The following is a 57,671-nucleotide window of genomic DNA, read 5'->3' as shown; positions in this document are numbered from 1 at the left end:
ATTGCTGTTTCCCAAAAAAGTATGGGAAGATGAGTGTTGTTGTGTTAATGAATGGTTGAAAGATGGCGATCAGCACCATTCCGATTGCTAGCAGTTCGTTTCCATTGAAGAAATAATAGGCTGCACCAATGAGGCCAACTACAGATGTGATAAGACCGTATTTTGTACTGAGTTGGATGGCCTGACCGAAGAACCCGAGCAAATTTTTTGCTGTCGCTTGTGTAATTGCGCTACCGAGTCCTGATAGTGAAAAGAGTGAGATTATCACCGACCCAGTGACAAGATATCTATAATTACCGTATACCAGCGGATCGAGATAGTTAGCAAAGGCGTATGAGGTGCTTAGTACAGCTAAAATAGTAAATAGGTGTCCAAAGAGCAACCAAAAACCACCGCGGAGTGTGTACTTTGCGTCAAATTTAAATTTATCACTCAGGAATGTTTCAATCTTATTGAGCATGTTGAGCTGTCAGCACTTAACCAGTTTTCAGTACAAAGATAAGAGAAAACTTTACAACGAATTTCAGTGAGTATCCTTGACCGTGTAGGTATTGGTACAGTGGGTGGTCTTGCATGTGTTCGATCTCAAAGTCATGTGCCTCTACTACAACCACAGTGGGTTTGAATTGGTTCCAGTCATTCGATTGCAGTACTTCTAGGTCGAGCCCTTCAACATCAACTGAGAGCATGTCTATGGTTTGGTTGGGAGGTGCGTGTTCTGAAAGGATATTCTTCAGAGGCTTCGTTTCAACCGTTGTGGTACCCAGATACTGATTCCAAGTTTTTTTCTTCCAGTGCTCTGCCTCTGTATCAGAAAAGGTATTCACCGCTGGGTCAGCAAACTGATGGTAGGTTAGGGTTCCTGCGGTTTTGCTGACACCCAACTGTACATTGGTATCGTGTGGCCGAGCCTTTTTGAAGAGGGCTATCGTGTCGGGGTTGGGGTCGATATTGATGCCGTGCCAACCGCGTTTGAAAAGAAGATACGTATTTGAAATTCGGTATGGGTGGTGTGCGCCGACATCAACATAAAAGCCTCTATGGTCAGGCGCAAAAAGTGAACGGAGCATTATGTCTTCGCCGTTTTGTGAATAGTATGTCTGTCGAAAGTGTGTGAAGGAGTGTTTTAGACTCACGAGTTTAAACTGATATTTTGGATGAATCAGAGTTTTCAAGAGTTTCTTAATCATAGTGAAGTCTCGCAGTGTATTATATACCAGAAAGAGTTGGTAGTGAGTGGATCTGAGCAGGGTGCAATGTGATGGTGAAATTAGCGAAGGTTCTTTTGTGTTACAAATAATTCAAACAAAATACTAAATACAATATGTTGATGTGCAACGTATCAAAGACTCCAGGTGTATACCTCGGAGTGTTGTTATTTTTATTAACTTTTCTGTTCAGTACACACAGCGCTTTTGCTGAGGTAAAGACGGTGAGGATTTACGGAAGTGAAGGGGATGGGGATGTTAAAACTTCTCCATATCCTGGAACTTGGGATAATCAGCACGACGATGTGGTGGGAAGGGCTGCGGACTATACTGATGAAACAATCTACTTCAAGTCAGGATCATTTTACACCCCTACAGATTATCTCGGTATAGTTAGAGCATTTACTGTGTTTGATACCTCTGAGATTCCTGATGGTGCAGAAATCCTAAGTGCGAATCTGAATCTGTACATACAGTCTGTTAAAGATGAGTTTAATGATGAGTACGCTTATTTTTCTGTATTCGAAGGAAGACAAGCGTCGCCATTTGAAATCGTGAATTCAGATATTGATAATTGTGGAAATGCAATTACAAATCCTTCTAAAGGATCTGATGACTTTGATCTTACCTATTTGCCTGAAGGTGAATATGTGGTCATAGACTTAAACTCTACTGGCTTGGATTGGATTTCAGATTCAGGTTTTACCAAGCTCTGTTTGCGCGAAGGACACGACATTGAGAATGTAGAAACAGTAAAGAATGTTTACACAGGCACTTGGGGCGAATCATGGGTTTATTTCGCAGGGTCAGAAGCCTCGGGCACCAGTACCGATCCGTACCTAGAAGTTACCTACGAATACGAGCCAGAGCCGGTGTCTGAGTATCCACTGTACACGCAGATTATTTCCGACAATCCTTCGGTGTCTGAGACCGCAAGCTGGGCTAATGAAGTGTATGCAAATGGTGCGGGGCAGACTGGAACATATCCATGTGGTCTGACAATCGCTGATTGTGGCTGTGCTATCACCTCACTGGTCATGGCAGGTAGATACGCAGGTATCGAAGAGGATGTTGCGCATGGTGATGTGAATCCAAAGAACATCAATGAATATCTAGATGAGGTTGGCGGATACACCAGTAATGGTTCGGTGGTGTGGCTGGCTGCACAGGCGTATCTTGGAGAGGTTGTCGGTGGTCAGATCACGTCGCGTTTCAGTACACCTGAATTCACTTCAGACATGGGAGACGTGGCAGCTGCGCTTGAGGAGGAAGATAGAATCGTGCTTGGGTTTGATAGTGGACACTTTGTCTGGGTGACCGAGAAGACTGTAGATGGGTATTTGCTCAACGATCCAGTTTGGTACCTGACTGAGACAGCTGATGATGTCGTAGAAAGTGATTCTGAGTATGTCCGAAATTACGACAATACGTTTGATGATGCCCGTATCTTTACCGTACATGACGAACCAGTGCTGCTGGGAAATGGAGTAGAGGCGTATCTTTCCGGCACTGCAGAATTGTTGTACCGAAACACGTCTGATGAAGTGGTGGGGTATGTCGACGGAGATACGATCGTTGATCTCGCTGGCGCTTGGTACGCAGAAGAGGGAGTTATCTCACTAGTAGGTGCTGGTGGTACTGGGAAACACCTGCTGGTGCCAGGGACTGAAGATTCATTCAGTATTGAAGTGATCGGCACTGGACTCGGTGAGTACGAGGTAGAATTTTTTGTGCTAACTGCCGAGGGGGAAATGCTGACCTATCATTTCTCTGGATATACATTCCCAGGGGTGAGTACGACATTTGTATTTGATCTTGATTCGGGTGGAGTGGCTGAAGAATCGATCACGTATGAGCAGTTCTTGATCATTATGGATGCGGTCATTGGTGATGATCTCACATCACAACAGCGTGCATTTTTCGAGAAGTGGGCAGCGAAGATCTTCGATGCAATGGAAGCCAAGACCGTGTCGCAGGCGCTACAGGCGATCGAGACTTTCGGGAAGTTGCTGATCGCAAAGAAGGTTGATAGTCCGATACTACTTTCAGTGCTTGATAAGTTGTCGGCACAGGTGGAGTAGGTGAAGAAGGGTGATGTAAAAAGCCGGCGCCGAAGGCGCCGGCTTTTTACGTACCTTGAGTGATACAATACGTTCTATGAACAATAGCTATTTCTTCATTATTTTAGGAAGTATTTTGGTCGTATGCAGCGCGGTGGTGTTGCTCTTTTCTAGTTTGGGGAGGGAAGAAGATCAGGTGGTCCTAGAAGACACCGTTCTTATGTCGGAAGCAATTGTGCCAGAGATGGAACCTCTTCCAACAGTGATTGTTGAAGAAGAATCGCCAGAGGAATCCCCATTGATACCGTTGCTGCGAGCGGAGGTACAAGGTGCTGGTATTGATGTGTTTGTGGTTAATGGTGGTCGTTCTACGGCCGGACGAGATTCTCGAACAGGTGAAGTGCTACGAGTGAAAGATGTGCTGTATCGAGAGGTGTCTGAAGATTTAAAAGAAATTAAAGTGTTTGGGTTGTCTGGATACAGCCGTACACTTGAGGTGTTTGTAGTGGGTCTTGATGATACTGAGTATGCATTCGCAGGGACGTATCTGGATGATTCTGGTGAAATACATGATTTTTCGTACACAGCGGCCACGTCTGAACAATCTGTCGATATCTATGTATTTAATTTCTCTGATGGTTCGATACAGGTGACACACAAAAAGTATGATAGTCCTGCTCCGTATGATATGGAGAAGTATGTCGAAGGTTGTGATACAAAGGCGCTTGAATTTGACCTATTGCACCTTTTGGAAAAGCAAGGCTGGAGCACTGATGAGTTTCCAGTAGAAGATATCGTGGTGACCAGAGAAGAGAAGTATTTTGACGATACACTTCCTTTACCATTTGGCGTAGAAGGTACCTGTGTCGTCTCAATACGATTTGTTGAGGAATTTCAAAACGAGCTCCCACAAAAGAGTAATCGAAGTTTGTTTATTGGTGACATCAAGCCATCTGAGTTAACGGTGGAAGTAGGAGGGGAGAAGTTTGCTCCACAGCTGGCGGATGGTCCAATGAGCACGAAGGTCGCGATACCGATTGCGACTGATGATGACGGTTTGCGTTGGCTTGAATTGTCTAGTGGTACGAGTGTGATCCCGATCAATTTCCCAACATATTATGTTTGTCTGTGTGCAAATACGTATGAAGCAAAGTTGACCGAGGTGATGTATCCGGAAGAGTAAGGTTTTCAGGGCGGCAGCGAAGCTGCCGCCCTCTACCGAGTAATGCTACAATGTCTCACATGAAAATGCTGAAAGAACAATTCATCGAGTACGTGATCGAGGAGGAGATCAGGCGCGCCGGCGAAGCCGGCGCGCCTCGAGTGATGGATCTCGGGTGTGGTACTGCGGCATACATGCCGTCTATTTTGAAGAAGTATCCAGATCTGCAGTACGTCGGAGTTGAGCCGATTCCGGCTTCGTACGAGGCGGCCAAGAAAAACTTGGCAGGACTCAGTAATGCGACACTGCACTTCAAGCTGGGATATGACTCAATTCCTGATGAGGCTGAAGCGTCTTTCGATCTGGTGTTTTCACTTAGTGCGCTAGAGCACATCAAGGAGCTCGGTCGCTTCATTGCTATGAGTGCCAAGTATCTCAAAAGCGGCGGTACGCTCATGCATCGCTACGACCTTGGGCATGCCTTGTATCCGCACACACTTAAGGAGCGATTGCATGTATTTCTTGGTAACACAGTGCCAGGCATTTTGCCGCAGCGACAGTTTGTGCGCTATGTACCCGAAAGTGAAGTGCGTGCATTGTATGAGCAAAACGAGGTGACACCGACCAAGACCACATACCACCAAATGCCGAATCATAAGAGTCTCGAGAAACTCCTGCGGGATACGAGTTCTACTGCGATCGATGAATTGTTTGCCTGGGAGATGAAACATCAGCCTGAATTTGCTGGGCTAGACACCAGGCAGAAGGAGAAGCTTTTTCCAGCCGTGGCGGTGTGGGGGAAGAAGCGATAGGGAAGAGAAAAGCTGGGCGGGCCCCTTTGGGGCCCGCCCGGCTTTTCTATACCTCCCGTTTTTGTCCTCGTCTAGGGATTCGAGCTACTCCCAGCATGGTATAGTGGCAGCCATATGAAAGATGTTTTGAAAGCGGTGGTACTCGTTGGATTGTTCGCGGTACCGTTTCTCACGCTCTACGTTGAGAATGATTACTTTTTTCCATTTATTACTGGTAAGAACTTCTGGTTCAGAATTCTGGTCGATGTAACCTTCGCGGCCTGGATCTTACTCGCGTGTTACGAGATCAAGTATCGTCCTCGAATCTCAGGCATTGTTTGGAGCTTCGGCATTCTCCTCATTGTGATGTTTTTTGCCAATCTCTTTGGTCAACACCCAAGTTCAAGCTTCTGGAGCAACTTCGAACGAATGGACGGCTACGTTTCGCTCGTACACACCTTCCTGTACATGCTCGTACTCGGCAGCATGTTGCAGACCAAGCAGCATTGGAATTATCTGCTCAATACCTCACTCGCTGTTGCGTTTGCAGTGGCCTTCTACGGTCTGGCACAGTATGGAGGCTTGATCGATGGTAGTAGTCGTATCGACAGTCGTCTTGGTAATGCGGCATACATGGCGATCTACATGCTCTTCCACATCTTTATCGCCTTTTGGCTGTTTGTCGAATCTCGTTCAACACAGCTTAAATTGCTGTATGGTTTTTTGGCTGCCATGTTCACGTTCGTACTCATTGAGACTGGTACTCGTGGTACTGCGATCGGTCTTGCGGTCGGTGTGTTCACGATGTCAGCGTATATTGGTATTTTTGGTACACAGTTCAAACAGTACCGAAAGTATGCGATCGGTGGTGTGGCACTGCTTGTGATTGCTGCATCAGCTTTCATTTTGGGTCGTGATACACAGTTTGTACAGAACAGTCCAAACCTCGCTCGTATCGCCAACATCTCTCTCGACGATCTCCGCATCCGTAGCATCATCTGGGGTGTTGCATGGGAAGGGGTGAAAGAAGAACCACTGCTTGGTTATGGTCAAAGTAACTTCAATTACGTCTTCAATAAGTATTACGACCCACGTCTCTACGCTCAGGAACAATGGTTCGACCGGGCTCACAACATCTTCATGGACTGGTTGATCACCGGTGGTATTCTCGGTCTCTTGGCATATCTCAGCATCTTCGTGTGGTGTATCTGGTACTTGTTTGTGCGACCGCTCATACATCCTGAAGATGAGACATTTGATGTGATGGAGCGAGGAGTGTTGCTCGGTATTCTTGCTGGATACTTCACACACAACTTGGTAGTGTTTGATAACATTGTCAGCTACATTTTCTTCGCGATCATTCTTGCGCTCATCACGTCACGAGTTGGCAATATCCCTGAGAAGGTGGCAAATATAAAAGTCGACAACATGATCCTGACTCAGTTTGCAACGCCGCTCGTTGTTGTCGCACTGATCGTTGGTATCTACAAGTTTCACTTGCCAGGTATGCATGCTGCCGCTGACGTGATCGATGGGTTCCAGGCAGCAGACCCTGTTAAGCGGCTGGATGCATTTGAACGCGCTGTCGATCGAAATTCTTTTGCTCACCAAGAGATCACTGAGCAGTTGGCGCAGCAGACGATCAGCGTGGCACGTAATCCGCAGATACCAGAAGAGGTGCGAGCGCAGTATGCTGCCTACACCGAAGAACAACTCATGCGACTTGAGACCGAAAAGCCTGGTGACGCACGTATTGAGGTCTTTATCGGTAGTTACTATCGTGCCACTAATCAGCTTGATAAAGCGGCAGAACATATGGCCTTAGCGCGACAGTATTCGCCACTGAAGCAGGCGATCATTCAGCAGCAGGGATTCGTCGCGCTGACACAGGCAAAGAATGATGAAGCAGTGTCGTACTTCAAAGAAGCCTACGAACTAGATGAACGAAATCTGCAGGCGCGTGAATTCTATGCGGCGGCACTCTTCCAAGTCGGCGCAACCTCGACCGCTGCTGCACTTATGCAGAGTGATAACGATGAGGTCGATCAAAATCGCCTCATGATGCAGTTTGCTAAAAGTGATTTCTTGATCAGTTCAGCCAACCAGGCGGGGCAGTATGATTTTGTAGCAAAACTATTTGAGTATCGTTTAGCAACAGACCCAGCCACGGGACTCAAGTGGGTGGAAGATCCACAAAACTGGGCAACTTTAGCATTCTTGTACTATCAGCAGGATATGGGTGAAAAAGCGATTGAAACACTCAACACAGCAGCAGAGCGATTGCCGGAGTTTGCTCCAACTGCACAGTGTTTTGCAGAAAATATTGCTGGTGGACGTGATCCGCAGGAAGGCTGTCAATAACACATGAAGCTTGACGTTTCATACAACGTACCGCTTGCACCGCTCACCACACTTGGGGTGGGCGGTCTTGCGCAGCACTTCGTTCATTTGACTGACGAGCAACAGCTTCCACTCATTGCTGAATACGCTAAAGACGCAGAGCTTGATGTCTGCGTGCTTGGTGGCGGATCGAATGTTCTCGTGTCTGATAGTGTGATCGAACGGTTGGTGGTGAAGAACGAACTCAGAGGGATCACGGCCGCGGCCGACGGTGACACTGTGTTGGTGACTGCAGCGGCAGGTGAGAGTTGGGATAGTTTCGTTGAGGACACCGTCGGCCGCGGCCTGGCTGGCCTCGAGAATCTCTCTGGTATCCCTGGTACAGTTGGTGCTGCACCAATTCAGAATATCAATGCCTACGGTGCGTCTGCTGCGACAACGATTGATTCGGTGCAAGTATTTGACTGGAAGACGAGCGAGTTTATAACCGTAACTGCAGGTGAATGTGCCTTTGGGTATCGCGATAGTATCTTCAAGCAGCCGGCCGGCGCCAGTCTTATTGTGGCTGCCGTCACCTTTCGTCTGGCGCCGGCCGGCAAGGCTGACTTTACCTACCGCAGTGCTTCACAAAGTATTGAGCGCTATTTAGCAGAGAAAGACATAGCCACACCGACCATCGCCGATGTGCGTGAGGCTGTGCTTAACGTCAGAAGCAATATCGGCATGCTGCCCGGACAATTTCGTTCAGCAGGATCATTTTTCAAAAACACTATTGTCAGTACGGAAGTATTTGAATCAGTTCAACGTGTTGTTGTGAAAAAGTTTTCTGAGAAAGATGCTGCCTTTAGTCCATGGCACTGGGAATTACCTGATGGCCAAGTGAAGATCTCGACAGCGTTTTTGATGGAGTGTTCGCCGTACAATAAGCAGACATATGGAGAGCGACGCGATGCATATGTTGGTCTTTCACCAAAGCACTCACTCTCGATCGTGACTGAAGAGGGTGCGACAGCTGCAGATGTCCATTCATTTGTAGAGAAGATCGTGTCTGCGATCAGTGATGAATTTGGAATTACGATTGAATCTGAAGTGAACATGATCGACTAGTGAAAGTGAAAACGCACAAAAAATTTTTAAAAAATTTTTTGTGCGTTTTCATTATCCACAAATTTTTTTCATAAAAAGAATTGTGTAACGTCGAAGAACGCGCAATAATATTGATAAGCAAAAATCTTCTCTTGGGATGTTCTTTGAAAAAGTGAGAAGGTATTGCGGTCGAGTTTTATTCATACCCTATCTCTCATCACGCTATGCCAGCAAAGAAAAAGGTTGCTAAGAAGTCAACCAAGAAAGTTGCTAAGAAGGCTGTTCGAAAGGTGGCAAAGAAGGCAGTAAAGAAGACAGCAAAGAAGGCTGTTAAGAAGACTGCAAAGAAGGCTACTAAGAAGAAGGCGGTAAAGAAGACTGCAAAGAAGGCAGTAAAGAAGACCGCAAAGAAAAAGGCAGCAAAGAAGACAACTCGTCGAAAAAAGTAGTATCACCGGAGGTGACTCGTCGCCTCCAAGTACGACTTATTGCATAATCGCCCGAAAGGGCGATTTTGCTTTATATTTAGCCAGATTGCGCTATACTACGCCCATTATGTCATTTTTGGATAGATTTTTTGGGCCTACGTACGAGAAGGAATTGAAGCAGATCAAACCTCTTGTAACAGCGATCAATGAGTTTGAAACTGAGATCGCTGCGTTGTCAGACGACCACCTCGTTGAACGCCTTGCTGCGTGTAAAGAGCGTGTACAAAGTGGTGAGTCTCTCGATGATGTACTTGCTGAAGTGTTCGCACTGGTGCGTGAGTCTGCGAAGCGTACTTTGAGTATGCGTCATTATGATGTGCAGCTTATTGGTGGTGTGATCTTGCATCGCGGCAAGATCACTGAGATGCGTACGGGTGAAGGTAAAACACTCGTGGCTACATTGCCAGCCACACTTAATGCACTCACCGGCAAGGGTGTGCATGTAGTTACAGTTAACGACTACCTTGCGCGGCGTGACGCAGTTTGGATGGGTCAGGTGTATGCGAAGCTTGGTTTGTCAGTTGGTGTGATCAATCACGAGGCGTCATACCTCTATGACCCAGGTCACGTAGAGAAGGATGGGGAGCGTGATGAAAAGGGGTCGTTCAAAGTGGTCTATGATTTCTTGCGACCTTGTGAGCGGCAGGATGCGTACGCTGCCGATATCACCTACGGTACCAATAGCGAGTTCGGGTTTGATTACCTACGAGATAATATTGAGTACGAAGCAGACCGACTCCGACAGCCGTATCACTCATATGCGATCGTGGACGAGATCGACTCGATTTTGATCGACGAAGCTCGTACACCGCTCATCATTTCTGCACCAGCTGCTGACAACGAAAATCTCTATCCAACCTTTGCAGCTATTGCTACGAAACTTACCGCAGAAGAGCATTTCACCGTAGATGAAAAACATAAGAGTGCGACACTTACCGACGCCGGTATTGAAGCGGCGGAGAAGATGCTCGGTGTCGACAATATCTATACCGATAAAGGACTCAAGTACGTCCACCACCTTGAGACAGCGGTCCGCGCCAAGGCACTGTTTACGAAAGACAAAGAGTACGTGGTTCGCGATGGGGAAGTCGTGATCGTGGACGAATTCACGGGCCGTTTACAGCCAGGACGGCGTTGGTCTGAAGGCCTTCATCAAGCGGTTGAAGCCAAGGAAGGTGTTGCGATCCAGAAGGAGTCAAAGACCTTTGCATCTATTACATATCAGAACTACTTCCGTATGTACGACAAGTTGTCTGGCATGACCGGTACAGCCCTGACGTCGCAGGAAGAATTCTTCACCGTGTACAATTTGGAGGTTATTCCAGTACCTACCAACCGCGATGTACAGCGTATCGACCAGCAGGATCTGATCTACCAGAATGAAGCAGGTAAGTTCAAAGCTATCATTGATAAGGTGAAAGAAGTGCATAAGACTGGCCAGCCGATCTTGATCGGTACTGCGTCTATTGAATCAAATGAACGCCTCTCTACAGCCCTTACACAGGCTGGTATTGAACATCAAATGCTTAATGCAAAGAATCATGAGCATGAAGGAGAGATCATTGCTGCAGCTGGTCGGAAGGGTGCGGTGACCCTTGCTACCAACATGGCTGGTCGTGGTGTTGACATTAAGCTTGGTGGTCCAGAGGCGACCAAGGAGCAGTCTGAAGAGATCAAGCAGCTTGGTGGACTCTTTGTGCTTGGTACAGAGCGACATGAGGCACGTCGCATCGACAATCAGCTCCGTGGTCGTTCAGGTCGTCAGGGGGATCCTGGTGAGACGCAGTTCTTCGTGTCGATGGATGACTCATTGATGCGCGTCTTCGGTGGTGATCGAGTAAAAAGCTTGATGGGCACCTTCAAGATCCCAGAAGACCAGCCGATCCAGATGAAGATGATCAGCAATACATTAGAAAGCGCACAGACGAAGATCGAAGGTTTTCACTTTGATTCTCGAAAGCAGATCCTTGCATACGATGATGTGCTGAACTTACAGCGTCAGGTTATCTACGCACGTCGACGCCGCTTGCTTGAAGCCGATCCAGAAGAAGTTGAAACTGTGGTGCGAGAGTTAACCGAAGCCTTTCCTGAGACAGTAGAAGTGATTGAAGCAAAGAAGGCGGAGTTTGGTGAGGAGGTGTTTATGGATCTGTTCCGTCGTATGGTGCTGCAGATGATCGATATGCTTTGGGTTGAACACCTTGAGGTGATGGGGTACACCAGATCAAGTGTGTCACTTCGTGCGTATGGTCAACGAGATCCGCTTATTGAGTACCGCAAGGAAGGGAACCGTCTCTTCAAAGAGATGCAAGAAGTACTCTATGTGCGTATCGCTGAGGTATTGCCACGAGTACAACCACAGGTGATCGCAAAGGAAGAAGAGCAGCGCAAGCACGAGGCTGAGGTTGCACAAGCCGCTGCAGGAGAGACAGTTGAGAGTAAGACAAGGAAACGAGCGCCGGTAGTCAGCCAAAAAACATACGGACGAAATGATCTAGTGACGATCACTAACGGCTCCGAGACTGAAGAGGTGAAGTATAAAAAAGCCGAACCGTTACTGCAGCAAGGTTGGGGTATTGTAGAAAAGTAGAGTAAGTCAGAAGCGGATGAATACAACGGGCGGGCCCTTCGGGCCCGCCCTTTGTATTCACAGTAGTCCAAGGTACAATAATGACATGACGCTTATTCTAAGACTACTTTTCAATGCATTAGGCCTACTCCTCATTGCTAGATATGTTGATGGTATCACCGTTAATGGTGTATACCCCGCGATCATTGCTGCAGTTGTCCTAGGTCTACTCAATCTGATCATCCGTCCGGTTTTACTTATCCTGACACTACCTATCACCATTCTTACCCTAGGGTTGTTTGCTTTCGTTATCAATGCGCTACTATTCATGTTTGCGGCCTCTATACTCGATGATTTCAAGGTCGACAGTTTCTGGTATGCCCTCATAGGTTCGCTGCTTATGAGTATTGTAAGTGCGGTGGGTAATCGCTGGATCAACCAAGAGTCTACCAAGAAGACGATTGAATACCGGGAAGTAGAGTAGTTTCGAGGCTTATAGCATGTGCAAAACCACCAGTTAGCTGGTGGTTTTTAAGCGCTAGTGTTCATACCGAAACTTGTCTGTGTTACCTAGACAAACTCGTAATACTATTGCGATTTATCCATTTCTGAGGTAGTGTTCTCACACATATGTTTGTCGACGAACTGACAATTCATGCAAAAGCAGGCAACGGCGGAAACGGCGTTGTTCGTTGGCGTCACGAAAAATTTAAGCCACTAGCTGGCCCCGCTGGCGGTGATGGTGGCCGCGGCGGCGATGTGTATGTTCGTGCAGTTAAAGATCTGAACCGACTCTCAAAGTATACCGGACACAAGTTGTTTGCTGCTGAAAATGGCGAAGCGGGAACCAATCAGAGTAAAGCTGGCCGGAATGGTTCTGATATCTACATAGATATCCCGGTAGGCTCACGAGTAACCGATGTTGAACGACGTCGTGTATTTGAGGTGTCAGAGGTAGGTGAGACAGTTCGCGTCCTAAAGGGTGGTGGTGGTGGACTTGGCAACGAATACTTCAAGTCCTCAATTAACCGAGCACCCGAACAATCTACTGGCGGTAAACAGGGAGAAGCAGGAGAGTTTCTCATCGAAGTTTCCTTGATGGTGGATGTTGGTTTAATTGGTGTACCGAATGCGGGGAAGTCTACATTACTCAATACACTAACTAATGCGCACTCACGTATTGGCGCATATCCTTTCACGACAGTAGAACCACACCTCGGTGATCTTTACGGATTTACGATAGCAGACATTCCAGGTCTCATCGAGGGGGCTGCCGCAGGGAAGGGGCTTGGACATAAGTTTTTGCGACATGTTTCTCGTACAAAAATGCTTCTCCACCTTGTTTCCCTTGAGGATGAGAATCCTGAAAAACAGTATTACACCATTTTAGAAGAACTGTCCGAGTACAGTAAAGAACTTGTAGAGAAGGAAGAATGGATTATTCTAACTAAAAAAGACCTTGTAAATAAAGATCATATTGAAAAGTCTTACAAAGCTCTTGCCAAAACCAAGAAACGTGTCTTTGTTGTAAGCGAATCTGATCCTGATTCATTAAAGAATCTGCAAGATGAACTGGTGAAACATCTCCGCTCACTGTAGTTGTGCGCTGAATTAGCACAGCTTGTTTCTCGCAGGGTTGCGTCGTACAATGATTCACGTTTTTAGCGAGTAATTTTTATAACATTTATCATGTCCTACACCCCGACGATTGGTCTTGAAGTTCACGCTGAACTAAAGACAGCAAGCAAAATGTTTTGTGGTTGTAAAAACGAGCCACATGGTTCTGATCCGAATACACATATATGTCCAGTTTGTCTTGCTCACCCAGGCACATTGCCAACTCCAAATGAGGAGGCTATCAAGAAAGTGCTCATGTTTGGTCAGGCAGTCCGTGCAACAGCTGCCACTTACTCAGAGTTCGATAGAAAAAATTATTTCTATCCAGACATTCCAAAAGCCTACCAGATCAGTCAGTACGCCTTTCCGTTTCTTTCCGGAGGCGAGCTGTCTGGTGTCACACTGACTCGCGTCCATCTTGAAGAAGATACTGCACGCAGTCAACACGACAAGGGAGAGGGGAGTGTTGTTGACTTCAATCGCTCAGGAGTTCCACTTATGGAGTTGGTAACAGAGCCGGTCATCCATGATGCTGAGACAGCTGGAAATTTTGCGCGAGAGTTACAACTTCTACTACGGACACTCGGTATATCTGATGCAAATATGGAGCGCGGTGAAATGCGTGTCGAAGCAAATATCTCTGTTAGTAAGACTGATGAGTTTGGGACAAAAGTTGAAGTGAAAAATCTCAACTCATTTAAGTCTGTAGAGGGTGCCATCGAGTTTGAGATCAAACGACAGATAGAACTTCTTGAAAATGGTGGGCAGGTAGTTCAAGAAACTCGCGGCTGGGATGAACAGAAGACTCGCACATTTTCGCAGCGCTCCAAGGAAACAGCTAAAGACTATAGATACTTCCCAGATCCAGATATTCCAAAGATTGATGTCTCTAGAAATGAGTCATTTAGTGAAACTCGTTTATCCGAGATAATTCCTAAATTACCTTTAGAAAAAAGGACAGATTATAAAAATCTCGGATTGGCGAGTGATACGATTGAGCTTCTGATATCAAATCCAGTCCTCGATCCGTATTTTGCAGATATTGTTTCGTCAACCAGATTGTCCGCAGAGATATTGAAGCTTTCAGGTAACTATCTGACCTCTGACGTTACTGCACTGCTCAGTGAGGAGGAGTATCGCTTGTCTGACCTCGATGTTGAACATTTCGTTGCTTTGATGCAGATGCTCTCTGAGGGTAAGATCGGGTCGAGGGTAGCAAAGGATATGCTCCCTGAATTATTTGGATCAGACAAGTCTCCTCTTGAGATCGCAGAAGGAAAAGGTCTGCTGCAGGTATCAGATGAGAGTTCTTTGAGGGCTCTTGTTAAGGAGATCGTCACTGAGAATGAGTCTGTTGTGGAAGAGTACCGAAATGGTAAGGATGCTGCTTTGCAATTCTTGTTGGGTCAAGGTATGAAGAAGACAAAGGGGTCTGCAAATCCAGCAGTCTTGAGAGAGCTTTTAATTCAAGAATTAAAATAAGGTTTTCTCGGTTAAACGATAAGTAATGCACTTCTTCTGGGGGTGCATTTTGCTTTTCTCTGTTAGAATGTACTTGTTATGGAGACTGTAGTTTTTGATGGAGTTGCCTACATTAAAGCTTCGCATGCTGCGAAGGAATTTAAGTATACTTCAGACTACATTGGCCAGCTCTGCCGTGCGAAAAAGATTGACGCTCGTTTAGTTGGGCGGACGTGGTTTGTAAATCCAGAATCGCTAGTTGAACACAAAAGAAACAGACATTCACAATTAGTGAAAAAGGATCGAGAAGAGCAAAAACAAGATATAGCTAGTAAAACAAAGATACATCGGAAAAGTGTCCCGGCTGTTCTTACTCCAAAAACGGTTAAAGTATCTAAGACGACTGTAAACAAAATGGGACAGCGAGAACGTTCGTTGGCTGTAGCCTATGAGCCAGATGAAGAAGCATTGCTTCCTAGTCTCACGAGAAAAGTCCCCAAACCACCTAGAAGAATTCGCATTGAGCATGCTAATGCAACTCGAATTCATATCGCAGCTGAGAAAACAACCTCAGTGTTTGCAGCTGATCCATTGCCTGAAGTGTCTCTGTCGGGTTCTCTTACAGTTACAGACTACCCTGACGTCGATGAGAATGAAGAGGAGAGTCTTAGTGATGAAGAAAATGTGCTTAATAATAAGGTTATCTCGGATGAAGTTGCACTCGTAAAGCCAAAGGTAAAAAGAGTCACGGTTGTTGAGATTGCTGGAAAACGAAAGCAAAAAGTAAACATCGTCGCTGATTTTGCTGACAAGAAAACAGTTTTGAGTACAGATTTTGAAAAAAAGATTGAAAAAGCAACTATTTCAGCGAAAAGGATAGAATCTCCACTACAGCCAGATAAGAAATCTCGAGCGAAAGCAGGTCTACAATCGACTATTTCATCTTTTGCACCACAAATGGTTCAGCAAGCCGCTGCCATGAAGGAAATGCCGCTTATGGTATTGATCTCTCCTCTGATCGCCTCAGTGCTCGCTTTGGTGTGTGTTACCGTTTTGTTCTCAGCGAGTTCACAAGTGATCGTCGCTGACACAGTGTATGAATCTCAGGTTGTGTTGCAGGTTGCAAATCTCCTGCAAGTCTTGCAACCGTAGTACATTTTTTACATAAAACTTATTCACAGTCAGTTCAGAAAAAATACCGATTTAACTTTATAATTAAAGTTAAATCGGTATGTCCAGTGCATTAGAAATTGACGGAAAGCAGTTGTATCCAATCAAGGATATTGCAGACCTTGTCACATACTCACGAGACTACATCACTCGCCTTGCACGCGAGCAAAAAATTGTTGCCACTTATGTGGGCCGACAGTGGTACGTTGATCTAAACTCTCTCAAGTCGTATGTCGATACAATTAATGCCGAACAAGAAATTCGCAAGAAGCAACTTCGTCTTGAACGCAAACGGGAGCGAGAGCTTCGAGCAGTAGCGGAACAGCAGAATACTCTACAGCTCAAGCGAGTGCAGTCACTGCATGCTCGTTCACTCTCAGTGGCGACATTCGTTTTGCTCGTCGGACTCTTCAGCGGATACGTTGTCTACGAGCATGACATGCTCAGTTCACGGCTGATCAAGACTCCGGTAGTAAGTACGCAAGTTGCTCAGGCTCCACAACCTGTGCGCACCACTGTGTCTGATCAGTCAAACGGTCCAGTGAGCGATATGGGAGCTGTCGTGGTTGCAGTGCCTACCTCTTCAGTGCATTCGTTTTCGGCTGACCCAACGCACGGTATTTTACTCATGCCACAAGGAACCAGTAGTGCCTCTGCGACCGTCGATATGTTGTTTTCAGATACGGTAGAGATCTACGAGCTGAGCGATGGTACGCAGGTAGCAGCAAAGGTCGACGAGTCAGGTCGAGTGGTTGGTGCGTTAGTACCGTTGATAGAAGTGCCGGTTAATGTTCGTAAATGGTAAGTATGGCGGCGCGAAACATTACAACTAAACTTGCTTTCTTGCTACTCCTCTCCTTTGGTGTCAGTCTTTTAGGTTGGACGTCTACGGTACACGCTGAACCAAATCCGAACATCAACTACCAAGGAAAGCTTACCGATGCTACTGGCGCGACGGTGTCAGACGGTACATACAACATGCGTTTTTGGTTGTTGCAGAATACCAGTCAGGCTACCACGTCAGCAGTGTGGACCGAGGAACGACTTGTTGGTTCTAGTGAAGGTGTACAGGTTACCAACGGTCTCTTCAGTGTAATGCTCGGCAGTACTTCACCACTTACTAGTGTTGACTTCAACCAAGATCTCTACCTCGGTGTTGAGATCGGTGGTACTGGCGGTTCACCAAGTTGGGATGGGGAAATGAGTCCTCGCAAGCCGCTCGGCACTGTGCCAGCAGCGTTTGAGTCATACAAGCTTGGTGGTGTTGCGTCGTCTAGTTTTGTACGTTCCGACCAATCAGATACGATCGCTGCTACTGACACAAACACACTTTTGACCATTAACCAGTCAGGTACTGGTGACATTCTGAACTTACTTGATGGTGGTACAGAAGTGTTCACTGTTACGGATAATGGCTACGTTGGACTTGGTGCGACGTCAGTTAGATTACTTACCGTGTCTAGCACGACAAATGCAGGTGGTCGCTTCATCGATGAAACTAACAGTGTGACCGTAGATGTTCGTAGTGAAGACTTCCAAGGCTTCATGGGAACTGTCTCAGCTCATGACCTTCGTCTTATCACCAATAACGCATCTCGAATGACTATTGCAAGCGGTGGGTACGTTGGTATCGGCACTACTTCACCAACGACACTTCTTACTGTAGGCTCGTCAACCATCAGTAGCATTGCGTCTGGTAATCGATACAACAGTGCATTCATCAGTGGTGATCTTGAGGTGGACGGTACGATCTATGATGCGACTTGGAACGGTGCGGCTATTGGTGATTCGTATCTCACCAAGACCGGAGACTGGACCGGTACCCTTGATGGCTACGAAGCAGCAGCGTTCCTGAGTGGTGGCTTCAGTACTTCGAGTGCATACTACTTTGCACAAAATGCACTGCAGCTTGGTCAGCTCTCAGATGTCTCTACTACCAGCATTGCCACCAACGACGTTCTCTATTGGAATGGTTCAAGTTGGGTTACGACAGGCACTTCATCTTGGAATGGTGACACCATGGTGGTAGTTGCGGCAAGCGATTCTCCAGCGAGTCAGAAGGCACACGCAGATTATGTTGCAGACGGTACTGATGACGAAGTTGAGATCCAACAGGCTCTTGATTCGTTGTCGGCGAGTGGGGGTATGGTGCACCTCCTTCCGGGTACATTCACTCTTGGTACAACCAGTTTTTCGAATCGTGGTATTAATTTTGCAACATCCTCAGTAGCATTGGTTGGTTCTGGCAAGAGCACTGTTTTGCAGCTCAGGAACAGTTTCAATGCGACCTACTACATGTTCTACGCAACTGGTGTGACAGATATCACAGTGCGTGATATGACGCTCGACTTGAATAAAACCGGGCAGACTACTGGTACCCAGCACGGTATTCACTTTGCTGGCACAGCAAGTTCGACGATCACTGGTCTATCGATTAAAGATGGACGAGGTTCCGGTATCCGCCTCTATACTAGTACCCGAGGAAACCAGATTACGAACAACATGATTTCCGGATTCAGCAACTACGGTATTGATGCTGATACGGTCTATCACACCATTTTTGCAAATAATACTATTCATGATAACTCTTGGGAGGGAATCACATTTTATCTTGGTGGATACAACACTGTTACTGGCAACATCTTTCGTGACATGGGTAACCAAGGTGTTCTTTTCTACAATGGTGATTACAACCTAGTCACCGGTAACGTCTTTGAGAGCAGTAACCGAGGAATTTATTTTGAAAACGGATCAAGTAACAACACCGTCACCGGAAACACCTTCCAAAACAACACAACAGTAGGTGTGTTCGTTGAGAATAGTTCTGATAACTTAGTGAGCGGTAACAATTTCATAAACAACAATAATGGAGGTGCGACCGGAACGGGAGTTATCGTCAGCAGTAACTCTGATCGAAACCTCATCACCGGTAACCGGATCGTGAGTGCGGCCGGGACTGGACGAGCGATTGATATCCAATCTTCGACCGCAAACGATAACGTTATTGCAAATAATACACACTCAGGCACTGGAGCACTGTCTGTCCGTGACTTAGGTACCGGAACGATGTTCGATCAGTTTGATCGCCGCACACTCACAACGCCAACCACCCGCACACACGACCTCTTCAGCATCACCGGCTCAACCTCAGCTACGAGTACCTCGATCACTCAGCTCGGTACTGGTGACATCCTTACTCTAGACAACGCGACTGGTCGCGTTTTCACGGTTGGTAACGACGGCACTCTCACTGTGAGTGGTCTCACCAGCGGCCTCCTCACCGCCGATGCTAACGGAGTCCTCTCAACTACCACCGTTGCTTCTTCAAGCCTGGCTGCTTCCAACTGGGTCAATGGCTATGTCCTTCAAGCTTCAAGCACCGCAGCTGGTGGCTTCGACTGGGTCTCAACCACCACCCTTGGTTTCTCAGCCGGCGCCTCCGCCCTCGAAGACCTCTCTGATGTCGCCGCAATGACCGAAAACTACGGTGACCTCTTATATTGGAATGGTTCAGCCTGGGCAGACATTGCTACCTCAAGCCTTGGCTTAGGTAATGGTACCTTCCTTGGTCTTTCTGATACTCCAGGTTCATATACCACCAACGCTATCCCATACGTCTCTGGTTCAGCCCTGGCCTTTGATTCAACCTTTGTGTATGACGGAACCAACCTTGGACTTGGTACAGCTTCACCAGGAGCAATGCTTGATATCTTTGGTACCTCAAACGCACTGCGACTTTCGTATGATGGGTCTAATTACAGTGAGCTTAGTGTGAATGCGAGTGGAGACTTGAGTATCAGTTCAACCGGAGGGACTGGTTCTACTATTACATTTGGAACAGGTCTGGCTGAAGATCTGGCTGCACTGTTTGATGGTTCTGCAGTCGACTTCTACCTCGGCCTCGACGACACCGACGACACCTTCAAGATCGGTACTGGTTCTACAGTGGGCACCAACGGTCTCCTCACCCTCACCAGTGCAACCACCACCATCGAGAACATCCTTTATGTCTCAACCACCACTGCCACCTCAACCTTCGCCAACGGCATCAAGCTTGAGGGTGGTTGTTTCCAAGATGCTTCTGGCTCATGTATCAAATCAGCCGGTGACACCGCCGTAGTCGTCGCTGCTGCAGACAGTCCAGCGAATGAGAAAGCGTATGCAGACTATACGGCGGATGGGACCGCTGATGAAGCGACCATTCAGGCAGCGATTGATTACGTTGCTGGTAACGGCGGCGGCGAAGTCCGGCTGCTCGCGGGAAATTACGCGGTCGGTACGACCACCTACGCCACCAGCGTGATCACCTTGGCTTCCTCTACCAGTCTGATTGGACAGGGAAGCAGCACAGTTCTCACACTTGATGCGAATACCGCCAACACGGTCGCTATGATTCTGGCAACGTCGAGCAATCACGTGCGCGTGGCTGGTCTGCACCTTGAAGGTAATCTAAGTAATAACACCGCCAGTGATGATCAGTATGGTATCTGGTTTAGTAATACCAGCTCGTCTTCGATTGCGCATGTCATCGCAAATGATTTTCAAAATGCTGGTGTGTACTTGTCGTATGCCAACGGTAATACTGTGGAGCAGGTCACTGCCGGTGGTAATGAAAACTTGGGTATTTATCTCGTCTCAAGTTCAAACAACACTGTTGCGAACAGTTTCATTAATAGTGATGACGCGGCTGGGATTGGTATCGGGTTGCTCACTAGCTCAAATGAAAACGTTGTGCAAGGGAACTTGGTTGAGGATAGTGTGTACGGTGTTTACTTAGACGAGAGTTCGGACAACATGGTTGTGGGCAATCAAGTCAATAGTAATAGTAGTTACAACGTTCTTGTTAACTCAAACTCAAACAACAACATTATTACCAGCAACCAGATGAATAGTGGTAGCGGGCATGGTTTGTATTTGGGAACAGCAAGTGTCGAAAACCACGTCTCCAACAACCAGGTTTATGGTAATGGTAGTTACGGTATTGAAATTGGTCTAAACGCGAGTCGAAACATTATTTCAGACAACACCGTTGCCGGGAACCCTGAAGGTATCGTGACGGGGCAGGGGGCAACAGACAACAGTATTATTGGTAACCAAATCGCCACCAATAGTGTGTATGGTATTCGGGTTTCTTGGTCGAGTGATCGTACTCTTGTGTCTGGTAATGTCCTTATTGCGAATGGTGGTGGCGGAAATGCCAGCATCTTTCTTGATGATATTGGCGGTGTTGCGCCAGATGACGTTCTCATTTCTGGTAACAGTATTAGGGCCACCGGTACCGCTGCATTGATCGAGATCGAGACGGTAAACTCCGAACACACCGTCATTGTGGGCAATACCTACATCAACCCCGACACCACCACCTACGTCAGTGATGCAGGTACCGACACCCGCTACAACGAATGGGACCGCACTACCATCACCACCGACGACGAACGTGCATACAACCTCTTCAGCATCACCGGCTCAACCTCTGCTACGAGCACCTCGATCACTCAGCTCGGTACTGGTGACATCCTCACGCTCGATAACGCGAGTGGGCGAGTACTCACGGTCGACAATAGTGGATTCGTTGGCATCGGTACCTCATCCCCAAGCGCTAAACTCTCAGTCGCTGGTGACACCTGGCTTGATTCAAACGTGATCTCATTCGCTTCTTCTTCAGCGAGTGACCTTCTTCTCCAGTACTTCACCAACGCTACCAGTACTATTAAAGACAGTACTGCGTTTGCGTTCACCATCGCTACCTCATCATCAGCCTCACCGATCTTCCGTATCGATACTGATGGTACCTATCCAAAGATCGCTCTCACCGGTGACTTCGAAGTCGCTAATGGTGCGATCTCATATGATAGTGCGACCAACCAGACCACGATTGAGAATCTCGCACTGGGTAACATGACGTTTGCGGATGATGCGGGAATCGTCTCGTGGACTGACATGGGAGTCACGACTGCGTCTGCAACCGGTACGGTCATGAGCTACTCGGCAAGTCTTGACGGTACGCCACTTCTTACTGTCTTTGGTCGCGCTGATGGTCAGGGAGGTATTGGCAGTACTTCGGTCAGTATTGGTAGCACCACTCCAAGCGCGAAGCTTACTCTTGAAAGCACCGACTTTGATGGTGCAGGAGTGATCGGATTCGATCAGTACTTGCAGACTACTAACTCTGTTGAAGATGCGGTGCAGTATGGTAACCGCTTTTACCTTACAGCTTCAAATACCGCGACCACCACACTCGTTGGTAGTATGATCCGGGTACAAGATAGTACAGACTACGCAAATACTGTGCGTGGTCTTGAAGTGCAGGCACACCGCGGTATCAATACGTACGGTGAAAACACCGCACTTTCAGGCTTCGCTCGTACCTTTGGTGTACGCGGTGTAACAACTGGCGATGCGGGAGCAACCTACGAGCCAGCGGGTGGGTACTTCGAAACAGAAGGTACTACTCAAGGTAACGCGATTCGCGGCTACTCAGACACGATCACGACCGCTACGCTTTTGAGTCTCTTCCAGAGCTCGAGTGATTTCGAAGGTACTGGTCTTGAGATGAACTTCGGTAATGGTACGGGTGGCTCATTCTCATCGTCGACCTCAAAGTATCTTGATTTCCGAAACGCAAACAACCCTGTATTCACGGTGTCTGCATTCGGTACCACGACGATCGGTCGTAACGATGGCTCGACTGCAAACTTGGCTGGTCTCCAGATCCCATTTGGTGGTATCTGTGTCGATTACGATGGTGAGTGTACTGCATCTACAAGCGGTAAGATCTCAGCACGTGATTACGATACCGGCAACTCTGACTTGGCAGAAACATACTTCTCAAGCGCTGCGCTCGAGACGGGTGAGGTGGTAACGCTCGCTGGTGAACTCTCGATCGAACGAGCCAATCGAGATAGCGTTCTACCGATCCTCGGTGTGGTTTCTACTAAGCCGGGTATCACCCTCGGTGCCGACGATGTGTCACTCACTGAAGGAGAGACGCGGTATCCAGTTGCGCTTACTGGACGTGTGCCAGTAAAGCTTTCGACTGAAAACGGACCGATCAAGAAGGGTGATCAGCTTATGCTCTCAAGCCTGCCAGGTATTGCAATGAAGGCAACTGGCACTGGAGCGACTATCGGTATCGCACTTGAAGACTTCGATGATGAGCGTATGTACAGTGAGACATACATCAATCAGTTTGGCGATGACATGATCGATCCAGTGTTCGAGCCTATCTTCACTGAATACGATCCACGTATTGATGATGGTTGTTACTTCGGTGGTGGCTCAGCGCTTGGTGAGGACCCGTGTGTACCACTAAACGCCACCACGACAGAAGGACGCATCGAAGAAGCTAATGACATCATTGAGCGTGAATCTGTCGCTGAAGCACTCCAAGCACTTCGCGAGACTGAAAGTGAAACGATCGATCTTGATCGAAATACTGAGGTGAAGGTTGGTCAGATCGTAATGTTTGTCGATCGTGGTTTCCGTTGGGTTGATGATGCTCAGCTTGCTGGTATCCAGGCGCTTATGGGCACTAGCAGCATTGAAGTGGTCGGTGATAATGAGGATGAAACTATCTTCGACCGTTTGGTTGCTCTCGCAAATCGCTTCGTGGATGGCGTGCTCTCAGTCTTCACGCTTAAGGCAGATCGCGTTGAGATCGCTAATGAACTCTGTGTCGACGGTGTGTGTGTGACTGCGGATGATCTCCGCCTCTTGCTCGATGTGCAGGCTGCAACAACTGATACAAGCAGCACTAACAACACTGGCTCAGCTGGTGGCAGCACCAATACTGACAGCAACACCTCGGGTGGACAGACTCAGGGGGGAAATGCTGGTACTGAGCCTGATGACACCGCCAGTTCGACTGATCAAACCGCAAGTAGTACAAACGAAACCGTTCCAGATACTACAGAAGAACAAGACGCTGCAACGAGTTCCCCGGAGACAGTAGAAGAACCTACGACTGAACCGACGATCGAAGAAATGCCAGAAGAGCCGCCGGTCGAGCCAATAGTAGAAGAGGAGAGTGAAGAGTCTGAATTGCCGGCCGAAGACCCAGAACCAACCCCGGAACCACCAGCTGAGGAACCGGCAAGTCCAGTAGATTCAGCTCCAGAACCAACAACGTAGCCATGAAGACCGCATTGATCACACAAGTAAAAGTAATTCAGTCACTGTTCATAGTGTTCTTTGTGTTTGCTGTGCTTGCGGTCCCGGCTCAAGTGCACGCCACCATGCTCGAGTACATGGTGCGTGAAAACACTACCGATACCACCGCAGTATCGACCAGTGAAGCGATCTTTGGCTGGAACAGTGAGACACATGCTTCGGGAACAGCGATCACGTACAGTGGAAGTAAGTTCGAACTAGAAACGGGAAAGTACTTGGTGTTGTATACGCAGCTCTGGGAAACAACTGATGCTACTGACAACACCAGAAAGGAAATTCAAGGTCGGCTCGATATTGGGGGAGTGACAGCTACCTCTGGTGCCTCACAATGTTATATGAGAAAGCTGAACGGGCAGCAGGAGTGTATGACATCGGGTAACGCGATCATTAATGTTGCAAGTGCGACCACCTCACTTGAAACGAACTTCTACAAAACAGACAACGATAGTACAGGTATTCCAACCCGAGAGAATGCCGGCTGGAATGGTGTACAGGTCATTAAGCTTCCTGATGCTTGGAACTACGCACGGTACGCTCTCTCGGGTGCTGTGAGTGCGAACTCTGCTTCCACCACACACGCTGATGTGGCGTGGGATACGACCAACGAAGAGGATACAGGATTCTCAAGAAGTGGTGCAAATATTACCATTGCAAATGCTGGCAGGTATCTCGTTTCCTATTCATTACCAATGTTTGCTGATGGTGCTGGAACTACTGCAGATCGAACGGAGTACACTTCTCGGATCACTTTGGATGATGTGGAAGTAGAGGGGACGCGAGTGTCCACGATGATGCGAACTGCACAAGAGGCTGAAGATGGTGTTCTTAACTACATCGGTATCATCGATGTTGGTGCAGGGGAAGTGCTCGCTATTGAGAACCTTCAGCGTGCTGGTTTGACGGCTACATTCCAGGGCGGGTCGTTAGAGATCGTTCAATTACCAAGCGCTGCGGAGACGTTCATTCGTGAGGCGACTTCAGGCGATCAAAACACAACTACGTTGACTGAATTTTCTTGGGACACCACAGCTCATGAAGACGCATCGACCTTCACTATCAATAGTGCCACCGACTCGTTTACAGAAGTCGACGTAGCGGGAGACTACATCTTTTTCTGGTCACAGCAATCTGAAGCTGCAGCTGTGTCACGTGGTAATCCGACTGCTCGACTTAGTGTCAATGACACGATCATTGATTACGCCGGCTCTGATGAATTCAACCGCAATGATACATGGAGTTACAATGCGGGTCATGCTCATGGTGCGTTTGTGCCAGGTATGAGTGCAACCGACAATGTGTCCGTTGAAAACATTGCCTTGGCTACCACTGGTACCATGGATGTCGATCATGGAGCGTTTTCAGGACTTAGGCTTGATAGTTTGTATGAAGAGAATGCTACCACTACCGTTTCGGGGACTTTGTATTCTGATGAAGGGTCAACAGTTATTGGTACTGGCGCGACCATTAAGTTAGTGGTTGGGGCTGGATCACCAGTGGCTACTACCACGACTGCTAATGGTTCTGGGGTGTACAGCTTTGCAGTTGATCAATATCTGCTTGGTATGGATGTGCCGTTGACGGTCTTTGTTGATGCGTCTTCGAGTATTCGAGCGGCGGTGGTAACCAAAGCCACGTCGACTTCGAGTCATATTTCAGGCCTCGATCTATACCAGGATCGAGTCATCGTGCGCCAAGAGGGGAGCACTTCAACCAGTGTGACCGAGTTTGCAAACTACGACTCAACCGATGATAGTGATCTACAATTCACTGCGTCAGTTGCGACCGACGAGATAAAGATCTTGGAAGCACAGGAACTACATATCTGGAGCGGAGACACATTCTTAAGTCCAGCATATTTGAATCTCACGGGTGATTTTCATAATAATAGCGGTGTGTTTACGCACAACGGTGGTACGACGACCGCGGGGTTGATGCATGCAGCCTATGTGGACTACAAGACAGTCACAACACAAGAATCAAGTCCACGAGAGGTCGCTTTTTCGACTGATGGCACCAAGATGTATGTGGTTGGTTCAACAAACGATCAGGTGGTTCAGTACACGCTATCACCTGCTTGGGACGCTTCAACAGCCAGCTATGTTCATGCTACCAGTGTGCAGGCGTATGAAAATACGCCAACTGGTCTCTTTTTCAAACCAGACGGCACCAAGATGTACATCAATGGTACACAGAATGACTCAGTGCATGAGTACAATTTGTCTTCCGCCTGGGACGTCTCGACTGCTAGTTATGTGCACGCGACCAGTGTTGCTGCACAGGAGAGCGATGGGCATAGTGTGCAATTCTCAACGGACGGATCCAAGATGTTCGTGATCGGTGACTGGGGGGATGATGTTAATGAGTACACACTCTCGACCCCATGGGATGTTTCAACTGCTAGCTTTATTGACAGTAAGCTGGTTGAGACACAAGACGAATTTCCGCATGGTCTTGTGTTTGCGAGAGATGGCTACAAGATGTTTGTGTCAGGTTATGAGAATGATAGTGTCTACGAATATACACTCTCAACCGCGTGGGATGTCTCGACCGCTGTGCTTGCTGACACTTTCAGTGTTGGGACGGTGGTTACTGAGCCGCGTGACATAAACTTTTCAGCCGATCTCGACAAGATGTATATCGTGTCGACGCAGGTGGGTGGCCGAGTCTACGAGTATGACTTCAGTACCAGCTCTGCCTTCACTGGTACGCTTACCGGTGCTTCATCACTTGGTAAGCTTGTGACGGCCGGTGTTCAGACTATAGAATTTCCAGCCAATGCCTCTACCTCAGAAGTAGACGTTACAGAGGGGACAGTCCTTTCGGTATCAAATTCTCTCACGGTCACTGGTGATCTGACACAGAATGGAACCTTCGATGCGGACGGAGGCACACTGTACGCGGCTGGTATTGGTTTTGACCTGACCACTGCTTCTTATACAAACTCATCGTCTACTGATGAGGATTCTGCCCAGCGAGGTCTTGCGTTCTCAACTGACGGCACGAATATGTACATCACAGGAGTTACTACAGATAAGGTCTATGAATACGCGCTCTCAACCGCGTGGGATGTCTCTACTGCAGCCTACACTCACGCGACCAGTGTGCAGTCCCAAGACGGTACTCCAATGGGTGTAGCGTTCTCGAGTGATGGTTCTACAATGTTTGTAGCCGGAAATGACAACAATAGTGTCTATGAATACACACTCTCAACCGCGTGGGATGTCTCTACTGCAGCCTATACCCACGCGACCAGTGTAAGTTCTCAAGACACTGGGCCACAGGGAGTGAGTTTTTCTTCAGGTGGCACCAAGATGTATGTAGTCGGTGGCACCAACAACACGATCTATTCTTATACACTCAGTACACCATGGGACGTCTCTACTGCTGGTTATGATAATGCTTCGCTGTACATGGGTAACTTTGATACAAATCCAAACGCCGCCGTAGTCTCTACGAGCGGGCGATACTTGTATGTGGCTGGGTTTGATAGTGAACAGGTCTTTGTGTACTACCTAAGTACGCTCTATGACATTTCATCAGCGACCTATCTACAGACCTTCACTCCAACGGTCTCGCTCAATGCTTTTCGAGACATTGCGTTCTCTACTTCAGGAGACGAGTTTTACACCCTGGATTTCAACGGCGTCGATCAATACAGTTTGCGTGATGTACAGACGATCAGCGGCACGCTCATCGCTACTTCATCACTGGGAGATGTGGTGATCAGCGGTGAGCAAAGTACTTACTTTGCTGATAATGCTTCTACCACCGACTTCACGATCAGTAGCGGTGCAGCAACAGTCACAGCGCCGGTTGTACTCACGGTAGCTGGAAACTTCACCAACAGCGGGGGAGACTTCGACCATAATTATGGGGTCGTAGAATTGACCGGCACAAGCAAAACCCTCTCGGGTACTCTGACTGGCGGCTCCGCTCTCGGAAGTGTCGAGGTGTTTGGTTCGTATACAGCGTCGAACAATGCTTCGACAAGTCATCTGACTATTGCTTCGGGTGGCAGTTTTGTTGCGCCAAGCTTACTTACCATTACTGGGGAGTACACAAACAATGGTACATTCACTAATAACTCCGGCACAGTGTACCTTAATGGGTATGGTAATCAGCGGTTTTCTAGTTACAGATCCATTGGATTATCTTCTCAAACTGAAGATACCACTTTAAAAGGTCTCACCTTCTCTCCTGACGGTCTTAAGATGTTTACGACGGGTAGTACAAATGACAAAGTCTATGAGTATACACTTGGAACCGCCTGGGTTGTGGCAACAAAGACGTATGTGGACGGGCTTAGTGTAGCGACTCAAACAGATGATCCGATTGATGTACAATTTTCAGATGATGGTCGTACTATGTATGTGCTTGGGGGAAGTTCGAATTCTAAACCTGAAGCAGTCAATGAGTATTCATTGAGTACTGCTTATGATGTGTCTACTGCTAGTTACACTGACAACTTTACAGTGACGACCCAAGATGCCACTCCAACCGGCTTTCGATTATCACGCAACGGCACAAAACTTTTCATACTTGGCGATGATGGTGATGACGTCAATGAGTACTTGCTCGGAACCGCCTGGGATGTGTCTACTGCTACCTATGTCGATAACTACAGTGTTGCGACAGAAGTCACTTCAACAGACGGTCTGTTTTTCTCAGTTAATGGCGACTACATGTATGTGCGGGGAGATGTGGGAGAAATTCATCAGTACACACTACAGGTTCCATTTGATGTATCAACTGCAAACTATCAAGAGCAAGTGCTTTATTCTAGTGCTTTTGCTGGTTATGGGGCGTGGCTTACCTATGATAGTTCCATACTTTTTACCAACTACAGTGCATTTGATCGTATCCTGACAATCGAACTCAACGCAGTTCATCAGGGTACTATGACGGGTTCTTCAGTGTTTGGGAGCGTGGTGTTTGATCAAACAAAACAAACTTTTGATGTTGCCAATGCTTCTACCTCCGATTTGACCATCACTGCTAGTGCGATAGTAATTGCTCCAACCAGTACGCTCTCTGTGGCGGGAGACTACATCAATGAAGGAGACTTCACCGTAAGTGCTGACAGTGTGACAGACATCGCTGGTGCGTATACCAACTCTGGCACTTACACCGCAGCGGCTAGTAGTAGCTTGCGAGTAGGGGGAGATTTTTCCAACTCTGGCACTTACACCGGAGCTGGGGGTAGTAACCTACGGGTGGCGGGGAATTACAATAATACAGGTACAAAGGGAATTGATGTGACCAGTGTCTTCACGGGGAGTGGCAAAACGATCTCCGGCACACTTACAAGTTCCAGTCGGTTTGATGAGGTGGTCATCACGGGCTCGTATTCGTTGCTTGATAATGCGACCACGTCTGATCTTACGATCACTTCTGGCGGTGCTCTTACGGCTACTGATGCACTAACTATCACTGGTTCGTACAGCAATGCCGGAACTTTTTCGCACAATGCTGGTGTGGTGATTGTTGAAAACAATGGTTTTGATATCTCTATCGCCTCCTACCTCCACGCTACGAGCGTCGCCGCACAGGACATTTCTCCATATGACGTTGCTTTCAACACCACCGGCACTAAAATGTACGTCGTTGGTTCTTCAAACGACAAAGTCTACGAGTACGACCTCTCCTCTGCGTTCGATATTTCAACTGCTTCCTATCTCCACGCTACGAGCGTCGCCGCACAGGACGGTACTCCAGTAGGTGTCACCATCAACACCACCGGCACTAAAATGTACATGGTTGGTGATAGTAATAACAAAGTCTACGAGTACGACCTCTCCTCTGCGTTCGATATTTCAACTGCTTCCTACCTCCACGCTACGAGCGTCGCCGCACAGGACAGTACTCCAGTAGGTGTCACCATCAACACCACCGGCACTAAAATGTACGTCGTTGGTTCTTCAAACGACAAAGTCTACGAGTACGACCTCTCCTCTGCGTTCGATATTTCAACTGCTTCCTATCTCCACGCTACGAGCGTCGCCGCACAAGATACTGTTCCAAGAGATTTAGCCTTCAACACCACCGGCACTAGAATGTATGTGATCGGTAGTAGCAATAACAAAGTCTACGAGTACGACCTCTCCTCAGCGTTCGATATTTCAACGGCCGCATTCGTTAGTAGTAAAGATATAAGTACTGAAGATCTTTTTGGATATGGCTTAGCCTTCAACACCACAGGGACCAAAATGTACATGACCGGTAGCGTCAATGATAGTATCTACGAATATGTTATTACTGAGGAGGAGCAGACGTTTTCTGGTACTATGACCGGTGGCTCGGCCTTTAATGATCTGGTAACTGCAGGTACACTACCACTCACCTTCAGTGACAACGCTTCGACCACCGACTTCACGATCGGTAGTGGCACAGCGACAGTCACTGCTCCTACATTGCTCACTGTTGCTGGTGACCTTACTAATAGTGGGGGGGGATTTTGATAATAATAGCGGAACAATCTATCTTACTGGTTCAAGCAAAACGATCTCAGGAACCCTAGTCGGAGACGATCAGCTCAGCGATGTGGTAGTGACTGGTTCGTACACCGCCTCAAACAATGCAACAACCTCAGACCTTACCATCGCTAGCGGGGGCAGCTTCACGGCGCCCGCTGCTGGCCTTCTCACCATTGATGGGGTGTACACCAACAGTGGCACTTTCGATAATAACTCCGGCACAACCTACTTCACTGGTGCAGACTATTTCGATATTAGTAGTGCGAGTTATGTACACGCAACAAGTGTAGCGGCCCAAGCCTCGCTTTCATTTGGTCTCGCGTTTTCTGACGATGGACTCAAACTATTTTCTGTTGACTATGTTGGCCAAGAGATCAACACCTACTCACTCAGCACTGCCTGGGACATTTCGACTGCGAGTTTCGTAGCGAGCAAGTCAGTCTCTGCGCAAGACACCGCCCCAACTGGTCTTACGTTCTCTGATGATGGTATGAAGTTGTTTGTGGCAGGGGATACTGGTAATGACATCAATGAGTATACGCTTGATGCTGCCTTTGACGTCTCCAACGCCAGCTTTGTCGACAGTAAGTCTGTGTCAGCTCAAGATTCACAACCAACAGATGTTACGTTCTCTAGTGATGGTCTCAAGATGTTTGTGATGGGATACAACACCAGGAAAGTGTATGAATATATACTTGACACTGCTTTTGACGTGTCCACAGCAAACTACGCGACTCTCTACAATGTATTTTCGTACCAGTTAGCTCCTGCAGGATTAGCTTTCTCTAATGACGGACACAAGATGTTTGTTGCGGGGAACAATGGTGATGATGTAGACGAGTTTACTCTTACCACCCCGTGGAGCGTTGCTACCGCAGTTCATGTTGATACGTTTTCGTTTTCAACCGAAGAGACCTATGCGTATGGGTTTGCGTTTTCGACAGATGGTTCGCGTATGTACATAACCGGTGATGGTAGTGATGCTGTGCATGAATATCATCTCCCGGCTACGCATTCTGGTGCCATGATCGGCATATCAGCCTTTGGCGATGTGATTGTCGCCGATAATGTGCAGGTCTTCCAGACTAGTGCTTCCACGACTGACTTCTCTATTCTTTCCGGTGCGATCGTACATGCATCTGGTACCACACTTGATATCGACGGTGACTACACGAACAACGGTATATTCACCGCTTCTACTTCAGAAGTACTTCTCAGTGGTAGTAGTCAGCAGACTGCCACCGGCACGCTCTCTGGCGCGAGTGCCTTCAACGATCTGACTGTCTACAACACTAGTGGCACTGGCGCTACTCAGTCGATCGTCTTCGGTGCTCCAGTAACTACCACTGGCACTTTCACCATGGCTGCGTCTACTTCAGCACAGTTCCTTGCTGGCGCGACCAGTACCTTCAATACTGTCGTGTGGCAGGGTGCAGAAGATTCTCATGTTTGGCTGGCTTCGACCGAGGCTGATACGCAGTGGTACCTCGATGTGCAGTCGATCCCAATGACGGTTGAGTTTGTGACTGCGTCCGATTCTAATGCGTCATCGAGTACATACGGACCGATCCCTGCTTTCAACTCAATTGATGGAGGCAACAACAGCAATTGGAATTTCAATGCCGAGTATGGTTCGACCACGATCGCAGACCATGATGCAACCCAGGTTGAAAATGCATTTGATTTCCAAAGCAAGACCGATGAAGCGCTATTCGCCTTCAAACTTACGCCAGAAAGTGGTACAGCCACGGTGACTGAGCTGGTGGTGACACTGTCTGGAGCCAAGAAGATAGACACTGCTGATTTCTCTAATATCAGACTCCTCAAAGACCACGATAATGATGGTGTGTATGATGCGACAGATGAGCAAGTTGGTGGTGCTGGTGTAATGAGCATCTCAGGTTTCTCGGGTGGTATCACGTTCAGTACAGACTGGCTTGCAACCACCACTGACAACTACATCGTAGTTGCTGACTGGAGTGTGCCGGATAGTGGTTCATCGCTAAACTTTGAATTATTCACGTCGGGTGTTTCGATGGAAGATTATGTGGGTTCATATACGGTGAGTGGATCGGTCAATCAGGCACAACATCACCGGATCAACAAGGGCGGTGGTGGTAGTGCTGCGGCGATCGGCGATCCTGCTCCAGAAGGTCGTTCCGAAGAAACTGGTGGCACCAATGAAGGTGGGGAACTGATCGGGGATGATCCGAATTACTTCTGGCCAACTGCACATAGTGGCGATTGGACTAATGGGGCGTATGCGTACGATAAGGTTGACGGTACCTATGCGTCTACTGACACGACAAACGCTTCATCAAGCTACACCGGCCACGGTTTCAGTGTGCCAAGTGGTAATACTATTACAGGTATCGAAGTGAAAATGGAAATTTCGGGTACGACTGCTGCGGGTGATATTGATGTTGAGCTTTCTTACGACGGCGGAAGTAACTGGACAAGCGCTAAAACTACCCCAACCCTCACCGGGACGGATGCGGTAGTTACTCTTGGAGGTGCAAGCGATACTTGGGGCCGCAGCTGGACGTATGCTGAGTTCAATAATGCAAACTTCGCGGTTCGGGTTATTGGTCAGCCTTCAAGTAATACGGTACAGATCGACGCGATCCAGGTCCGGGTCTACCACCAGTCGACTGGTGGTGGCGCAGGCGGTGGTGGCGCAATCTAGGCTTATGTAAAGCGGTGAAATAAGGTGTGAGTTATGCACACAAAAACAACCATAAAACATTATTCTGAGCCATTAATTGCTATACTTACTAAGTAAATTAACAAGACACAAATTGCATTATGATTACTAATTTCACACATCTCAGTCGATCTGCTACGTACGCGGTGCTCGCAAGCGTTACAGTCGTTTCACTCTTATTTGTAGGCTTCTTTTTGAGTGAACCGACTATCGGTCATGGGCAGACCAACAGTAACGAATTCTACATTCGTCAGACCATTACTTCAGAAAACTCATTCTTGGTGCAGCCAAGTAACGTGACCATGTTGGGTACCGTATACGGTGTCACTGGTGGTAATGCTACAGGCTCGACACAATTTGTGGTGGTGTCTAACAACGCTTCTGGCTACTACGTTGATATCTCTTTTGAACACAACGGTACCGAAGAAGCTATGATCGGAGATGTCAGTTCAAGCGAATCGATCCGTGACTACGATGGTGATGATGGTCTGCAACCAGGTTATGGTTGGACTGCAAGTACAGCTGCGCAGTTTGCGTACACCGTTTCAGCCTCATCTTCAGGTGATATCGACGCTTCGTTCAAGCACAATGCGGTTGATACTTGTGGTGGCGGTGGCTCAAACACCACTCCAGATCTCTGTTGGAAAGCCCCAACTTCTTCACCGTACCGAATCATCGATACGATCGCGCCAGCAACAACTGGAGCAACCAGTTCAATCAAGTTCAAGGTGAGTGTTCCAAGTGGTGCTGTGCCATCACCAACTGCTGAAACCTACACAGCGACTGCAACTTTGACGCTTACTTCAAAGTAGGGTAATCTGTAGTCATTCAGGATATGACTACATGGATGCAAAAAATCCTAGGCGTGTGTCTTGTCACGCTTCTCGCGACACCTCTCTCTGGAGAGGTGTTTGCGCAGGAAGGAGAAGAAACATTCTCACTTGAAAGTTCCTCCAGTACCGCGACCACTTCTGATGTCGTACTTGTTACTGAAAATGAAGCAGAGCCTTGGTATCGTACCGAGCGGATCTTTGGCAACATCGATATCGGTGATTTTGTGGTTGGTCCAGGACGTTCTGAGATCGAGGTTAGTCCTGGTGAGACTGTCATCCAAGAGATCGCAGTAACGAATCGAATCAGTGATGGTCGTTCGTTTAAACTTGAGATCGAAGATGTGGTCGGTAGTGCTGACGGTAGTAGTGCCGTGAGCCTGACTGGTTCTAAGCGTGGTCCATATAGTGTACGAGACTATCTTTCGTTTCCAGAAGACACCTTTACTATCGATCTTGGTGAGCGAGCACTGATTCCAGTAAAGATCACCATACCACCAAATACTGAACCGGGAGGATACTACGGTAGTGTTCTTGTCTCTACTGTTCGAGTAAACGAAGGAGGGGCTGAATTAGCACCGCGACAACCGATCATTGCTCGAGTGGGTTCTTTGATCTTCATTCGTGTCCGTGGTGACGCAGTGACCGAAGGACAAACCAAGGAAGTGAGTATCATTGGAGATAAGTGGTGGTTTGAAAGTGGTCCGATCGAGCTTGGTGTGTTGTATGAGAACAGCGGTTCGGTCCATGTAAATCCGTACGGTGAAATATCAGTGAAGAATCTCTTTGGCGAAGAAGTTGGCTTTGTGGAACTCGAGCCGTGGTTTGTGCTCCCGAAGTCCCTTCGCGTTCGCGAGGTGTCTTGGGATCGAGAGTTCTTGCTTGGTCGCTACACGGTCACCGCGCGGATCAATCGAGGGTACGAAGATGTTGTTGACGAGGTAACAACCACTTTCTGGGTGTTACCTTGGAAGATCGTCGGGGGAATGTTCCTTGTTCTGTTCATTATCTTTTTCGGCATTAGAGCATTTTTCCGCACATTTGAATTTAAGCGGAAAGGTGACTAATCATGCTTCGAGGAATCTTTGCACAATCTTTTAGCGCAGCGCTTGTCACTACAATTTTGATAGTGAGTTTACTTAATATTTCATCGGCGCAAGTTCGCACCAGCTCAAGCTATCAGCTGCAGAGCGATAGTATCAATGTGGGAGGTGGTTTTTCTACATCGACCTCATATCGACAAGAAAGTACGGTTGGCGAGGTGGCAACTGGCCGCTCAACTAGTACTAGCTATCAGTTGTTGGCCGGGTATCAGCAAATGCAAGAAGTGTATCTGAGTCTCTCGATCACCGGAGATGTGACTATGACACCAAATATTTACGGTCTTACTGGCGGTACCTCAAATGGCTCAACGACAGTGACTGTTACGACAGATAGTCCGTCTGGATATCAGCTGACCATTGAAGCCGAAAACAATCCTGCGATGCAGAGTACAAACGATACAATCGCAGATTATGATGACGGAGGAGTGCCAGATCTCTCATTTGATACTAGTACAACTGGTGCACATTTTGGTTTTACTCCGGAGGGGATGGATATTGTGCAGGCGTACAAAGACGACGGAGGTTCATGTAATGTTGATGTTCAGGATACAGCGTCAGCTTGCTGGGATGGGCTCAGCACCTCACCAACAACGATTGCTCAGAAGGGGGGCTCTAATCACCCAGACGGCGCCACAACTACTATCCGTTTTCGCGTGTGGGTTGGTAGCAGTGCAGGCCTGACTGCCGGAGTGTATACTTCGACCACAACAGTGACTGCTTTACCGTTATAATAGAACGTAATGAAATACCTGTTTTCGTGCGTGTGTATCTTGCTGCTTAGTGTGCAGGCCGCTTTTGCGCAAGTTAATTCAAACACATTCACGATCAGGATGTACGGTGGGGTCGATGCGACTGCCCCGAGCACGCCGACTTTGCTGACAGCTACACCGATCACCACCAGTCAGATCGATCTGGCTTGGTCCGCATCGACCGATAATTATTCTGTTGCTGGATACAACGTATTTCGTGATGGAACAGCGATAGCGACTACGTCACTCCTTAGTTATTCTGATACTGGCCTCACAGCGAGTACGACATACGCATACACAGTTCGTGCATTTGACCCGTCATACAACTACTCCAGTTCTTCCAATACATTAGCGACCACGACGCCAGATGTTTATATTCCACCGACACCGACCAGTACTGAAGAAGTACCGCAGCAAGGGACCGTTGCTCGGTTGGTGCTTGATGAGTTAGTGATCGATACTGGAGTGTCGACCACGAGCCTACAGCTTGCAACCGCTAGACCAACTCGGATCGAGATCCGGTGGGGTAGGACTGCTTCATACGAACTTGGCTATATCGTCAGTAACGTGTATGCCAAGGAACACGGTGTCATGCTGACCGATCTTGAACCGGGCACAACGTACGAGTATGAGATCGTCGGCTATACGCCGTTTGGTCTAGAGGCGGTCTTAAAGACCGGTTCGTTCACGACTGATACTGTGCATGTGGTCTCAGCTCCCGAGAACGTCTCGCGATTTCTGGCTACACCACAAGGGGACTCGGTGCAGCTCACCTGGCAGTTACCGCAGCAGGAAAATGTAGACTTTGTGCGCATTGTACGAAGTCATCTGGGTTTCCCTGAACATCCGCAAGATGGCGCGATCGTGTACCAAGGTCTTGGTGGAAGTGCCTTTGATGAAGGAGTTCTCAGACAATACTCACCAGTCTATTACACTGCATTTGTATACGATGTTGAGGGAAATGTGTCTTCTGGGGCAGTGGTAATGGTGTATGCAATAGACAGCACAGATCCACAGATACCTATCACAACTGGTGTTGGTCTGTCGGATTCAGATCACGTGCCCGGTATTCAAAGTGTAGTACCTGAAGCCACATCAAGTGTGGTCACTGAACGTCTGACGCCAGACATGAAGATGCCGGAACTGACTGATATCACCATCACTCAAGGAGCGAATCGATACTCTATGCTTGATCGATCAATAGAGTTGTACGGTGAAGAATCGTTCATGATCTCACTTCCGGTTGAAGCGGTTGCAGGCAATCTGAAGACCATTGTTGTGAGTGTGCTCGATCCAACTGACAATCGACGTGCTTATTCATACCTACTTCGAATCAATCGCGACCGGACTGCGTATGAAGCAGTGATACCAGCTGTTGTAGTGCATGGTGCCTCACAGATCAAGATCTCTATTTACGATTACGAAGCGCTTGTGGTCGGGGCCTATCAGACCCCGGTCATGTTTGTTGAGGGATCGTCTGCGGCAGCTGGTTCTCACGTGGTCTTTCCAGACGTATTTTTTGAGCAGCCGCTTTGGCTTGTGCCGCTCATCTTGCTGCTCTTGATCTTGATACTCTTACTTATTCTAGTACTGAAGCGATCAAGAGAGCGTGAGGCTGATCCCTCTGAGGATAAGAACTAATGAAGTGCAGTCGAATTGGCTGTATAGTTAGAGGAGTTAATCGAATCAATGTATATAGTTTTTTTGTATGGTACGGGTAGCAATTAATGGTTTTGGTCGAATTGGACGTACGTTTATGCGGACGGCTTTTGGTCATGCAGATTTTGAAGTAGTAGCGGTAAATGATCTCGGTTCTCTAGAGAATCTGGCATACCTCCTGAAGTATGACTCAGTCTACGGCCGTAGTCCTTTTGAGGTGAAGGTGGACGGCGGAAAGCTCAAGGTGGGCGGCAAAGAGATCGCGTTTCTACAGGAGCGTGAACCAGAAAAGTTGCCGTGGGGTGATCTCAACATTGATATTGTGGTTGAATCAACTGGTTTCTTCACTACCTACGAAGGATCAAAGAAGCATCTCGCTGCTGGCGCTAAGCGAGTCGTGATCTCTGCGCCAGCGAAGGATGACCCGGCAGCGGCAGGGGTGCAAGGCGCAACGGTACTCATGGGAGTGAATAATGATCAGCTTGCTACCTGTCAGATCTCTTCAAATGCATCTTGTACAACTAACGCTACCAGTCCAGTGATCGCAATTCTAAAAGAAGCGATCGGTATCGAGAAAGCGGTGCTCAATACAGTACACGCATACACAGCCTCGCAGTCGCTTGTTGATGGCCCAGCTAAGAAAGACCTGCGCACTGGTCGAGCAGCTGCGCTCAACATCGTACCAGCTTCTACAGGAGCAGCTATTGCGACGACTAAGGCGCATCCTGAACTCGAAGGGAAGTTTGATGGTATGGCCATGCGTGTGCCAGTGCCCGTTGGTTCGATCGTTGATGTGACCTTTATCGCAGCTCGTGATACGACTGTTGAAGAGGTGAACACCGCGCTTCAGAAAGCAGCTGGTGATAAGCGCTGGCAGCATATCTTTGCTGCAACCGATGAACCGATCGTGTCGTCAGATATCATTGGATCACGCGTTGGTTCCATTGCTGACCTTTCGTTCACGCGAGTGGTTGGAGGCAATCTCGTAAAAGTGCTCGCCTGGTACGACAATGAGACCAGCTACACACAGACGTTGGTTGAGCATGTTGCAGCTGCTGCGAAGCACGTAAAATAAGTTTCACTATGAAGATCCATCTCGCAACAGATCATGCCGGCTTTCATCACAAGCAGGCGATTGCTGCGTGGTTGCGAGCTGAGGGATACAAAGTAGTGGACCACGGTGCTGCCTCACTTGATTCGGAGGATGATTTTCCAGACTTCATCAGCAAAGCTGCAGAAGCGGTGAGTAAGCACCACAAGAAAGATAGAGGGATCATCTTAGGTGGTTCTGGACAGGGTGAGGCGATGCTTGCAAATCGATACCCGCAAGTTCGCGCAGTGGTTTTTTATGGTGGAGACACATCCATCCCAAAACTATCTCGCCAGCATAATGATTCAAATGTACTGTCGATCGGTGCGCGTTTTGCGGACATTAACGTCACTAAGCAAGTGATCTGGGAATGGCTACATACTGATCCACTGCCTGACACAAAATACGCACGACGTAACAAGAAGATCGAAGTTATCACTAAAGACATCCATTCATGAGTATCGTACCGATCGTGCCAGCCATCATTCCAAAAAGTCGCGAGGAGATCGTAGACTTAGCTGCTCGACTAGCTTGGTCGAAAGAGGTGCAGCTTGATCTGGTAGATGGGCAGTTCGTGTCATCAGTGTGTTGGCCGTATGATCCGATAGGAGAACCGATCTCAGTTAAGTCACAGCTTGATCCTTTTACTCTTGAGGTTGATCTGATGGTGGTACAACCTCTGCAGGCAGCTGTAGATTGGGTTATTGCCGGTGCAGACATGTTAGTGTTTCATGTTGAAACACTCTCACTGGAGAATTTTAAAAATTTTTGTGAAGGAACACATATTTCAGTCGGGGTGAGTGCGCATGGGGAGACGTCGCTCGATACGTTAAGTGAATATGCCGAGTACGCAGACTATATACAATTGATGGGTATTTATGAGATCGGTGCACAAGGTCTGCCGTTTGATGAGGCGGTACTTGGTAAGATCGAAGAGCTGAAGCGACGCTTTCCAAGCAAAATGATCTCGATCGACGGCAGTGTGAACAAAGATACGATCAAGCATCTGCGCAATGCTGGTGCAGATCGGTTTATCTGTGGTTCTGCGATCACGCTCCAAGATGATCCTCAGGCTGCACACGCTGCGCTACAGGCACTTATTAACTAGTGGCGTCATTTGGTTGCTCTCAGACTCTGGTATACTACGAGGGTATTATGCAGTACCTTACCTCAGATGAAGTTCAAGATCTTGAACGAAAGGCGAACGAGATTCGTCAAAGTATTATTGAGATGCTCACCGAAGCTGGAAGTGGACATACGGCCGGACCGCTTGGTATGGCAGATATTTTCACCCTGCTGTATTTTGGTGTCCTTAAGCATGACCCAAAGAATCCTGATTGGGAAGAGCGTGACCGTGTGATCCTTTCAAACGGCCACATTTGTCCAGTTTTGTATGCAACACTGGCACACGCTGGATATTTCCCGGTGGAAGAATTGTTAACGCTTCGAAAGCTCGGTTCACGCCTCCAAGGGCACCCACATCGTGGCGCGCTGCCCGGCATTGAGACGAGTTCTGGACCGCTTGGTTCTGGTTTGTCGCAAGCGGTTGGCATGGCGCTCGCAGAGCGTATCGATAATCCATACTCCTCAAAATTCTTCTATTGTCTCACGGGTGACGGAGAGCTTGATGAAGGACAGATCTGGGAAGCGCTTATGCACGCCGGCAAGGAACAGCTCCACAATTTGATCGTGATCATCGACCGAAATGGTATTCAGATCGATGGGTACACCAAAGATGTGATGCCGCTTGAGCCACTCGCTGAGAAGCTTGCTGCTTTTAACTTTGATGTTCAGGAAGTCGATGGTCATAATATTCGTTCGGTAAACGACGCTATTGGTAAGGCGCAAGCGGTATACAATCAACCATCGGTGATCATTGCGCATACAGTTGCATCTCGTGGTGTTGATGTGTTTGAGCGCGATTTCCGTTGGCATGGTAACCCTCCAGGAAAGGGACCAGAAGATCGCGTGGCAAAGAGTGAACAGGCGCGCACAGCCCTCCAGAAACTCCGCACCTTAGCCGGTACTATTGAAGCTCAGGACTCATAATTTTTATCTATGTTTGCAGATCATCTACAACCAAATCTTTCAAATGGAGAAGTTGAACGTACACCAACTCGTCATGGGTATGGTGAAGGTTTGCTGGAGGCAGGAAAACGTGACGAGCGTGTCGTCGCGCTTTGCTGCGATTTGACTGAATCAACTCAAACACATCACTTTGCAAATGCCTTTCCAAATCGTTTTGTGCAGGTAGGTATTGCTGAGCAGAGTATGGCATCGGTTGCCTCTGGTATGGCGGCAATGGGAAAGATCCCGTTTATCGCTTCATACGCCATGTTCTCTCCTGGTCGCAGTTGGGAGCAGATCCGTACGACCATTTGTTACAACAACAGTAACGTAAAGGTGGTAGGGGCACACGCAGGTGTATCAGTTGGGCCAGATGGCGCAACCCACCAAGCGATCGAAGACATGGCGATCATGCGAGTGATCCCAAATATGGTCGTGATCGCACCAGCTGATGTGCATGAGGCACGCAAGGCAACACTGGCTGCGGCTAAATATGACGGGCCGGTATACTTCCGTCTGGGACGTAGTGCGACTCCGGTCGTAACCACCCCTGAGTCACCATTTGAGATCGGAAAAGCTGAGCGCATGTATTCTCGCGATGAAGCGCATGAGCAAAAGGTTGGTATCGTGGTGACTGGGTCGTTACTCTACAATGCGATTATGGCCGCCAAAGAGCTTAATGAAAATGGTATCGGTGCGTCAGTTTTGCATATGGCAACGATCAAGCCACTCGATGGCGATGTGCTCGTAGAATTTGCTGCGGAGCACGGAGCACTTGTGACAGTAGAAGAGCATCAGATCACGGGTGGGCTTGGTAGCGCAGTCGCTGAACACTTGGCAGAATGCTGCCCAACCAAACTTGCGCGAGTGGGTGTAAAGGATCGCTTCGGTGAATCGGGTGAACCAGATGAACTCATCTCTCACTTTGGCATGGATGTGCCTGCGATAGTGGAGGCTGCGAAGCGGATTCTCTCTTAAAAAACGGCCATTCGGCCGTTTTTTCTACCTTACTTCTTTCGCAGTGTTGGGAAGAACCAACGATAGTTTGGTGGTTTAGGGATCCGTTTAAGACCCGCAATGGCTTTCTTGGTGTGAGTTGTTCTTAGCCCCGCTCTGTTTTGAAGTCGAAGTAGAATGTTTGTTTGTCTATTAGGATTTGATCGGTGAGCCATTGGTTGTCTCCATGTAAGGCATAAAAGATCGCTACGTATAGTTTCTTTAATTGAAACATCGGTCTGGTCTCGGTAGGTGAATCTGTATGCAGGGTATCTGGTGTACTGTTGTTTGTAAAGTGAAAACTGCCGGCGCCCCGAAGGGGCGCCGGCAGTTTTGTTCTAGTGTTAGTTTATCTTCGTAGCTACGTAGTCTTCTGGTCTGTTTTCAAGATGCTTGAGCAACTCTTCACGAGAGAGGAGTCCAGCTTGCGCACCGACATGTTGCACAACATTCATCGAATTGATCGGGCCCCAGGCAAGTGCTTCGGCTGGGTCTTTTCCGAGGATGATCGCGCTGGTGAAGGTTGAGGAGAATGAGTCTCCAGCACCGGTACGATCTACTGGTGGCGCTGGATCTGGATACATTGGCATGTGCCAGGCTTGGTCGTCCGCGTCGACAGTGAAGGCTCCATTTGGTCCGTCTGTGATCACTGGAATGGTTGGGCCGAGTTCTCGAATGGCTCGAACAAGTGTTGGGATGTCTTGCTCGGTAGAGCTGAGGATCTCCTGTGCTTCTTCCTTGTTGCAGAAGAAGATCTCAGACGCTTCATAGACATCTTTGATTGCTTCGTATCCCACCTTGATCTGGAAGGTCCCTGGTTGAAACGCAAGCTTTGTTTCATTATTCTTCACATACTCTGCGATCTCGTGGTGGTAGGGAAGGCCATGTTCACCGACCGAAGAGAAGTAGAAGAACTTCGGTGCAACCGGGAAATCTGGCAGCGAGTACGGGTAGTGCTCGTGGTTGATGAGGATGGTGCGTTCAGGACCATAGCGGAGCACGTAGTGGTAATTGGTTTTTTTATCCTCATGGATCTTCACGAAGTCTGTATGGACACCTTCTTGGCGCAGTGCGTCGAGACATTCTTTGCCGAATTTGTCGTGGCCGAGATTAGTCACTAGTCCAGTTTCGAGGCCAAGGCGGTGCGCTGAGACGGCAGCGTTTGGTGAGTTGCCAACTGCAGGTACTACGGTCACATCGTCGTAGGGAAGCTTGCTGCCAAATGGCATGTGCAAGGTCTTGCGACCAGTGTCCATATCGATCGATACATCTGCTTGGTCAATGTTTAGTTTGATAAATGCGTCTATGAGAATGTCGCCAATCGCGACGAAATCGTATTGCTGTGACATGTAGTGAGTATACCATTCCGTAAGAGTGTCTTGACCAGTCATATTTTCTAGGTTGTTGATTCAGCCTGTCCCCAGTGAGATGAATACGCGTGCCTGAACATCCTATGGATTTTGGTATCATATAGCTAGAGTCGCGCGGCCTAGCTGGCCGCGCGCGTCTGTTTTTAGAGACCCCACCTTTTTATTTGACCAAAAACCAATTTAACAAACCATCTTTTAACACTTCTTATGAAATTCGCATGTAAAACCCTGATCGTACCTGTTCTGCTGTTCAGTCTGCTTATGGGTAGTCAGACCGCGTATGCTGCAACAAACACGCAACTATTCGTTTCGTTGATGTCATTGTTCGGCATTGATAAAGCGTATGAGATGTGGACCAATGCCTTCGGTAAGGCAGGTTCTCAGGTGGGTGCGGTCATTGCCAGCGATACCACTGATCTTGTCGCTCACTGGACGTTCGATGATGGGGCTGGCACTACCGCTGATGATGCAGCTGGGACCCACGATGGTTCGCTCATCAACGGACCGGTCTGGAGTGCCGGAAAGTTTGGTTCGGCTCTCACGTTCGATGGTGTGAATGATTACGTGCAGGTAGCAGATAGTGCTGACTTCACTCGTTTGCCACTTTCAGTCTCGCTTTGGTTCAAGTTAGATTCGTTGCCTTCGGCGCAGGGTGATAATGCACTCTTGATCCGTGAGCGTACTGGAAGTTCCCCGTTCTACACCTGGAGTATGGATGTCCGCAGCTACGACAACAAACTGGAGTTTCAAGTGCATGACGGAAGCACAGCCTATACGATCGCGTCAAACGGTACCATCTCAACTGGCGTGTGGTATCACGCAGTTGCAACCATGAGTAGTACAGGCAGTCTCACATTGCACCTAAACGGCACGCAACAAACACAGACAGCCAACTTTGGCAGTTTGAATACAGCAACAGCAAACATGCGGATCGGTGCTGGTTCTGCGACCAGTCATCAAACAAAAGGGGCGATCGATGCAGTGCGTATCTACAGTAAAGTTCTCAGTGGAAATGAGATCGCTCAGTTATACAGCACGAGTGTCGACCAAGAGGTGGTGACGACCCCTGATCCAACACCAACGCCTACGGTGCCGGAACCGGTAGCAACCATTGCCGCTTCTGCTAGTTCGGTCGTGAGTGGTGGATCATCGGTTTTGACCTGGTCTGCTACAGATGCGACCACTTGTTCTGGAAGCAACTTCAGCACCAGCGGCAAGACGAGTGGTAGTGCGAGTGTCTCTCCGACCAGTAACACCACATACCGAGTGACTTGTACGGGCGCAGGCGGATCTGATAGTGCGAGTGTAAGTGTCTCAGTATCGGCATCGACCCCAACCCCAACTCCTGCTCCAATAACTCCTGAGGTGGTCACTTTTCAAACGGTGAACCCAGTTGCGCTTTCAGCTACGACGCCGCTCAGTAATCCTGGGATCGGTCTTGAACAGGCAGGTAAGGTTCGGTTTGCTTCTGGGAAGTGGCAGAATGATGCCAACACTGCGGTAAACGATGTTGCAACCATTCGATACGTTCGTATCCCGTGGGTGGCGATCGAAGAAAATGGTGACAACAACTTCAATTGGACTGTCCTCGATAGTGCGATCAATGCTGCGGTCACAGCTGGCAAGCAGATCGGTATTAGTGTTATGGGGCAGAGTCCTATTTTAGGTGGTTCATGTAACTTGGAGCAACCGATCCCAGATTGGTACATGGCTGAAGCGGAGGCACGTGGTCAGAGATGTACGGGTGTAGGGACTGATGGGAAAGGGACTCCTGTGGGCTGTACGTACTATCTGACAGATTTCACCAATGCTAACAACAATTGTGCGGCAAACGGCGGCCAGTACACCAATGTCTGGACCTTCAACCACGCTGATCCTGAGTACATTGCACAACAGGTTGAATTGATCGATGCAATCAGAAACCGCTATGACAAAGCAGCGTGGGCAGGCAAGATCGCGTACATCGATGTGCGCGGTGGCCTTGGTGCTTGGAGTGAGTTGCACACAGAGAACGTGGTACTGAGCGGCACGAACACCAAGTGGCCAATGCCAAACAACAGCGCGAAGATCGCTATTGCAGATGCATATCTGAAATTCAACCTTATTCCAATTGTGGCAAATGTACGAAATGGAGAAACAGCAAAAGAAGCACCGGTTGAAAATATGTGGGTGTATCTGTGTCAGCAGGCAGCACAGCAAAACAAGACGATCGGTTGGCGAACTGACGGGATCGATGTGACCAAGTGGGTCATGGACCCGGTCTTTAATGCGTATCCGTTCATGAACGACTGTTGGAAGTATGGTCCGGTATATGGTGAGCCGATGTCTGGAGATGCTGAGCCGTCAACAAATCCTGAGACCTATCCTTCTGCGAATGGTGAAAAAGGCTACTACGCCTTTAACAACCTCATGGAGTACTGGCACTTCAGTGGTTTCAATAACAAGTATCATACCTATCCAGGCACGAGCTTATATAAAGCAGCACTTGATGAGTGGCGTTCGATCGGAGGGTATCGACTTGCTGTGACCGAAGTGACCATACCAAAGACCGCAGCTGCTGGTGATTTGTTCACGGTCTCGGCAAAACTCAAGAATACAGGTACAGCGCCAGTCTATCGGGATTACTACACTCTTTCACTTCGGTTCGATCCTCGTTCTGGTGGCAACGATATCATTGTTCCACTTTCTGGTGATATTACCCAGGTCTTCCCAGGCGAAGGTGTGAAGACCTTTAGTAAAGCTGGAGTGTCACTTGCAAGTAGTGACACGTATGATGTATCGATTGGTGTGGTACAGAACAGCGCGTTCACACAAGTGAATCCTCTCAAGCTTGCACATCGAACCTCAGACTGTGAAGTGGTCGGTGGAACGTACTGGTGTGATCTTGGTAGTGTGACGGTTTCAGGAACTGCAGTACCTACACCAACCTATGCTTGTTCTGACTCTAGTGACAATGACGGTGATGGGTTGGTTGATTACCCTGCCGACCCAGGTTGTACTAGTGGTACTGACAATGATGAATACAACAGTATCAGTACGCCGGTCACTGATCAGATCGTAACGCCAACCTTTAGTGTTGGTACGCAGGTGCGTGTACAAACTGGTGATGGTACGAATCTCAATGTTCGTTCGAGTGCAGGCGGGACGTACATCGGCTGGCAAGTTGATGCTGCACGCGGGGTGATCATTGGTGGTCCGACCACGGTCAGTGGTCAGGTATGGTGGAGCGTCGACTTTAATGCTGGGGTAGATGGTTGGGTGGTTGAAGAATATCTCACAGAATATACAGCACCAACCCCTGCACCATCGGCTGTTCTTTCAGTTGCTCCAGAAACTATCGATGCAGGAGAAAGTGCGATCGTGACATGGAGTAGTACTAATGCCAATACGTGTACGGGTACAGGATTTAGTACTGGAGGTGCGGTAAGTGGTAGTAAGACAGTTGCTCCAGACACGACTACAACCTACACATTGGTGTGTAGTAATGCAGCTGGTGAAGCAACTACAAATACGCAATTAGTGGTCATTGAACCTGATACGACTGCGCCGAGCATCAGTAACGTGCAAGTGATCGACGTCTCAAAAAATAGCGTTCGGGTAACCTGGAACACCGATGAATTAACGACAAGTGTTGTGCGGTATGGAAAAACCCTAAACTACGGTAGTGCAACCAATGAGACACAAACCGTCGCAACCGATCACTCGGTGACCGTGTCAGGTCTCTCAGCCGATACTGCATACCACATACAAGCAGTGAGTCGTGACGCAGCCGGCAATCAGGTGGCTTCTGCAGACATGATAGTCACAACGCTCGCAACTGAAGATCAGACTGACCCGATCGTACGCTTCGTGCCAAGTGAAACCGGCACGGTTAGTGGGACGATCAGTCTGGTGGCATACGCATATGACCCTGAGGTTTCGGGTGAGACACATTCAGGTATGGCAGGAGTACAGTTCAAATTGGATGGAAGTAATTATGGTCCAGAGGATATCGCTGCACCATATGAACGAGGACTCGATACTACTGCGATCCAAGATGGTACACATACCTTGCAGGCAGTAGCGAGAGATAAGGCTGGTAATATTGCTTCTTCTCCGCAGATCTCACTTGTAGTAGATAACAATCCGCTGCCACCACCCGATGTTACTGATCCTGTCCTGACTGATGTTGCGGTCAATGACCTTGGGTACGGCCAATACGTAGTGGTCTGGAATACTGATGAACCGGCGACTTCACTGGTGCGCTATGGCACGAGCCAAAACTCACTGACTGCATCACTCACAGATGATCTGCTCACGACCGCACATGAATTATCGTTCCCTGGTCTTAAGGCGCGGACCACGTATTACTACGCAGTCACCTCAGAAGATGCTGCGGGCAACACGGTGACTAATAACATCCGATCATTCCGTACGAGCGGCACCCTTCGTGGTGTCTGGAATCTATCTGCACGGTCTGGTTCAGTCATCTTGTCTTGGGATGTAGATGTTGATGCTGATTCAGTATTGGTCTTCCGAACTGACAATGGAACACAAGCAGGACCGTCGGGGCAACCATTCACGACGCTTGCCGGCACAGAGACTAGCTACCACGATGAATCCACCAAGAAAGGGGTTGGTTACACGTACACCGTGTACACCGTGTCAGCTGAAGGCGAGTACAGTGAACCTGTTAGTGTTACCTATACAGAGATAAGCAGCGCTGCACCGAAACTGACAGAAGCAGCAAAGAATGCGGTGCGATCAGAGCAGATTCGTCGCAGTAGTGGGGGAGTTGACCGATCTGCACTTCAGCAACGCATTCTCGAACTTACCGCTTTGATCCAGCAACTCCAGGCGCAGCTTCAAGCTCGTCTTGGTACCACCAACACCTCAGTAGCTACTCGTGCCGGCCTTACTCGCGCACTTGGTATTGGTATGGAAGGAGATGATGTTCGCCGGCTGCAGCAAGCTCTCAATGCCCGCAATTTCCTTATTGCCTACACTGGAGACGGTGCGCCAGGTTATGAGACTACCTACTTTGGACAAGCAACACTGGCTGCCCTCAAGCGATTCCAGTGTGAAGAAATGGGTATCTGTTCCGGTACTCCAGACACCACCGGCTATGGAAATGTTGGACCAACGACAAGAGCGAAGTTGAATGAATAGTGGTCTGGCAGAAAATGAAGGGGCGGCGGGCTCTGCCCGCCGCCCCTTCATTTTCAACCTCCCTTGTGCTACGCTACCTTATTATGACAATGACATTAGCAGTCACCCTGCGTGACGATTCAGTGACCCTCGATACTTTACGAGCTAACGGTAGCGTACCGGCGGTCATTTATGGCCCAAAGCAAGAGCCAACTAGCGTGGTGCTTGATGAAAAGGCATTTGATAAGGTGCTTAAAGAGGCTGGTGAAGCAACCGTGATCGAGCTCTCTGGACTCAGTAAGTCAGTTGAAGTGCTTATCAAGGATGTAGAGTTTAATCCAGTAAAGCAGCGAGTAATGCATGTCGATCTCTACGCAGTAGATAAGGATATGGAGATCACCGCTCATGTACCACTACACTTCATCGGTGAAGCGCCAGTTGAAGAAAGTAAGGAAGGTTCAGTTACTAAAGTGCATCATGAGATCGAGGTTGTATGTAAGCCTGGTGTATTGCCAAGTCATATCGATGTTGATCTAAGCGTACTTCAGAAGGTTTCAGATAAGATCCACGTAAGTGATCTTTCGATTCCTGCTGGCGTGAAGGTAGAGCTTGACCCAGAAGAAGCAGTAGTGGTCATCAGCGCCTCACGCGCAAGTGGATCTGAAGAAGAATCAAGTGAGCCAGTCGATATGAGCTCGATCGAGGTTGAAAAGAAAGGAAAGGAAGACGTAGAGGAGGAGAAAGCATAGGGTTTGTCGAGACTAGACACCTGACAGACTCTGCTATAATACCGGCATGACACGTACGTTCATCGCCGGTATTTTCGTATTAGCTTTACTGATACCCCCACAATGGGCTGATAGTGAAACAGAAGCGGAACGCCGTAAGCGTCTTGAGACTGAGTTGCAAAATGTTGAGCGACAGATCCTCACGCAGCAGCGATTGGTGGAGGACAAGCAACAAGAAAGGCAGACACTCGAACGCGACCTAACTATTATTGAGGGTGAGATCAAGAAAGCACAGCTTGGTATTCAAGCACGCGCAGTAGCAATCGAGCAGCTTTCAGATCAGATCGGTGAGAAGGAAGTGGTGCTTGATATTTTGGCAGAGCGACTGGCAAAACAGCAGGAATCTCTTGCTGATTTGGTTCGGAAGTCAGCGCTTCTAGAAGACTACTCGTTGGTTGAGGTGATGTTGAGTAAGCAAAGCTTTTCAGAGTTCTTTACCGATGTTGCAACCTATCAATCAATCAAGGAATCACTCAACGAATCACTTGCGGTGCTTCATGGTATTCGACGTGATACCGTTGAGCAGAAGAACGAGCTTGAGAACAAGCAGCAAACTGAAGCGGAGATGAAGCGGATCCAGGAACTACAGAAGGATGATATCGAAGCCAAAGAAGCAGAGAAAGCGCGTATTCTGACTGTGACAAAGGGTGAAGAAGAGGAGTATCAAGCATTGCTTGATTCTCAACGAAAGACCGCAGCCCAGCTTCGTAGTGCACTCTTCGAACTCCTTGGTGGTGGCGGTGGTATTCCATTCCCAGACGCGGTTGCTTTAGCGCAGTATGCGTCTGGTGTAACAGGAGTGAGTGCGGCACTGATCTTGGCGATCTTGGAACAAGAGACAAACATCGGCTCTAATCTTGGTAGCTGTCTCTTTAGCGATAGTCACAGCTCGCGACCGGTAATGCACCCGACGCGCGATGAACCAGTGTTCTTGGCGATCGCGGATATTCTTGGCTTTGATCCATACTCTCGCACTGTGTCGTGTCCAATCATGCAAAATGGGTCGCGTGTAGGGTGGGGAGGAGCGATGGGTCCATCACAGTTTATCCCATCAACGTGGGCGATCTATGGCGGTATTATTAATATCGGTGGTGAGTGGACATACGACAAGGGGTCTGACGCGATTCGCCGTATCAATGGCAACAACACACCAGCCAACCCATTCAACAACCGCGATGCCTTTATCGCGACCGCGCTCTTGCTGCGAGATAATGGTGCAAATGGCACGTACAGTGGCGACCGTTTGGCTGCACTTCGCTACTACGCTGGTTGGGGCGGCGCCTCTAATCCTGCTAATGCCTTCTATGGTGACCAGGTGATGAATCGTAAATCACGTCTTGCACAGGAGATTCAGATCTTGGGATCGTAAGAATTACATGGATATCTCAAATGTAATCAAGGCAATAGTTGAGTACTTATCAAGCTTACATCTTATGACTGTTACGCTATATTCACTAGCTCTGCCATTTTTTGTCACTCTTGGTGTTTTGTTGGCAAAAGAACTGGTTAAATTTTCGTTTAGAAAGAAGTATGCAAAATACCAGCGTGAGGCAGATGATGTAAAGGAACTCCATACAAAAATCCATGATCGGTTAACTGAACTGCTGGTCAATTTCGAACGAAAAGAGCAAAACGGAATAAGATTAAGGTTGAAATACGCTGCAGCAAGAGTTAAAAAATATGACAAAAAAACTGCAGAAGATATAGAACGTTTAGCGGAGGTGCTTGCGAATCATACCGCTGAAAAAGAACTCGAACCTCTCGTCTTAAGAATCAGTGAACAGATAGATAAATTATGGGCTAAAAAGTGCTGATGTCGAAGTATTGAAATGTTATTGGTTTCTGCTATAGTAACCGCCACAAGAAATTAGGTGTTCTTGCTTATTATATTCCCGAAGTCAGACCGCTGACTTCATGAGAACGCCGAAGTATTTGTAATATGAAAAAAGATATTCATCCAGAAAATTACCGCATGGTAATCTTTCACGACAACTCTTCAAATGAGCGTATGCTCATCGGTTCAACTATCGAAACTGAAGAGACTGACACCTGGACTGATGGTAAGGAGTACCCAATCTTTAAGGTAGATGTAACCAGCGCCTCACACCCGTTTTATACTGGACAGGAGAAGGTAATGGACAGCGCCGGTCGAGTAGACCGCTTCAAGCAGCGAATGGCCAAGGCTGGCGATCGCAAGAAGAAGTAAAGTCACTACCTTCACAAAGCCACCCGAGAGGGTGGTTTTGTTTTGGTCTGGCTGCGAGCGCGATTGAAACGCTGTCCGGAAGACCTCGCGGAGCAGCGGTTCAGTCAAGAGACAGAGTCTCTTGACGGGTTCGCGTCGCGAGCGGAGAACTTGATTCGTGTCTTCAGGACAGCGTTTCATTGCGCGACTTAATGAGTAAGGAGTCTTGCTATTGCTACGATAATAAGTACACTTGAGCGCACATGGAGATCGACCAAGACAAACTGAAAGAATTCAAAGAAAATCAAAAGACGCAATTTTTGGCGTCGCAGTTTGAGAGTGAGCTTGCGAAGCTCCGCGAAGCTGAGGAACTTGCTGCATCAGATCCAGAAATGGCAGAGCTTGCACAAGAAGAAATCGAATCACTCACCAAGCAGCTTCAAGGACAATGGGATGAAATGGACCACATCATTGAAGCAAGTAGAGAAGAGGAAGCAAAGCCGTATGGTGTCGTTCTCGAAGTGCGGGCTGGTGCTGGTGGCGATGAAGCGTCGCTCTTTGCAGGTGAGTTAGCCAACATGTATCTAAAGTATGCCGAAGTAAATGGCTGGCCGCGCACCACTGAGCATGTCTCAGCGACTGAAGCGGGTGGATACAAAGAAGCGGCGTTTGAGATCTTGCACCCAAAGGCATATGAAGACCTGCGCTATGAAACGGGTGTTCATCGTGTACAGCGTATTCCGGCGACCGAGAAGCAGGGCCGTATTCATACCTCTACTGCATCGGTGGCAATTTTGCCACTGCGTAAAAAGCCAAGTATCGAGATCAATCCAAGCGATATTGATATGGAATTTTCACGCTCTGGGGGCGCTGGCGGTCAGAATGTCAACAAGGTGGAAACTGCAGTACGACTCATTCATCGTCCGACTGGTGTTGATGTGCGTTCCCAGAGTGAGCGTTCACAGTTGAAGAATCGTGAAAAAGCGATGACACTTTTGATCGCGAAGCTTGAAGCAATGCATGAAGAAGAAGAAATGAAAAAGCACGCCGATACGCGCAAAAATCAGATCGGTACTGGTGATCGTTCAGAAAAGATCCGTACCTACAACTTCCCGCAAAATCGCATCACCGATCATCGTATTAAGCAGTCATGGCACTCGATCGAGGCAACCCTTGGTGGGGCACTTGGTCCGATCGTAGAGTCGCTGCAGAAAGTCGCTGCAGGTGGCGAACTTGGTACTGACGAAGATGAATAATCTATTGCGCTCCATGCGTCGCCATGGTACTATCTCGCCGCTAGCGCAATTAGGCGCTTTTTTAGAAAGACTCAGACTGCGTAACGTTCACTTCGGTCAGCGTGCAGTTGTTTCACCTCGGGAGGCATTAATAGTAACCAGTCTCGCCGCGTGATAGCTCACATGAGTCGCCAATAACAATATTTATGTCAACAACATCAATCATCGACAAGCTTTTTGAAGCCGGGTCACACTTCGGTTTTAAGAAGAGTCGTCGTCACCCTTCGGTGGCAAAGTATGTGTTCGCAACCAAAGACGGAAGCGATATCATCGACCTCGAAAAGACAACCGCATTACTCGAAACTGCCAAGGAAACTCTTAAGGAAGCTGGTTCACACGGCAAGATCGTGCTGTTTGTAAGTACCAAGGACGAAGCAGCAAAGATCGTCACTGCAGCGGCAGAAAAGACCGAGTCACCATATGTGACTAACCGTTGGATCGGAGGTATGCTCACTAACTGGAGCGAGATCAAGAAGCGTATCAATCGTCTTGAAGCGTTGATGCACGAAAAGGAATCAGGTGAACTCGAACGAAAGTACACCAAGAAGGAGCGTGTCGTGCTTGGTCGCGAGATCGATAAGCTCAGCTTCAACTTTGCAGGTATTGCAAAGATGCCAAAGCTTCCAGATCTTATGGTAGTGGTAGACCCACGTCATGATGAGATCGCGATCAACGAAGCTCGTGAAAAGAATATTCCAGTGATCGCGCTTATGAGCTCAGACTGTGATGCTCGAAAGATCACCTACCCGGTAGTAGCGAACGATTCGCTTCAGAGCAGTGTGTCACTCTTGGTGCACGAATTGGTAGACGCGTACGCAGAAGGAAAGGCAACGTACGTACCAAAGCCTGCGGACAGCCGTCCACGTGGTGGAGACCGACGTCGTCCTGCATAGTCTCTGTTATAATTTGTTAGATTCGTCTAGGAATGTGCGCTGGGAATAGCGCACATTCAGACGTACATTCATAAATATATCCTCTGGATATTCATTCATATGGAAATTACATCAGCACAACTCAAAGAATTACGAGATAAGACTGGCATCTCAGTGATGCAGTGTAAGAAGGCGCTTGAAGAAGCAGCGGGTGACATGGACAAGGCTGTGATCATCCTTAAGAAGAAGCGTTCTGAAGCTGCAGAGAAAAAAGCAGACCGTGAACTTGGTGCTGGCGCAGTCGGTGTGTACGTACACAACACTAATGAAGTAGCGGCAGTGGTGCTGCTAGCCTGTGAAACTGACTTCGTATCAAAGAACGAAGAATTCGTTGCACTTGCGAAGGATATTGCGATGCATGTAGCGGCAACTGATCCAAAGTACATCTCAAAGGATGAACTTCCAGAAGATGCGATCGAAAAAGCAAAGGAAGTGTTTGCTCCTGAGCTCGAAGGCAAGCCAGAAGACATGAAGGAAAAGATCATGCAAGGCAAGCTTGATTCGTACTTCAAGGATCAGGTGCTTATGGAACAGGACTTCGTGAAGAATCCAGATCAGACCATCGGTGAGATGGTAACTGGTGGCGTGCAGAAGTTTGGTGAGAATATCTCAATTGCACAGATCTCACGAGTCTCTGTAAAATAGTCAGCAATGATCTCTACTGCAACAACGACATTTACGATCGTGCTCCTTGTCTTTGTTGCATTACTATTGCTCGTGCGAGCAGAAAAGCGTCGTGGTCGACGCTTTTTTGCGTCATCACTGCGTGATTGGCTTGATGATAAAACAGATCGACTGGGTTCGTGGATCGTGCGCAGTTGGGAGCACTTTGTGAAATACATCGTGCAGCTCAACTGGTATTACAGTATTCATGGTGTGTTACGGACTTTCCTGCGCGGTATTGTGGCGATGTACACATACTTCGAGAGTATGTTTGAACGCAATCGGGCGCGGACCAAGCAGTTGCGTCGCGAGAAGCGAGAGCTCCACGAACTCAACCATTTGCGACAAATGGCACAGCACAAAGAAGAGACGGCATTGACGCCAGCGGAGCAACGGAAATTGCGGAAAAAGAAGTTGGAGGAGAGTTTTTAAAGAAAGAGCCGGGCGCGAAGCGCCCGGCTCTTTCTTTTATGTACTCTGAGCCACCTGTCAGACTCGAACTGACGACCCACGGTTTACAAAACCGTTGCTCTACCAACTGAGCTAAGGTGGCGTATTTAATTTTGTGCCCAACTGCCCGCAATGTTTCAGAGGTCAGAGCAACGGTTTTGTGACAAAACTTTGAAATAATCTCCCAGACTATTTCAACTCTACCAACTGAGCAAAGGTGGCTTTTTGGTGACATGCATCCTACCAGATATTTTTAAGTAATGCTAGTGCAATTGTTCGTTTTATTTTTCGAGAAAAGGTTGCGCCAGAAGCCTTTATTTTAAGCCCAAATGGGTATATACTCGCGGATACGTATGGCGGAGGTAGACCAGTCGCATTTGCTTCCATATGCGCGCAGGGCCGACTTCAAAGTCGCTCGCGCCTCAGAACTAACCGGCAAAGACCGGCGTTTTTATCGATTCCTTGAGATCGTACCAGGTATCGCGTCGTGGGGTTTTTTGATCGGTCTCGTACTCGCGTCAATTTATGCATCATTCTTTGCGGCATACTTCATTATCGCTTTCGCCGTCTTTTGGCTCTTAAAGACCATCTTCTTGTCGTACCATGTGCGACATAATTGGAAGCGGCTGAAGCATCATATGGAACTCGATTGGGAGCAGCTCGTTGGTCGTTTTTGTTATGACCATTTTTATCACCTCGTGATCTTCCCATTTTATGAAGAGCCGAAGGAGGTGCTTGAAGGGGCGCTGAAAGGTCTACTTGAAGCCAAATACGATCCAAAGAAAATGATCGTCGTGCTCGCGGCCGAAGGCCGCGCCGGCAAAGATGCCGAAAACCTTGCGCGCGAGATGGAGCGAAAGTATGCCGGCAAGTTTGGTCACTTTATGGTGACGGTCCACCCGGCAGACCTGCCAGGGGAGTTGGCCGGAAAGGGTTCGAATACACATCATGCCCTGCATCAGGTGCGTGAGCAGATCATCGACAAGCACCAGATTCCGTACAAAAACGTCATCACATCAATCTTCGACGTCGACACAGTGATCTATCCAGATTATTTCAATTGTCTTATTTGGCATTTCATGACCGTTGAGAATCCGTACAAGAGCGCGTTCCAGCCAGTGCCGCTTTTCACGAACAATCTCTGGGATGCGCCAGCGCTCTCACGCGTAATGGCGATGTCGAGTACCTTCTGGCAGATGATCATGCAGGAACGTCCGGAGAAAGCGGCGACATTCTCGTCGCACTCAGTGAGCTTCCAAGCACTCTATGAGATCGGCTATGGCCAAGCGAACGTGGTGAGTGAAGATTCGCGTATTTATTGGAATTTACTTGTCGCGAACAACGGTGATTTTGAAGTGGTGTCATTGTCATACCCGATCGCTATGGATGCAACGGTAGCGCCGACGCTTCGCGGTACGATCAAAAATATCTACAAGCAACATCGACGTTGGACGTACGGTGTCGAGAACTGGTGCTACATCGTGTATCACTTTGTGAAGAATAAAGACATTCCGCTGAAGAAGCGCTGGGCAATTGGCTTACTGCAAGGGGAGGGGTACTGGTCGCTTGCTACCTATCCACTTGTGCTTTTCATTTTGGGCTGGGCACCGATCTATCTCGGCCCCCCGGATTTTCATCAGACACTACTCTCTTTTGAGCTGCCGATCATGGTCCGCAACCTGCTTATCTTGGCGATGGGTGGTTTGGTGTTATCTTCGATCATCTCATTGTCACTCACGCCGCCACGCCCTGCGCACCACAGCCGGTTCCGCTATGTCGTAATGGCAGTACAATGGATCATGGTGCCAATCACCATGGTGGTTTTTAGTGCCATCCCAGGACTCGATTCACAGACTCGGTTACTATTTGGGAAGTATATGGGCTTCTGGGTGACTCCTAAGCGACAAAAAAATTAAGTATGCAAGAGCCACAGATCGGAGAACTTTCATATAAACGTCGACAAGGATTATTCTTTGTGTTGGTTTTGGTGTTCTTGTTTACGCTGCCGGTGCTTATTTTCTACACTACTGGATATCGTCTCAGTTTTGATAATGAAGAAACAACAATCGTAACGGTTGGTGGTATGTATGTCACCACCGACGTGCTTGATGTCGATGTGTATCTTGATGAAGAATTGGTTGAGCAGCCACGCTTTTTCCGGTCGGCGTACTACATTCAGAATATTGAAGCGGGCAATCATCGAGTGGTGGTGCAGCGGCCAGATTTGCAGACGTGGGTGAAGGTGTTGCCGGTAGACGCGCATATTGTAATCGAGGCCGCTGCGTTCAACATGCCGGTTCGGCCACAGCTGCGGCCGATCACTGAGTATGTTGCTGGTGGTGGAGTGCCGGTGTATTTCGGTACACGGTCGACAGAATCTATTTTTGAACGAGCAAGTTCGACGGTGCCGGTGCTTGTGGCAACGACGACATTTAAGTCACAGTATGATCTGAATGAAGAGTTTATCTATGTTGAAAGCTTGTTCAGTACCACCTCGACCTCTTCACAATCGGTGTTTGCGCGATTGCTTGATGGCGTAGAACGTTTCCGGTTTGCGACGACCACTGCGCCTCTTTTGGGCGACGCGACGACTACCCCAGAATTGCCGATCGAACGCGGCAACATCCGATTGGTTGAACGAGACGAAGAGCTTTATGCGGTCTGGCAGCAGTCAGGTGGCACGATTCCACCGTACTTTTGTGTAAGCGACTCATCGACGACTTCAATTGCTGTGCGGTATGGAGAACACGTGGCAGATCAGATTGAGCTGCTGTCAGAGTCGACAACCACACCGCTTGTGCTAGATGCTAATCGACTCTGTCGACCGGAGATCAAACTTGATCGCCAGCGACAGGATGTGTACTTTTATGATTTCTTCCCTCGTCGTTCAGATCTGGTCTTGCTGCAACTTGAGGACGGTCTCTATGTAACCGAGATCGATGATCGCGCTTGGCAAAACTCGCAGTTGCTTTACCCAGGAACCGACTTCCAGGTGGTGGTAGAAAACGACGAGATCTACATTCGTGATAATGATCAGTATTTTGCCGTTGTCACTGAAATTGAACCAAT

At 48.2% G+C, this 57,671-nt stretch carries 38 protein-coding genes and 1 tRNA gene (2 of these 39 running past the window's edge); 35 read left to right on the top strand and 4 right to left on the bottom strand.

Annotation, left to right across the window (positions count from 1 at the left end):
* Together H6786_02710 and H6786_02705 are read right to left on the bottom strand one after the other, a co-directional pair.
* Positions 1–460 carry the beginning of an oligosaccharide flippase family protein gene (locus H6786_02710; protein MCB9816286.1) on the bottom strand. The gene continues 794 nt to the left of window position 1, outside the view, so the window shows 460 of its 1,254 coding nt (coding positions 1–460); its start codon is at positions 458–460; its stop codon lies off the left edge, out of view.
* A gap of 16 nt (positions 461–476) precedes the next feature.
* On the bottom strand, positions 477–1,070 hold the full coding sequence (locus tag H6786_02705) for an FkbM family methyltransferase (GenBank protein ID MCB9816285.1): 594 nt from the start codon (positions 1,068–1,070) through the stop codon (positions 477–479).
* Between the two features lie 260 nt (positions 1,071–1,330).
* Here H6786_02705 and H6786_02700 point away from each other — a divergent pair, with 260 nt between their 5' ends.
* The 24 genes from H6786_02700 to H6786_02585 all read left to right on the top strand — a co-directional run bounded on the left by H6786_02700 (position 1,331) and on the right by H6786_02585 (position 41,774).
* Entirely contained in the window at positions 1,331–3,289 is a 1,959-nt protein-coding gene (locus H6786_02700; GenBank protein ID MCB9816284.1) for a hypothetical protein, read from the top strand.
* A 76-nt stretch (positions 3,290–3,365) separates the two neighbouring features.
* The gene (locus H6786_02695; protein MCB9816283.1) at positions 3,366–4,451 is read left to right on the top strand and encodes a hypothetical protein; all 1,086 of its coding nucleotides are present in this window, start codon (positions 3,366–3,368) and stop codon (positions 4,449–4,451) included.
* Positions 4,452–4,510: 59 nt separating this feature from the next.
* Positions 4,511–5,242 carry a class I SAM-dependent methyltransferase gene (locus H6786_02690; protein MCB9816282.1) on the top strand — a complete coding sequence of 244 codons (732 nt, stop codon included), beginning with the start codon at positions 4,511–4,513 and terminating at the stop codon, positions 5,240–5,242.
* A 114-nt stretch (positions 5,243–5,356) separates the two neighbouring features.
* A complete protein-coding gene (locus tag H6786_02685; GenBank protein MCB9816281.1) occupies positions 5,357–7,582 on the top strand; it encodes an O-antigen ligase family protein in 2,226 nt (741 codons plus the stop codon).
* 3 nt (positions 7,583–7,585) lie between these two features.
* Complete coding sequence (locus tag H6786_02680) at positions 7,586–8,668, top strand: UDP-N-acetylmuramate dehydrogenase (protein ID MCB9816280.1); 1,083 nt, start codon at positions 7,586–7,588, stop codon at positions 8,666–8,668.
* Between the two features lie 203 nt (positions 8,669–8,871).
* The gene (locus tag H6786_02675) at positions 8,872–9,096 is read left to right on the top strand and encodes a hypothetical protein (GenBank protein MCB9816279.1); all 225 of its coding nucleotides are present in this window, start codon (positions 8,872–8,874) and stop codon (positions 9,094–9,096) included.
* 106 nt (positions 9,097–9,202) lie between these two features.
* Positions 9,203–11,725 carry a preprotein translocase subunit SecA gene (gene secA / locus H6786_02670; protein MCB9816278.1) on the top strand — a complete coding sequence of 841 codons (2,523 nt, stop codon included), beginning with the start codon at positions 9,203–9,205 and terminating at the stop codon, positions 11,723–11,725.
* A gap of 85 nt (positions 11,726–11,810) precedes the next feature.
* Positions 11,811–12,188, top strand: coding sequence for a phage holin family protein (locus tag H6786_02665; protein ID MCB9816277.1), 378 nt, complete (start codon positions 11,811–11,813; stop codon positions 12,186–12,188).
* A gap of 146 nt (positions 12,189–12,334) precedes the next feature.
* A complete protein-coding gene (gene obgE, locus H6786_02660) occupies positions 12,335–13,303 on the top strand; it encodes a GTPase ObgE (protein MCB9816276.1) in 969 nt (322 codons plus the stop codon).
* A gap of 90 nt (positions 13,304–13,393) precedes the next feature.
* Entirely contained in the window at positions 13,394–14,803 is a 1,410-nt protein-coding gene (gene gatB, locus H6786_02655) for an Asp-tRNA(Asn)/Glu-tRNA(Gln) amidotransferase subunit GatB (protein MCB9816275.1), read from the top strand.
* A gap of 78 nt (positions 14,804–14,881) precedes the next feature.
* Positions 14,882–15,934, top strand: a complete 1,053-nt coding sequence (locus tag H6786_02650; protein MCB9816274.1) for a hypothetical protein — start codon at positions 14,882–14,884, stop codon at positions 15,932–15,934.
* A 79-nt stretch (positions 15,935–16,013) separates the two neighbouring features.
* Complete coding sequence (locus tag H6786_02645) at positions 16,014–16,757, top strand: hypothetical protein (protein MCB9816273.1); 744 nt, start codon at positions 16,014–16,016, stop codon at positions 16,755–16,757.
* A 2-nt stretch (positions 16,758–16,759) separates the two neighbouring features.
* Complete coding sequence (locus tag H6786_02640; protein ID MCB9816272.1) at positions 16,760–24,082, top strand: right-handed parallel beta-helix repeat-containing protein; 7,323 nt, start codon at positions 16,760–16,762, stop codon at positions 24,080–24,082.
* Between the two features lie 2 nt (positions 24,083–24,084).
* Positions 24,085–30,579: a hypothetical protein gene (locus H6786_02635; GenBank protein ID MCB9816271.1), complete on the top strand. Its 6,495-nt coding sequence runs from the start codon at positions 24,085–24,087 to the stop codon at positions 30,577–30,579.
* The gene (locus tag H6786_02630; GenBank protein ID MCB9816270.1) at positions 30,548–33,280 is read left to right on the top strand and encodes a hypothetical protein; all 2,733 of its coding nucleotides are present in this window, start codon (positions 30,548–30,550) and stop codon (positions 33,278–33,280) included. Before H6786_02635 ends, H6786_02630 begins: the two co-directional genes overlap by 32 nt.
* 119 nt (positions 33,281–33,399) lie before the next feature.
* Positions 33,400–34,110, top strand: coding sequence for a hypothetical protein (locus H6786_02625; GenBank protein ID MCB9816269.1), 711 nt, complete (start codon positions 33,400–33,402; stop codon positions 34,108–34,110).
* A 35-nt stretch (positions 34,111–34,145) separates the two neighbouring features.
* Positions 34,146–35,195 carry a hypothetical protein gene (locus H6786_02620; GenBank protein MCB9816268.1) on the top strand — a complete coding sequence of 350 codons (1,050 nt, stop codon included), beginning with the start codon at positions 34,146–34,148 and terminating at the stop codon, positions 35,193–35,195.
* Positions 35,196–35,197: 2 nt separating this feature from the next.
* Positions 35,198–35,962, top strand: coding sequence for a hypothetical protein (locus H6786_02615; GenBank protein ID MCB9816267.1), 765 nt, complete (start codon positions 35,198–35,200; stop codon positions 35,960–35,962).
* Between the two features lie 9 nt (positions 35,963–35,971).
* On the top strand, positions 35,972–37,621 hold the full coding sequence (locus tag H6786_02610; protein ID MCB9816266.1) for a fibronectin type III domain-containing protein: 1,650 nt from the start codon (positions 35,972–35,974) through the stop codon (positions 37,619–37,621).
* A gap of 67 nt (positions 37,622–37,688) precedes the next feature.
* On the top strand, positions 37,689–38,714 hold the full coding sequence (gene gap / locus H6786_02605) for a type I glyceraldehyde-3-phosphate dehydrogenase (GenBank protein ID MCB9816265.1): 1,026 nt from the start codon (positions 37,689–37,691) through the stop codon (positions 38,712–38,714).
* 8 nt (positions 38,715–38,722) lie between these two features.
* Entirely contained in the window at positions 38,723–39,187 is a 465-nt protein-coding gene (locus H6786_02600; protein MCB9816264.1) for an RpiB/LacA/LacB family sugar-phosphate isomerase, read from the top strand.
* Positions 39,184–39,837: a hypothetical protein gene (locus tag H6786_02595; GenBank protein MCB9816263.1), complete on the top strand. Its 654-nt coding sequence runs from the start codon at positions 39,184–39,186 to the stop codon at positions 39,835–39,837. Before H6786_02600 ends, H6786_02595 begins: the two co-directional genes overlap by 4 nt.
* 47 nt (positions 39,838–39,884) lie before the next feature.
* Positions 39,885–40,778 (top strand): transketolase, encoded by an 894-nt coding sequence (locus tag H6786_02590; protein ID MCB9816262.1) that lies wholly within the window; start codon positions 39,885–39,887, stop codon positions 40,776–40,778.
* A 9-nt stretch (positions 40,779–40,787) separates the two neighbouring features.
* Positions 40,788–41,774 (top strand): transketolase family protein, encoded by a 987-nt coding sequence (locus H6786_02585; protein ID MCB9816261.1) that lies wholly within the window; start codon positions 40,788–40,790, stop codon positions 41,772–41,774.
* Between the two features lie 362 nt (positions 41,775–42,136).
* On the opposite strand, the gene H6786_02580 is transcribed toward H6786_02585, so the two are convergent.
* The gene (locus tag H6786_02580; protein ID MCB9816260.1) at positions 42,137–43,141 is read right to left on the bottom strand and encodes a carbohydrate kinase family protein; all 1,005 of its coding nucleotides are present in this window, start codon (positions 43,139–43,141) and stop codon (positions 42,137–42,139) included.
* A gap of 228 nt (positions 43,142–43,369) precedes the next feature.
* Between H6786_02580 and H6786_02575 the strand changes: the two genes are divergently transcribed.
* From H6786_02575 to H6786_02535, 9 genes are all read left to right on the top strand, one after another.
* The gene (locus tag H6786_02575) at positions 43,370–48,310 is read left to right on the top strand and encodes a DUF4832 domain-containing protein (protein ID MCB9816259.1); all 4,941 of its coding nucleotides are present in this window, start codon (positions 43,370–43,372) and stop codon (positions 48,308–48,310) included.
* Positions 48,311–48,393: 83 nt separating this feature from the next.
* Entirely contained in the window at positions 48,394–49,038 is a 645-nt protein-coding gene (locus H6786_02570) for a 50S ribosomal protein L25 (protein ID MCB9816258.1), read from the top strand.
* Positions 49,039–49,084: 46 nt separating this feature from the next.
* The gene (locus tag H6786_02565; protein ID MCB9816257.1) at positions 49,085–50,446 is read left to right on the top strand and encodes a lytic murein transglycosylase; all 1,362 of its coding nucleotides are present in this window, start codon (positions 49,085–49,087) and stop codon (positions 50,444–50,446) included.
* Between the two features lie 7 nt (positions 50,447–50,453).
* Positions 50,454–50,891 (top strand): hypothetical protein, encoded by a 438-nt coding sequence (locus H6786_02560; protein MCB9816256.1) that lies wholly within the window; start codon positions 50,454–50,456, stop codon positions 50,889–50,891.
* A 125-nt stretch (positions 50,892–51,016) separates the two neighbouring features.
* Positions 51,017–51,283: a type B 50S ribosomal protein L31 gene (locus H6786_02555; GenBank protein ID MCB9816255.1), complete on the top strand. Its 267-nt coding sequence runs from the start codon at positions 51,017–51,019 to the stop codon at positions 51,281–51,283.
* Between the two features lie 242 nt (positions 51,284–51,525).
* Positions 51,526–52,518 (top strand): PCRF domain-containing protein, encoded by a 993-nt coding sequence (locus H6786_02550; protein MCB9816254.1) that lies wholly within the window; start codon positions 51,526–51,528, stop codon positions 52,516–52,518.
* Positions 52,519–52,703: 185 nt separating this feature from the next.
* A complete protein-coding gene (gene rpsB, locus H6786_02545) occupies positions 52,704–53,450 on the top strand; it encodes a 30S ribosomal protein S2 (protein MCB9816253.1) in 747 nt (248 codons plus the stop codon).
* A gap of 99 nt (positions 53,451–53,549) precedes the next feature.
* Positions 53,550–54,134: an elongation factor Ts gene (gene tsf / locus H6786_02540; protein MCB9816252.1), complete on the top strand. Its 585-nt coding sequence runs from the start codon at positions 53,550–53,552 to the stop codon at positions 54,132–54,134.
* Between the two features lie 6 nt (positions 54,135–54,140).
* Positions 54,141–54,584, top strand: coding sequence for a hypothetical protein (locus H6786_02535; protein MCB9816251.1), 444 nt, complete (start codon positions 54,141–54,143; stop codon positions 54,582–54,584).
* Between the two features lie 48 nt (positions 54,585–54,632).
* Here H6786_02535 and H6786_02530 read toward each other — a convergent pair.
* Positions 54,633–54,705 (bottom strand) — tRNA-Thr (locus tag H6786_02530).
* Between the two features lie 250 nt (positions 54,706–54,955).
* Between H6786_02530 and H6786_02525 the strand changes: the two genes are divergently transcribed.
* Both H6786_02525 and H6786_02520 read left to right on the top strand, forming a co-directional pair.
* A complete protein-coding gene (locus H6786_02525; GenBank protein MCB9816250.1) occupies positions 54,956–56,518 on the top strand; it encodes a glycosyltransferase family 2 protein in 1,563 nt (520 codons plus the stop codon).
* Between the two features lie 2 nt (positions 56,519–56,520).
* Positions 56,521–57,671, top strand: the 5' portion of a protein-coding gene (locus tag H6786_02520) for a hypothetical protein (protein MCB9816249.1). Its footprint extends 4 nt past the window's final position; 1,151 of the gene's 1,155 nt are visible here — the first part of the coding sequence; the start codon lies at positions 56,521–56,523; the stop codon falls past the right edge of the window.

The organism is Candidatus Nomurabacteria bacterium, assembly GCA_020632075.1.
GTDB lineage: Bacteria > Patescibacteriota > Minisyncoccia > Phycocordibacterales > UBA918 > OLB19.
The sequence above is the reverse complement of the archived record's forward strand: the minus strand, read 5'-3'. Positions and strand labels throughout refer to the sequence as shown.

What these genes read in the sequence shown, in the direction of transcription:
- H6786_02705 (MCB9816285.1), bottom strand. Translation starts at nt 1,070, where the DNA reads ATGCTCCGTTCACTTTTTGCGCCTGACCATAGAGGCTTTTATGTTGAT.
- H6786_02700 (MCB9816284.1), top strand. Translation starts at nt 1,331, where the DNA reads ATGTGCAACGTATCAAAGACTCCAGGTGTATACCTCGGAGTGTTGTTA.
- H6786_02695 (MCB9816283.1), top strand. Translation starts at nt 3,366, where the DNA reads ATGAACAATAGCTATTTCTTCATTATTTTAGGAAGTATTTTGGTCGTA.
- H6786_02690 (MCB9816282.1), top strand. Translation starts at nt 4,511, where the DNA reads ATGAAAATGCTGAAAGAACAATTCATCGAGTACGTGATCGAGGAGGAG.
- H6786_02685 (MCB9816281.1), top strand. Translation starts at nt 5,357, where the DNA reads ATGAAAGATGTTTTGAAAGCGGTGGTACTCGTTGGATTGTTCGCGGTA.
- H6786_02680 (MCB9816280.1), top strand. Translation starts at nt 7,586, where the DNA reads ATGAAGCTTGACGTTTCATACAACGTACCGCTTGCACCGCTCACCACA.
- H6786_02675 (MCB9816279.1), top strand. Translation starts at nt 8,872, where the DNA reads ATGCCAGCAAAGAAAAAGGTTGCTAAGAAGTCAACCAAGAAAGTTGCT.
- secA (MCB9816278.1), top strand. Translation starts at nt 9,203, where the DNA reads ATGTCATTTTTGGATAGATTTTTTGGGCCTACGTACGAGAAGGAATTG.
- H6786_02665 (MCB9816277.1), top strand. Translation starts at nt 11,811, where the DNA reads ATGACGCTTATTCTAAGACTACTTTTCAATGCATTAGGCCTACTCCTC.
- obgE (MCB9816276.1), top strand. Translation starts at nt 12,335, where the DNA reads ATGTTTGTCGACGAACTGACAATTCATGCAAAAGCAGGCAACGGCGGA.
- gatB (MCB9816275.1), top strand. Translation starts at nt 13,394, where the DNA reads ATGTCCTACACCCCGACGATTGGTCTTGAAGTTCACGCTGAACTAAAG.
- H6786_02650 (MCB9816274.1), top strand. Translation starts at nt 14,882, where the DNA reads ATGGAGACTGTAGTTTTTGATGGAGTTGCCTACATTAAAGCTTCGCAT.
- H6786_02645 (MCB9816273.1), top strand. Translation starts at nt 16,014, where the DNA reads ATGTCCAGTGCATTAGAAATTGACGGAAAGCAGTTGTATCCAATCAAG.
- H6786_02640 (MCB9816272.1), top strand. Translation starts at nt 16,760, where the DNA reads ATGGCGGCGCGAAACATTACAACTAAACTTGCTTTCTTGCTACTCCTC.
- H6786_02635 (MCB9816271.1), top strand. Translation starts at nt 24,085, where the DNA reads ATGAAGACCGCATTGATCACACAAGTAAAAGTAATTCAGTCACTGTTC.
- H6786_02625 (MCB9816269.1), top strand. Translation starts at nt 33,400, where the DNA reads ATGATTACTAATTTCACACATCTCAGTCGATCTGCTACGTACGCGGTG.
- H6786_02620 (MCB9816268.1), top strand. Translation starts at nt 34,146, where the DNA reads ATGCAAAAAATCCTAGGCGTGTGTCTTGTCACGCTTCTCGCGACACCT.
- H6786_02615 (MCB9816267.1), top strand. Translation starts at nt 35,198, where the DNA reads ATGCTTCGAGGAATCTTTGCACAATCTTTTAGCGCAGCGCTTGTCACT.
- H6786_02610 (MCB9816266.1), top strand. Translation starts at nt 35,972, where the DNA reads ATGAAATACCTGTTTTCGTGCGTGTGTATCTTGCTGCTTAGTGTGCAG.
- gap (MCB9816265.1), top strand. Translation starts at nt 37,689, where the DNA reads ATGGTACGGGTAGCAATTAATGGTTTTGGTCGAATTGGACGTACGTTT.
- H6786_02600 (MCB9816264.1), top strand. Translation starts at nt 38,723, where the DNA reads ATGAAGATCCATCTCGCAACAGATCATGCCGGCTTTCATCACAAGCAG.
- H6786_02595 (MCB9816263.1), top strand. Translation starts at nt 39,184, where the DNA reads ATGAGTATCGTACCGATCGTGCCAGCCATCATTCCAAAAAGTCGCGAG.
- H6786_02590 (MCB9816262.1), top strand. Translation starts at nt 39,885, where the DNA reads ATGCAGTACCTTACCTCAGATGAAGTTCAAGATCTTGAACGAAAGGCG.
- H6786_02585 (MCB9816261.1), top strand. Translation starts at nt 40,788, where the DNA reads ATGTTTGCAGATCATCTACAACCAAATCTTTCAAATGGAGAAGTTGAA.
- H6786_02580 (MCB9816260.1), bottom strand. Translation starts at nt 43,141, where the DNA reads ATGTCACAGCAATACGATTTCGTCGCGATTGGCGACATTCTCATAGAC.
- H6786_02575 (MCB9816259.1), top strand. Translation starts at nt 43,370, where the DNA reads ATGAAATTCGCATGTAAAACCCTGATCGTACCTGTTCTGCTGTTCAGT.
- H6786_02570 (MCB9816258.1), top strand. Translation starts at nt 48,394, where the DNA reads ATGACAATGACATTAGCAGTCACCCTGCGTGACGATTCAGTGACCCTC.
- H6786_02565 (MCB9816257.1), top strand. Translation starts at nt 49,085, where the DNA reads ATGACACGTACGTTCATCGCCGGTATTTTCGTATTAGCTTTACTGATA.
- H6786_02560 (MCB9816256.1), top strand. Translation starts at nt 50,454, where the DNA reads ATGGATATCTCAAATGTAATCAAGGCAATAGTTGAGTACTTATCAAGC.
- H6786_02555 (MCB9816255.1), top strand. Translation starts at nt 51,017, where the DNA reads ATGAAAAAAGATATTCATCCAGAAAATTACCGCATGGTAATCTTTCAC.
- H6786_02550 (MCB9816254.1), top strand. Translation starts at nt 51,526, where the DNA reads ATGGAGATCGACCAAGACAAACTGAAAGAATTCAAAGAAAATCAAAAG.
- rpsB (MCB9816253.1), top strand. Translation starts at nt 52,704, where the DNA reads ATGTCAACAACATCAATCATCGACAAGCTTTTTGAAGCCGGGTCACAC.
- tsf (MCB9816252.1), top strand. Translation starts at nt 53,550, where the DNA reads ATGGAAATTACATCAGCACAACTCAAAGAATTACGAGATAAGACTGGC.
- H6786_02535 (MCB9816251.1), top strand. Translation starts at nt 54,141, where the DNA reads ATGATCTCTACTGCAACAACGACATTTACGATCGTGCTCCTTGTCTTT.
- H6786_02525 (MCB9816250.1), top strand. Translation starts at nt 54,956, where the DNA reads ATGGCGGAGGTAGACCAGTCGCATTTGCTTCCATATGCGCGCAGGGCC.